Source organism: Halosimplex carlsbadense 2-9-1, assembly GCF_000337455.1.
Taxonomy (GTDB): Archaea; Halobacteriota; Halobacteria; order Halobacteriales; family Haloarculaceae; genus Halosimplex; species Halosimplex carlsbadense.
Genome location: NZ_AOIU01000008.1, coordinates 1 through 56,187, shown reverse-complemented (window position 1 = coordinate 56,187; position 56,187 = coordinate 1). Strand labels below are relative to the sequence as shown.

The 56,187-nt window shown below is 70.2% G+C and carries 56 protein-coding genes (1 of these 56 only partly in view); 29 read left to right on the top strand and 27 right to left on the bottom strand.

The window, feature by feature from the left end:
- Positions 1-487: the 5' end (the start) of a tryptophan--tRNA ligase gene (locus C475_RS03040; protein ID WP_006882292.1), read on the bottom strand. 1,187 nt of this gene lie to the left of the window's left edge; only the first 487 of its 1,674 coding nucleotides appear in the window; it begins with the start codon at positions 485-487; its stop codon lies off the left edge, out of view.
- A gap of 444 nt (positions 488-931) precedes the next feature.
- Here C475_RS03040 and C475_RS03035 point away from each other — a divergent pair, with 444 nt between their 5' ends.
- A complete protein-coding gene (locus tag C475_RS03035) occupies positions 932-1,636 on the top strand; it encodes a class I SAM-dependent methyltransferase (protein WP_006882291.1) in 705 nt (234 codons plus the stop codon).
- Positions 1,637-2,010: 374 nt separating this feature from the next.
- Here the strand turns inward: C475_RS03035 and endA are convergent, their stop codons facing one another.
- Positions 2,011-3,087, bottom strand: a complete 1,077-nt coding sequence (gene endA, locus C475_RS03030; RefSeq protein ID WP_006882290.1) for a tRNA-intron lyase — start codon at positions 3,085-3,087, stop codon at positions 2,011-2,013.
- Positions 3,088-3,227: 140 nt separating this feature from the next.
- Here endA and C475_RS03025 point away from each other — a divergent pair, with 140 nt between their 5' ends.
- Entirely contained in the window at positions 3,228-3,872 is a 645-nt protein-coding gene (locus C475_RS03025) for an HAD family hydrolase (RefSeq protein WP_006882289.1), read from the top strand.
- On the opposite strand, the gene C475_RS03020 is transcribed toward C475_RS03025, so the two are convergent.
- The 4 genes from C475_RS03020 to C475_RS03005 form a co-directional block, all read right to left on the bottom strand.
- A complete protein-coding gene (locus C475_RS03020) occupies positions 3,873-4,592 on the bottom strand; it encodes a topoisomerase DNA-binding C4 zinc finger domain-containing protein (RefSeq protein WP_006882288.1) in 720 nt (239 codons plus the stop codon).
- A 134-nt stretch (positions 4,593-4,726) separates the two neighbouring features.
- Entirely contained in the window at positions 4,727-4,975 is a 249-nt protein-coding gene (locus C475_RS03015) for a hypothetical protein (protein ID WP_006882287.1), read from the bottom strand.
- 340 nt (positions 4,976-5,315) lie between these two features.
- Positions 5,316-7,664, bottom strand: coding sequence for a DEAD/DEAH box helicase (locus C475_RS03010; protein WP_049930021.1), 2,349 nt, complete (start codon positions 7,662-7,664; stop codon positions 5,316-5,318).
- A gap of 129 nt (positions 7,665-7,793) precedes the next feature.
- Positions 7,794-9,185 carry an MATE family efflux transporter gene (locus C475_RS03005; protein WP_006882285.1) on the bottom strand — a complete coding sequence of 464 codons (1,392 nt, stop codon included), beginning with the start codon at positions 9,183-9,185 and terminating at the stop codon, positions 7,794-7,796.
- 107 nt (positions 9,186-9,292) lie between these two features.
- Between C475_RS03005 and C475_RS03000 the strand changes: the two genes are divergently transcribed.
- From C475_RS03000 to C475_RS02975, 6 genes are all read left to right on the top strand, one after another.
- Complete coding sequence (locus C475_RS03000; RefSeq protein WP_006882284.1) at positions 9,293-10,414, top strand: M48 family metalloprotease; 1,122 nt, start codon at positions 9,293-9,295, stop codon at positions 10,412-10,414.
- Between the two features lie 41 nt (positions 10,415-10,455).
- Positions 10,456-11,196 carry a potassium channel family protein gene (locus C475_RS02995; RefSeq protein WP_049929963.1) on the top strand — a complete coding sequence of 247 codons (741 nt, stop codon included), beginning with the start codon at positions 10,456-10,458 and terminating at the stop codon, positions 11,194-11,196.
- 55 nt (positions 11,197-11,251) lie between these two features.
- A complete protein-coding gene (locus tag C475_RS02990) occupies positions 11,252-12,079 on the top strand; it encodes a class I SAM-dependent methyltransferase (protein ID WP_006882282.1) in 828 nt (275 codons plus the stop codon).
- Positions 12,080-12,150: 71 nt separating this feature from the next.
- The gene (gene lipA, locus C475_RS02985) at positions 12,151-13,080 is read left to right on the top strand and encodes a lipoyl synthase (RefSeq protein WP_006882281.1); all 930 of its coding nucleotides are present in this window, start codon (positions 12,151-12,153) and stop codon (positions 13,078-13,080) included.
- Between the two features lie 96 nt (positions 13,081-13,176).
- Positions 13,177-13,911 (top strand): 2-phosphosulfolactate phosphatase, encoded by a 735-nt coding sequence (locus tag C475_RS02980; protein ID WP_006882280.1) that lies wholly within the window; start codon positions 13,177-13,179, stop codon positions 13,909-13,911.
- On the top strand, positions 13,911-14,684 hold the full coding sequence (locus C475_RS02975; protein ID WP_006882279.1) for a PHP domain-containing protein: 774 nt from the start codon (positions 13,911-13,913) through the stop codon (positions 14,682-14,684). The genes C475_RS02980 and C475_RS02975 overlap by 1 nt, the downstream gene beginning before the upstream one ends.
- A gap of 42 nt (positions 14,685-14,726) precedes the next feature.
- Here the strand turns inward: C475_RS02975 and C475_RS02970 are convergent, their stop codons facing one another.
- The 3 genes from C475_RS02970 to C475_RS02960 are packed head-to-tail and all read right to left on the bottom strand — an operon-like array spanning position 14,727 to position 18,380.
- Positions 14,727-15,686 (bottom strand): energy-coupling factor transporter transmembrane component T family protein, encoded by a 960-nt coding sequence (locus C475_RS02970; protein ID WP_006882278.1) that lies wholly within the window; start codon positions 15,684-15,686, stop codon positions 14,727-14,729.
- Positions 15,683-17,494, bottom strand: a complete 1,812-nt coding sequence (locus C475_RS02965) for an ABC transporter ATP-binding protein (protein WP_006882277.1) — start codon at positions 17,492-17,494, stop codon at positions 15,683-15,685. The genes C475_RS02970 and C475_RS02965 overlap by 4 nt, the downstream gene beginning before the upstream one ends.
- Before the next feature lie 19 nt (positions 17,495-17,513).
- Complete coding sequence (locus tag C475_RS02960) at positions 17,514-18,380, bottom strand: hypothetical protein (protein WP_235728428.1); 867 nt, start codon at positions 18,378-18,380, stop codon at positions 17,514-17,516.
- Between the two features lie 391 nt (positions 18,381-18,771).
- On the opposite strand from C475_RS02960, the gene pdhA reads away from it, so the two are divergent.
- The 3 genes from pdhA to C475_RS02945 are packed head-to-tail and all read left to right on the top strand — an operon-like array spanning position 18,772 to position 22,541.
- On the top strand, positions 18,772-19,875 hold the full coding sequence (pdhA, locus tag C475_RS02955; RefSeq protein WP_006882275.1) for a pyruvate dehydrogenase (acetyl-transferring) E1 component subunit alpha: 1,104 nt from the start codon (positions 18,772-18,774) through the stop codon (positions 19,873-19,875).
- A gap of 2 nt (positions 19,876-19,877) precedes the next feature.
- Positions 19,878-20,900: an alpha-ketoacid dehydrogenase subunit beta gene (locus C475_RS02950; protein WP_006882274.1), complete on the top strand. Its 1,023-nt coding sequence runs from the start codon at positions 19,878-19,880 to the stop codon at positions 20,898-20,900.
- A gap of 3 nt (positions 20,901-20,903) precedes the next feature.
- Positions 20,904-22,541, top strand: a complete 1,638-nt coding sequence (locus tag C475_RS02945; protein WP_006882273.1) for a dihydrolipoamide acetyltransferase family protein — start codon at positions 20,904-20,906, stop codon at positions 22,539-22,541.
- Between the two features lies 1 nt (position 22,542).
- On the opposite strand, the gene C475_RS02940 is transcribed toward C475_RS02945, so the two are convergent.
- Positions 22,543-23,175 carry a hypothetical protein gene (locus C475_RS02940; RefSeq protein WP_006882272.1) on the bottom strand — a complete coding sequence of 211 codons (633 nt, stop codon included), beginning with the start codon at positions 23,173-23,175 and terminating at the stop codon, positions 22,543-22,545.
- A gap of 294 nt (positions 23,176-23,469) precedes the next feature.
- On the opposite strand from C475_RS02940, the gene lpdA reads away from it, so the two are divergent.
- Both lpdA and C475_RS02930 read left to right on the top strand, forming a co-directional pair.
- Positions 23,470-24,894: a dihydrolipoyl dehydrogenase gene (lpdA, locus tag C475_RS02935; protein WP_006882271.1), complete on the top strand. Its 1,425-nt coding sequence runs from the start codon at positions 23,470-23,472 to the stop codon at positions 24,892-24,894.
- Between the two features lie 418 nt (positions 24,895-25,312).
- Positions 25,313-26,092 carry an SDR family NAD(P)-dependent oxidoreductase gene (locus C475_RS02930; protein WP_006882270.1) on the top strand — a complete coding sequence of 260 codons (780 nt, stop codon included), beginning with the start codon at positions 25,313-25,315 and terminating at the stop codon, positions 26,090-26,092.
- Between the two features lie 87 nt (positions 26,093-26,179).
- On the opposite strand, the gene C475_RS02925 is transcribed toward C475_RS02930, so the two are convergent.
- The 4 genes from C475_RS02925 to C475_RS02910 form a co-directional block, all read right to left on the bottom strand.
- Positions 26,180-26,434, bottom strand: coding sequence for a hypothetical protein (locus tag C475_RS02925; protein ID WP_006882269.1), 255 nt, complete (start codon positions 26,432-26,434; stop codon positions 26,180-26,182).
- Between the two features lie 63 nt (positions 26,435-26,497).
- On the bottom strand, positions 26,498-27,430 hold the full coding sequence (locus C475_RS02920) for a winged helix-turn-helix domain-containing protein (RefSeq protein WP_006882268.1): 933 nt from the start codon (positions 27,428-27,430) through the stop codon (positions 26,498-26,500).
- A 173-nt stretch (positions 27,431-27,603) separates the two neighbouring features.
- Positions 27,604-29,145 (bottom strand): alpha/beta hydrolase, encoded by a 1,542-nt coding sequence (locus C475_RS02915; RefSeq protein ID WP_006882267.1) that lies wholly within the window; start codon positions 29,143-29,145, stop codon positions 27,604-27,606.
- A gap of 102 nt (positions 29,146-29,247) precedes the next feature.
- Complete coding sequence (locus C475_RS02910; RefSeq protein WP_006882266.1) at positions 29,248-30,255, bottom strand: formylglycine-generating enzyme family protein; 1,008 nt, start codon at positions 30,253-30,255, stop codon at positions 29,248-29,250.
- Positions 30,256-30,505: 250 nt separating this feature from the next.
- On the opposite strand from C475_RS02910, the gene C475_RS02905 reads away from it, so the two are divergent.
- A complete protein-coding gene (locus C475_RS02905; protein ID WP_049929960.1) occupies positions 30,506-30,892 on the top strand; it encodes a hypothetical protein in 387 nt (128 codons plus the stop codon).
- Here C475_RS02905 and C475_RS02900 read toward each other — a convergent pair whose 3' ends face one another.
- Both C475_RS02900 and C475_RS02895 read right to left on the bottom strand, forming a co-directional pair.
- A complete protein-coding gene (locus C475_RS02900) occupies positions 30,893-31,447 on the bottom strand; it encodes a mechanosensitive ion channel domain-containing protein (RefSeq protein WP_006882264.1) in 555 nt (184 codons plus the stop codon).
- A 299-nt stretch (positions 31,448-31,746) separates the two neighbouring features.
- Positions 31,747-32,094, bottom strand: a complete 348-nt coding sequence (locus tag C475_RS02895; RefSeq protein ID WP_006882263.1) for a hypothetical protein — start codon at positions 32,092-32,094, stop codon at positions 31,747-31,749.
- A gap of 171 nt (positions 32,095-32,265) precedes the next feature.
- Between C475_RS02895 and C475_RS02890 the strand changes: the two genes are divergently transcribed.
- A complete protein-coding gene (locus tag C475_RS02890) occupies positions 32,266-33,693 on the top strand; it encodes a single-stranded-DNA-specific exonuclease RecJ (RefSeq protein ID WP_006882262.1) in 1,428 nt (475 codons plus the stop codon).
- A 175-nt stretch (positions 33,694-33,868) separates the two neighbouring features.
- Here C475_RS02890 and C475_RS02885 read toward each other — a convergent pair whose 3' ends face one another.
- Entirely contained in the window at positions 33,869-34,726 is an 858-nt protein-coding gene (locus tag C475_RS02885; protein WP_006882261.1) for a DUF7551 domain-containing protein, read from the bottom strand.
- 121 nt (positions 34,727-34,847) lie between these two features.
- Between C475_RS02885 and C475_RS02880 the strand changes: the two genes are divergently transcribed.
- The 6 genes from C475_RS02880 to rio1 all read left to right on the top strand — a co-directional run bounded on the left by C475_RS02880 (position 34,848) and on the right by rio1 (position 38,300).
- Positions 34,848-35,069 (top strand): hypothetical protein, encoded by a 222-nt coding sequence (locus C475_RS02880; protein WP_006882260.1) that lies wholly within the window; start codon positions 34,848-34,850, stop codon positions 35,067-35,069.
- A 200-nt stretch (positions 35,070-35,269) separates the two neighbouring features.
- Positions 35,270-35,551, top strand: coding sequence for a hypothetical protein (locus C475_RS02875; protein WP_006882259.1), 282 nt, complete (start codon positions 35,270-35,272; stop codon positions 35,549-35,551).
- 80 nt (positions 35,552-35,631) lie between these two features.
- Positions 35,632-35,958: a DUF5783 family protein gene (locus C475_RS02870; protein WP_006882258.1), complete on the top strand. Its 327-nt coding sequence runs from the start codon at positions 35,632-35,634 to the stop codon at positions 35,956-35,958.
- 93 nt (positions 35,959-36,051) lie between these two features.
- Complete coding sequence (locus C475_RS02865; protein WP_006882257.1) at positions 36,052-36,972, top strand: metal-dependent hydrolase; 921 nt, start codon at positions 36,052-36,054, stop codon at positions 36,970-36,972.
- 113 nt (positions 36,973-37,085) lie between these two features.
- Complete coding sequence (gene eif1A / locus C475_RS02860; protein WP_006882256.1) at positions 37,086-37,373, top strand: translation initiation factor eIF-1A; 288 nt, start codon at positions 37,086-37,088, stop codon at positions 37,371-37,373.
- Positions 37,374-37,445: 72 nt separating this feature from the next.
- Entirely contained in the window at positions 37,446-38,300 is an 855-nt protein-coding gene (rio1, locus tag C475_RS02855) for a serine/threonine-protein kinase Rio1 (protein ID WP_049929957.1), read from the top strand.
- Positions 38,301-38,319: 19 nt separating this feature from the next.
- On the opposite strand, the gene C475_RS02850 is transcribed toward rio1, so the two are convergent.
- Positions 38,320-39,105 (bottom strand): 23S rRNA (uridine(2552)-2'-O)-methyltransferase, encoded by a 786-nt coding sequence (locus C475_RS02850; RefSeq protein ID WP_006882254.1) that lies wholly within the window; start codon positions 39,103-39,105, stop codon positions 38,320-38,322.
- 174 nt (positions 39,106-39,279) lie between these two features.
- Here C475_RS02850 and C475_RS02845 point away from each other — a divergent pair, with 174 nt between their 5' ends.
- Genes C475_RS02845 through C475_RS02835 form a run of 3 tightly spaced genes read left to right on the top strand, consistent with a single transcriptional unit; the run spans position 39,280 to position 41,736 of the window.
- Complete coding sequence (locus tag C475_RS02845) at positions 39,280-40,191, top strand: NmrA/HSCARG family protein (protein ID WP_006882253.1); 912 nt, start codon at positions 39,280-39,282, stop codon at positions 40,189-40,191.
- Positions 40,192-40,243: 52 nt separating this feature from the next.
- Positions 40,244-41,011 (top strand): hypothetical protein, encoded by a 768-nt coding sequence (locus tag C475_RS02840; protein ID WP_006882252.1) that lies wholly within the window; start codon positions 40,244-40,246, stop codon positions 41,009-41,011.
- A 59-nt stretch (positions 41,012-41,070) separates the two neighbouring features.
- The gene (locus C475_RS02835) at positions 41,071-41,736 is read left to right on the top strand and encodes an NAD-dependent epimerase/dehydratase family protein (protein ID WP_006882251.1); all 666 of its coding nucleotides are present in this window, start codon (positions 41,071-41,073) and stop codon (positions 41,734-41,736) included.
- An 18-nt stretch (positions 41,737-41,754) separates the two neighbouring features.
- Here the strand turns inward: C475_RS02835 and C475_RS02830 are convergent, their stop codons facing one another.
- Positions 41,755-42,489, bottom strand: a complete 735-nt coding sequence (locus C475_RS02830) for a sporulation protein (RefSeq protein ID WP_006882250.1) — start codon at positions 42,487-42,489, stop codon at positions 41,755-41,757.
- A gap of 125 nt (positions 42,490-42,614) precedes the next feature.
- Positions 42,615-43,256: a hypothetical protein gene (locus tag C475_RS02825; RefSeq protein ID WP_006882249.1), complete on the bottom strand. Its 642-nt coding sequence runs from the start codon at positions 43,254-43,256 to the stop codon at positions 42,615-42,617.
- Positions 43,257-43,413: 157 nt separating this feature from the next.
- Here C475_RS02825 and C475_RS02820 point away from each other — a divergent pair, with 157 nt between their 5' ends.
- Positions 43,414-44,157: a DNA polymerase sliding clamp gene (locus C475_RS02820; protein WP_006882248.1), complete on the top strand. Its 744-nt coding sequence runs from the start codon at positions 43,414-43,416 to the stop codon at positions 44,155-44,157.
- 104 nt (positions 44,158-44,261) lie between these two features.
- Here C475_RS02820 and C475_RS02815 read toward each other — a convergent pair whose 3' ends face one another.
- A complete protein-coding gene (locus tag C475_RS02815) occupies positions 44,262-47,477 on the bottom strand; it encodes a methyl-accepting chemotaxis protein (protein ID WP_006882247.1) in 3,216 nt (1,071 codons plus the stop codon).
- Between the two features lie 280 nt (positions 47,478-47,757).
- Here C475_RS02815 and C475_RS02810 point away from each other — a divergent pair, with 280 nt between their 5' ends.
- The 4 genes from C475_RS02810 to C475_RS02795 all read left to right on the top strand — a co-directional run bounded on the left by C475_RS02810 (position 47,758) and on the right by C475_RS02795 (position 52,610).
- Positions 47,758-49,557, top strand: a complete 1,800-nt coding sequence (locus C475_RS02810) for a TraB/GumN family protein (RefSeq protein WP_006882246.1) — start codon at positions 47,758-47,760, stop codon at positions 49,555-49,557.
- Positions 49,558-49,649: 92 nt separating this feature from the next.
- Entirely contained in the window at positions 49,650-50,261 is a 612-nt protein-coding gene (locus tag C475_RS02805) for a zinc metalloprotease (protein ID WP_049930014.1), read from the top strand.
- 54 nt (positions 50,262-50,315) lie between these two features.
- On the top strand, positions 50,316-50,723 hold the full coding sequence (locus C475_RS02800; RefSeq protein WP_006882244.1) for a pyridoxamine 5'-phosphate oxidase family protein: 408 nt from the start codon (positions 50,316-50,318) through the stop codon (positions 50,721-50,723).
- 147 nt (positions 50,724-50,870) lie between these two features.
- Positions 50,871-52,610 (top strand): histidine kinase N-terminal 7TM domain-containing protein, encoded by a 1,740-nt coding sequence (locus C475_RS02795; RefSeq protein WP_006882243.1) that lies wholly within the window; start codon positions 50,871-50,873, stop codon positions 52,608-52,610.
- On the opposite strand, the gene C475_RS02790 is transcribed toward C475_RS02795, so the two are convergent.
- The 6 genes from C475_RS02790 to C475_RS02765 form a co-directional block, all read right to left on the bottom strand.
- Positions 52,595-52,987 carry a hypothetical protein gene (locus C475_RS02790; protein ID WP_006882242.1) on the bottom strand — a complete coding sequence of 131 codons (393 nt, stop codon included), beginning with the start codon at positions 52,985-52,987 and terminating at the stop codon, positions 52,595-52,597. The genes C475_RS02795 and C475_RS02790 overlap by 16 nt on opposite strands.
- 87 nt (positions 52,988-53,074) lie before the next feature.
- Positions 53,075-53,584, bottom strand: a complete 510-nt coding sequence (locus C475_RS02785) for a hypothetical protein (protein WP_049929953.1) — start codon at positions 53,582-53,584, stop codon at positions 53,075-53,077.
- Between the two features lie 73 nt (positions 53,585-53,657).
- Positions 53,658-54,308: an imidazole glycerol phosphate synthase subunit HisH gene (gene hisH / locus C475_RS02780; RefSeq protein ID WP_006882240.1), complete on the bottom strand. Its 651-nt coding sequence runs from the start codon at positions 54,306-54,308 to the stop codon at positions 53,658-53,660.
- A gap of 117 nt (positions 54,309-54,425) precedes the next feature.
- A complete protein-coding gene (locus C475_RS02775; RefSeq protein ID WP_006882239.1) occupies positions 54,426-55,229 on the bottom strand; it encodes an inositol monophosphatase family protein in 804 nt (267 codons plus the stop codon).
- Between the two features lie 83 nt (positions 55,230-55,312).
- Positions 55,313-55,906, bottom strand: a complete 594-nt coding sequence (locus C475_RS02770) for a uracil-DNA glycosylase (RefSeq protein WP_006882238.1) — start codon at positions 55,904-55,906, stop codon at positions 55,313-55,315.
- 55 nt (positions 55,907-55,961) lie between these two features.
- The coding region (locus C475_RS02765) for an endonuclease dU (protein WP_006882237.1) at positions 55,962-56,187 on the bottom strand (226 nt) is incomplete at its 5' end.

Sequence of the window (56,187 nt, the reverse complement as noted above, 5' to 3'; positions counted from 1 at the left end):
CCCAGGTCAGCCCGCGGGCGCTGTGGGCCTCCAGGTCGGCGATGAGTCCGTACGCGTCGCCGCCCTGTTGCTGGTGCCAGATGATCTCGTCGAAGACGAGCTTGTGGCCGATGTGGGGGTCGCCGGTGGGCATGAACCCCGAGAGCGCGGCGAAATCGTCGCCGTCGCGCATCGCGCGGGCGACCGGGCGGTAGTCGCGGTGGCCGAAGATGACCCCGCGGCGCATCAGGTAGTGGGGCTCGGGCACCTCGGGAAGCACCTCGTCGAACTCCTCGATGCCGAACTCGGCGAACAGCTTCCGGTAGTCCGAGACGGTCGCCGACCCCCACGGGTCCAGCGTCGTGTCGTCCGCGCCTTCGGCGTCGACACCTCCGTCGGAGCGAAGCTCCGACGAGCCCTCGCTCGCGTCGCTCGGCTCCCCACCGTCCGGGAGTGGTTCTGGCGCGTCCCCCTCCGGCGCGTCGGAATCGGGCGAATCGGATGTCATTGATTGGGATGTACTCGCCCCGACACGCACTAATAGCGTTCGCTTTCCCCACCCCGCCGCGAGCTCACGACGCCCACCCGACCCCGGGAGACCGGACGCTCGCCCCAAACCTTATTACCCAGCCGCTCGAATTTGTAAGTAAGAAGTAAACTTAATCGAAGTAGCAAATTTTATCCGGGAGTGGCAACTATCTCAGTATCCCGAGAGTACCGAAGCCTCTCGGCCGCTCCGACGGGATGAACTGATCGCCGACCAGCCACAGCTACGCCCACATGACAGTACTCGCACCATACGGTTTCGCGACCGCCGACGGATCGGGGACGGACGACTGCGACGACGACGAGGAGGAGGACGGGACCGCCGAGGGCTCGGCGAGCGGGCGGACCTGACCGACGGCGCGGCCACGCGAGGCACCGCCGGACGGACGACAGCGACCCACATTGGATGACAGACACCACCCACGCAGACACCATCGACTGGCACAGCTTCTGGACCGACGCCGACGAGGGCGACCGCGCCGACGCGGCGCCGAGCGCCCACCACGCGACCGACGCCGTCGTCGAGTTCCTCGCCGACAGGGGCGCCCCCGACGGCTTTGCCGACGTGGGCTGTGGCCCCGGCCACGTCGCCTTCGAAGTCGCCGAAGCGTTCCCCGAGGCCGACGTGGTCGGGTACGACGCCGCCGAGCCCGTTCTCGCCGAGAACCGCGAGCGCGCTCGCGACCGCGACACCGACGTCGACTTCGGGCGGACGGTCCTCCCCGAGTTCGACCCCGACCGGCAGTTCGACGTCATCTTCTCGTACTTCACGCTCTGTTACGTCCGCGAGGTCGAGGACGCCCTGCGCGCCATGTACGACGCCGTCGCCCCCGGCGGCTATCTCGTCTTCAACTATCAGAATCGACTCGCCCGCGCCCACTGGCAGCGGATGGCCGACGACCCCGACGAGTTCCTCGGCGAGGACTCGCAGTTCGACGCCGACCGCTTCGAGGAGCGGTTCTCGCTCCTGCTCGACGGCGAGAACCTGCTCTCGTACGACCGCATCCACGACGCGCTGGGCACCTGGCCCCAGAGCGTCTGGTCGGTGATCGACAAGCCCGACACGCGGTGGGCGTGGCGTCACCACCCGCTCGTATACGTGCCGAAGTAGTTCCGGGAGCTTCGCTCCGGTGACCGATCACCTCGGCGTGCGCCCCCGAGCGTGCCCGCGCCCTGCGCGGGCCGCGAGGCGGTCCCGCGCGAGGGACGAGTGAGCCGAAGGTGAACGAGTCGGCTGGGGAGGCGCGTGGTGCGGTGCTGTACGGGGCGGTCCTGGAGGAATGAAAGGGCGGGGTGCGCTCGCGCTCGTTCAGTCGTCTGAGTCGGCCCTATCCGTGCGGTGCGAGGCGCGCAGCGCCTCGAAGCGAACGGCGCTGCCGTGAGCGGGCGGTGCGGAGAGCGCGGATATCCGACTCAGCGACCGCGAGCGGGTCGAGGGCTTTCAGCGCCTGTTGTCGAGGGCGCACGATCCGTTCCGCGCCCCACTCACGGCGTCAGTCGCGTCACGGACAGCCACTCGATCCCGTCCGAATCGTCCTCGGACGGGTCCTCTCCGTCCACGAGCGCGAACACCATTTCTTTCCGAACCCCATGGGCGAGCCGCACGTCCAGCGCGAGGTCCCGCGGCGAAAACGTGTGCTCGCGGTCCAACACCCGGATCAGCAGCTCGGAGTGGCCCAGGTCGTCGACCGACTCCACGTCGGCGTAGGTCCGGAAGTCGGCGCCGAACTTGTAGCCGGTCTTGGGCACGAGCCCGCGTTCGCGCAGGCGCTCGTACACCCGGAGCCGGCGATCGAAGCGCTCGCCCTCGACCGCCCGACCCCGCTCGACGACCGCCTCGGGCCCGCCCTCGACGTCGAGGACGCCCTCGCGGGCCAGAAACGCCGCTTCGAGCAGGGAGAGCTGGATCACGTCACCGTCCCGGTCGTCGAGGGGCTGGCCGTAGAACCCCTGGTCGTAGATAGCCGCCGGCGGGTCCCAGAGGAGCAGTCGGTCGGAGAGCAACTCGCCCGAGACACCCTCCGGCAGGTCCGCCTCGCTCGTCCCCGACACCGCGCGGTGTTCGGTCGCCAGGTACGTGAGCGCGCTCTCCTCGTCGACGACGGCCAACACGAGGTCGCCCAGATCCCCCGCGCGGACGGCCTCGCGCTCGCTGACGACGCCGACCCGGTGGGCCACCTCGTCGTCCCACGGGCCGGAGCCGCGGGGGTACACCACGAAGTCGACAGCCGGGTCGTCGACGGCCGACCGGACCGCGGGCGAGTCGGACCAGTCCGCGCGTGCGGGCGAAAGGTAGAATCCGCGGTCGCGCAGGTCCTTGTAGACGAGGAAGGCGATCTCCGAGACCGCGGCCGAGGAGAGAAACGCGCGGAAGTCCATCGCGGTGCCGTCAGGTCCCTCGACCGCGTCGAGGTCGCCGCGGTAGAGCAGGTGAGCCGCCTCGACGGGCGCGAGTTCGAGCGACCCGCCGTCGACGGGGTGGCCGTAGCCGCTGGAGTCGTAAAAGCGCTCGCGGGCCCGCTCGCCCGCTCGAACCACGTCCCCCGAGAGCGTCGCGTGCATGTGTGAGAGCAACCTGTCCCGGCGGAAAGCCCCTGCGATTACGGGTTCCGGTGGTTCCGCCGTAGTCGGAGACGCGCATCCGGTGGGCGGCGGGCACGCCCGGCCGAAAGACACTCCACACCGCGCCGAGACCACCGGTCATGGACGCGGTCTGTTTCGACATGGACGGCGTGTTGGTCGACTCCGAGGACTACTGGCATCCCTACGAGCGCGAGGAACTCCTGCCGCTGATCGGCCTGGAGGACCTCGATCTGGACGAGATCACGGGCATGAACTACCGCGAGATCTACGACTACCTCGCCGAGACCTACGCGATCGGGACCGACCGCGAAGCGTTCCTCGGGTGGTACGAGGAGACTGCGACGGCGATCTACGGCGAAGAGGTCGCACTGCTCGACAGTGCCGAGAGCCTCCTCGCCGAGTTGCGCGAGCGCGGCGTCACCCTCGCGCTGGTCTCCTCCTCCCCCCACGACTGGATCGACGTGGTACTCGACCGCTTCGACCTGACGTTCGACGCCGTCGTCAGCGCCGACGCGTTCGGCGGCCCCGGAAAACCCGAACCGGGCGTCTACGAACACGCCGCCGAGCGAATCGGCGTCGACCCCGCCGACGTCGTCGCCGTCGAAGACTCCCTGCACGGGATCGAGTCGGCCGGCCGTGCGGGGATGCACGTCGTCGGCTTCCGTCACGGGGCCGCCGACGAGACCGACCGGAGCGGCGCCGACTACGTCGCCGACTCGCCGACGGACCTCCGCGAACACCTCCTCGCCCGCGTCGAGGACTGATCAGGTTCGCTCACACCCCGTGTCCAGACAGCGCCGGCCCGACGGCGTCTCGAAGACGGGGAGCCCACAACCGCAGGTGCCGTCGACGACGCCGGTCGGGACGCCGAACCCGGTGTCACAGTCGGGGTAGCGCTCGCAGCCGGCGATCAGCCCGCCGCGGCGGAGGATCCGTAGCTCACCCTCGCAGTTCGGACAGTCCCACTCGCGGTCGAACCGCTCGGTCACCCGGTCGTCGATGGAGTCGCAGTCGCGGTCGATACAGACCTCGAACGCCGCGCCCCGCTCGACCCGAAGCAGGGGGAGCCCGCAGACCGGACAGGAGTCGTCGAGGACCGCACCGTCCCGCGGGATCGAGTACTCGTCGTCGCACTCGCGACAGATCACCGACCCCCGGGCGAGCACCAGCGACCCGTCGCAGGTCGGGCACTCGCCGACGGGGACGCCCGCCCGCGAGACGGGGTGGCGAGCGGCACCGTGTTCGTCGTGGATCTCGACGCGGAGGTGCTGGTCGCCCTCGCGGGCGTCGAGGACGCCGTCGACGAACTGGACGCTGTCGGCTCGGGTGAGCCAGGCGACTGGCTGGTAGCCGTCGGCGTCGTGGACCAGCACCGTGTTGTCCGGCTTGACTACCATGACCACGTCGCCGCGGTGTTCGCGCTCGTTGCGTCCGTCCATCGTCGTCGTGCAGTCGCCTGCGACGACGCGCACCTCGTCGTGCATGGGTCGGCCTGGTCGCGTGTTCGGACTTAAAGCTCGGGACGGAACGAGAGGGAGGGCGGGAGTCGGGGAGAGAGGGGGAGGTGACCGCGGGGACAGCCAGCGATGTCGGCCGAACGGGCGTGGTTGAGGGCGCGTCAGTCCTGTTTATGACCGTGCCCGACGCGGAGCGCGGCGACGTTCGCCAGCAGGAGCGCGACGAACAGCGGGACCTGCTGAGCGACCGACCCGGAGGCGACCAGAGCGAGCATCGCGAACGGGAGGACGACGGCCGACCAGAAGCCGGCGAACTGAGCCGAACCGACCGCGAGCGACTGGAGGCGCTGTACACCGGTGGTCGACGGGAGTTCGGGGGCGGACCGACGGAACGGGGAAGCACTGGACATTGTTCGTCACCTACCTCCCACTTGCATCCACTACCCCATATAAAGGAACGACCCCTAGCGTGATTTCGCGTCGTTTCTCCCGACCGGTCCGTTTTAGCCACCCCCGTATCGACGTTTTAGTTGGCTTCCTAACGTTTTACAACCGCTCCAGAACCGGTTAGATGATTTAAAACCGAATCTGAGGGTGAAAGAGACAGAATAGATATATTTTCGACGGACGCCGATTCACTCCACGTCTCGGGTCGAATCTGGGTGTGGATCGGGGACCGGTGCGCGGTCGCTGACGGCGGCGCGCGGTCGACGGCTCGCGCGGTGCCGACGGCGGTCGCGCCGGACCCCCTCACTCGACGCGGACCGACCGGGCCTCGACGACGGGGTGGACCGGGAGTTCCGGGAACGCGACCTCGATCGCGTACTCCAGTTCGTCGGCGTCCCCGCCGAAGACGCCGACGGGGAGATCCGCCTCGCCGAGATAGCGGTTCTTGGTCGTCATTTCGACGTTGTTGACCGTGACGCGCAGGCCCGCGCGGGCGTCGCCGCCGACGTTGCGCACGGTGACCTCCCGCATGTCGTTCTCGCCGTGGGCGACGCTGTCGGGAAAGTCGCCCCACTCGAAGACGACGTTCGGGAGTTCGCCGGCGCTCTCGACGACGCGCTCGGCGACGCCTTCCGAGAGCCCCGCGGAGACGAGCCCGGAGACGCCGGCCTCGCGGACTTCCGCGGGTGTGGTGATCCCCTCGGCGGCGAGTTTGCTCGCGCGCCCGGAGCCGACGCCGTCGATGGCGGTGAGCCCGACGGCGTCGTCGCTGATGCCGTTCTCGATGCGCGCCTCGATCCGGCAGGCGAGGTTCGCGGCCGCGGGACCGGCCAGTCGGTCGAGAAACGCGCGAAGGGCGGCGAGCAGGCGCAGCGCGTTCTGGGTGATGACCCACGCGTCGCTCTGCAACTCGCCGGGCGTCGTCCCGCGCATCCGCGATTCGAGGATGGCGAGTATCTTCCGGCCGCCCGGGTCGAGGTCTTCGGTCTCGCCGAGGACGGCGGCGACGGCGTCGCGCTCGTCCGAACGGGCGCTGACACTGTCGAACTCCGCCGCGGTCGCGATGGCGCGCAGGATCCCGTCCTGGTCGAGGCGAGCGTCGTCTTCGTCCGCTCGTTCGGCCAGGTCAGCGAACTCCCGGGCCGTGTCGAGGCGCAGGTAGAACTTCGAGGCGAGTCGCCCGAGCGCCGTGGGTTCGAGGCGCATGTCCTCGCGTTCGACGAACCCCCGCGCCACGAGCGAGCGCAGCGTGTCGCTGACCCGCTCGCGCAGCGCGCTCTCGGAGGCGTACTCCTCGGGCGCGCTCGCCGCGCGGACGTAGTAGAAGGTAGTCTCAAGCCAGTCCATCACGTCCTCTAAGTCGGCGATCGTCCCCAGGGCGATCTCGGCGTTGAGGTGGGCGTCGAGATCCTCGGCCAGTCGCGACTCGATCTCCTTGCCGTCGCGCAACAGCGCGCGGTACTTGTCGGCGTCCGAGGAGTCACAGACCACCCAGGCGTAGCCCTTGTCGTCGTAGCCGGGCCGACCGGCGCGGCCGAGCATCTGGAGCACGTCCAGCGGGCTCATGTCCACCTCGCCCTCCAGCGGGTCGTGGAGCTTGGTGTCGCGAATGACGACGCAGCGAGCGGGGAGGTTCACGCCCCACGCGAGCGTCGACGTGGAGAACAGCAGCTGCAGTTTCCCCTCCTTGAACCACTGTTCGACGAGGTTCTTGTCCTCCTTCGAGAGCCCGGCGTGGTGGAAGCCGACGCCGTCGAGCACCGACTGCCTGAGCGTGTCGTTCGAGAGCTCGGCGGCGTCGTTGTGGAAGTCGTAGTCGCCCCGTGCGCCCATGGGGATGTCGCGCTCGACGATCTCGTCCCTCGATTTCTTGGCGGCCTGGACGGTGTCCTGGCGCGACGAGACGAAGACGAGGGCCTGGCCCTCGTCGCGGATGTGCGGTTCGGCGATGTCCAGGGCGCGATACAGGCGGCGGTACTTGTCGGCGAAGGCGTTGTCGCCGTGGGCGTAGGTGCGCACGTCGGCGTGCAGCGGGACGGGGCGGTAGTCGTCGCCGAACTCGAAGGTGTTGTCGGCGGGGGCGTCGAGCCACCCGGCCACGTCGTCGACGTTCGGCATCGTCGCCGACAGCGCGACCACGCGCGGGTCACAGAGCCGGCGCATGCGCGACACCGTCACTTCCAGCACGGAGCCGCGCTTCTCCGAGTCGAGCAGGTGGACCTCGTCGATGACGCAGCAGTCCACGTCGGTGATGAACGAGTACCGCGGCGAGTCGTGTTTGCGAGTGGCCGAATCGGCTTTCTCGGGGGTCATCACGAGGATGTCGGCCCGCTCGGCCCTGCGCGGGTTCAGGTCGCGCTCGCCGGTGACGACGTAGACGGAGTAGCCCATGTCCTCGAAGCGCTCCCACTCGCTCTCCTTCTCGTTGGTGAGCGCGCGCAAGGGGGCGAGAAAGAGGGCGGTCCCGTCGGCTTCGAGGGCTTCGCAGATGGCGACCTCGGCGAGGGCGGTCTTGCCGCTTGCGGTCGGCGCGCTGACGACGACGTTGTCGGTCGAATCGAGCAGCGCGGGCAGGACCTCGCACTGCATGGCGTTGAACCGCTCGAAGGGAAAGGCCCCGGCGTAGTCGGGCAGCACCTCCGAAACCGCCAGTTCCGTCTCGCCGTCGGCGTGCCGTGACACGGACGAAACCGGGTGCCCCGTCGGCATATGCGTTTCTATGGCGGAGCGGAAGTGGTCGGGCGGTCGCCGGCCGGAACCCACGACTCGGCACGTCGCCGGTCAGTCCGCCGCGGCCTCGTCGGCGGCCCGGTCCAGCATCCCGCTGTCGGTCGAACGGTAGAAGAACCCAGCCAGCCAGACGGCGGCGGCGACGTTCGAGAGCGTGACGCCCCAGAAGACGGCCGCGACACCGAGGTCGAGGACGTACGCGCCGACGAGGGCGACGGGGAGACGGACCGCCCAGTACTGCGCGAGCGTCGAGTACATGCTCACGTCGGTGTTGCCGGCGCCGTTGAAGCCGGCCTCGACCGTGTAGATGACTCCCAGCGCCCAGTAGCCGTAGGTGAGGATCTGGAGGTAGAGGACGGTGTATTCCAGGGCCTGGCCGGAGAGATCGGGGACGAACACGTGCGCGATGGGCGCCGGGACGACCCACTGGACCGCGCCGAACACGGCGAGGCCGACCGCCGCGATGGCGGCGCCGACCCAGGTCGCGCGGCGGGCGCGAGCGGGCTGCTCCGCGCCGAGGTTCTGCCCGACGACGCTGGTCGCGGCCTGGGCGAGTCCCTGCGCGGGAACGAACGCCACGGTCGCGACCTGCGACCCGATGTGGTAGGCCGCCAGCGCCGCGGGGCCGCCGACAGCGGAGACGATCCAGATCATCGCGAGGCGGGCGAGTTGCCGTCCGGAACTCTGCCCGGCGATGGGCAACCCCACGTCGACGACTTCGCGGGCGGTGTCGAGGTGGGGCCGGAGCGCCGCGCGAGTCAGTTCGAACCCCTGGCGGCCGCGGGCGGCGAGCGCGAGCGCGAGCGCGGCGCCGACGGCGTAGCCGACCGCCGTCGCCAGCGCCGCGCCGAACAGTTCCAACCGCGGGAACACCCACCACCCGAGGATCAACAGCGGGTCGAGGACGACGTTGACGACGATAGCGGTGAGGTTGACGTACAGCGCCGCTGTCGTGTCGCCCCAGCCGGTGAAACCGCTTTCGAGGGTGTCGCTGGCGGCGACGGCGACGAGCGCGAACGCGTAGGCGGTGAGGTAGTTCGCGGCCAGCCGTCGGACGGCCGCGTCGTCGGTGAACAGCGCGGCCACCGATTCGGCACCGACGACGAGAGCCGCACCGATCACCGCCGCGAGCGCGACTGCGCAGGCCGCGGCGGTGAACGGGACCCGCCGCGCGGCCGCGGTCTCGTCGGCGCCGACGCGCTGGGAGGTGACCACCTGGCTCCCGGTGAAGAACGCCCGGAGCGGGACGGTCAACAGCGCCACGACGACCGTCGCCAGCCCCACCGCCGCGACCGCGGTCCCCCCGAGGCGCCCGACCCAGAACAGGTCGACGACCGACTGGGCCACCAGCGCGAAGTTCTGGGCGACCAGCGGCGCCGCGAGCACCACGAGCGCGCGCGACAACGACCCGCCCACGATGTCGTCGCGCGTCACGTCGAACATACCCTACTGTCTCTCGTCGATACATGTTAAATATTTGTATCTACCTGTTGAATGTTTTTACCGAACCGTTCGATGACATTAGGTTGGCGGGGGCCGTCGCTCCGCGCGTGCGTCCCGCTCTCGCCCTGCCAGTCGCCCTCGCGCTTCAGGTCGTCGTCGCGGTCGCCGTCGTCGTCGCGGTCCGGTGGCGCGGTCGGTCGGCCCACGAGGGGCCGGCGGGCGATGCCGAGACGGCCGCCGCACTGCGACGCCTCCGACGGCGCGGGGTCGTCGCGGGTGGCGTGGCCACCGTCGCGCTCACCCGCCTTTCCGGCCTGGCCCGCTCGGTCCAGGTCGACGCGACCGGCGCAGTCACGGACGCGACGGGGCCGGCGGCGGGCACGGTCGTCGGTGTCGCCGCTGCGGTCGGCGCCTACGCGCTCCCGGTCGTCGCCGTCGCCGTGGTCGCCCGACTCGCGACGGTCCCCTACCGCCGTGCGGCCCGCGGGTTCCGGGTCCGCTACCGCGACGCCGCGGCCTGGGAACTCGAACGCGACGGCGTCGGCCTCGCTGGGGTCGTCCTGACCGCCGGCGCCATCGCGCTCGTCCCCGCCGGCTGGCCCCGCGTCGTCGCCGCCGTCGGTCTGGGGCTGGTCGCGACGGCAGTGACGCCGTTCGCCCTCGTCGTCGCGCTGCGGACGCGCTGGCCGACCGACGAGGAACTGGCGGCCGTCGACGGCGTGCTTCCCGACGGTGTCCGACTGCGGGTCGTCGACGACCGCACTCGCCTCGGCAGCGCCTTCGCCGCCGGCCTCGTCCCCGGCGCCGAGTACGTCTTCCTCACGGAGTCGCTGTTCGACGCCCTCGACGGCGACCAGTTGCGCGCCGTCGTCGCCCACGAAGTCGGTCACCACGAACACGAACACGTCCTCCTCCGCTACCTGCTGGTCGCCGTCGCCGCCGGGGCCGCCCTCGGCGTCGCGAGCGTCGCACCCGACGTCGCGCTGGTCGCGGTCCTCGTCGGGACGCCCCCGTTCGCCGTCGCCCTCGCCTGGGCCGTCCGCCGCACGGAGGCCCAGGCCGACGCCTACGCCGCCGAGGCGGTGGGCGGCGCCGCCCTCGCCGGCGCGCTGGAGACGCTGGCCGAGCGCCGCTACATCGCCGAGGGCGGTGGGCCGGCCCGGATACTCTCGCACCACCCGCCGCTCGGCGAGCGGATCGAGGGACTCCGGCAGCGCCGGACCGGCTGAATCGGCAATAGGTTTTTCTGTCGGCTGACCAACCACCGCCAGTGCCAGTCTCGCCCATCAGTCAGGTGCGCGAGCGCGTCGGGGCCGCCGCGGTCCCGCTTGCGGCGTTCGGTGTCACCGTCTGCGTCGGCGTCGCGGGCTTCGTCGCCTTGACCGGCATCTCGGTCGTCGACGCGGCGTTCTGGCTCCTCGACCCGACGAGTCTCGAACTGTACTTCGAGCGCCACAGCGGGCCGGAGCGGACGACGAAGGTCTTCGCCGTCGTGGTTTTCGTCGCGCTGGTGCTCGCGGGTATCTGGGTCGGCGAGTCCGCGCTCGACGCGGCCTTCGACGGGCGACTCGGCCGGGAGTTGACACGCATGCAGACCCAACGGGCTATCGACGACCTGCGCGGGCACGTCGTCATCTGTGGCCACGGCATGTTCGGCCGCACCGTCGCGAACCGACTCCGCGAGCAGGGCCGCGACGTGGTCGTCGTCGAACGCGACGACGAGGAGCGCGAGCGGATGGCCGACGACGCCCCAGTCGTCGGTGGCGACGCCCGCCGCGAGGAGGTGCTCGAACGTGCGGGCGTCGCCCGCGCCGACGCCGTCGTTGCCGGTATCGACGACTCCAACGCGAACATCCAGATCGGCGTCGCTACCAGCCAGCTCGCCCCGGAGGCGACACTGGTCGTCCGCGTCGGCGACGAGATGTACGAGTCGACCGCCCGTCGGGTCGGCGCCGACACCGTCGTCATTCCCGAGGTCGTCAGCGGGAGCGATCTGGTCGCCGACCTGTGAGCCGATCTGTCACTCCTGCACAAAGTATACCTCGGCCGCCCGACACCGCCCGACGATGGACGACGCCGAAACGTACTACGACGACCACGACGAGGCCGAGTGGGAGCGGTTGACGGCCACGCTCCACGGTCGCCTGGAGTGGGAGGGAACCGTCGAGCGACTGGAATCGGGCCTCCCCGAATCCGGTCGCGTCCTCGACGTGGGCGGCGGCGCCGGCCGCTACGCCGTCTGGCTGGCCGACCGGGGCCACGACGTGACCCTCGTCGACCCGAGCGAGGGCCAGCGAGAACTCGCCCGCGAGAAGGTGAGCGAGCGCGGCCTGGGCGACGGAGTGACCGTCGAGTCCGGTGACGTTCGGGACCTCGACTTCGGAGACGGCGCGTTCGACGCGACGTGCTGTCTCGGCGGCCCGCTCTCGCACGTGCTCGACGCCGACGAGCGGGCGGCCGCCGCCCGAGAACTCCGTCGGGTGACCGCGCCGGGCGGGCCGGTCTTCGTTTCGGTGATGGGACGGCTCAACTGGCTCGTACTCTACCTCGTGAGCGGCACGGAACACCTGACGCGCGCGGCCGAACTCGCCGAGACGGGCGACTACGACCGGGCGTTCGTCGACCGGCTCGACTACGACTCGCTGTTCACCGAGACGCACTTCTTCCGCGCCGACGAGTTCGAAGCGCTGCTCGCGGAGGCGGGACTGGACGTGGATCGACTCGTGGGGCTGGAAGGGCTGGCGTCGGTCCTCTCCGCCGGACCGCTGGGCGAGACCGCCGAGGAACTGTCCGACCGGCAGCGCGAGGGCGTCCGCGCGCTGGTCGACGGACTCCGCGACGACCGCACGGTTGCCGATATGTCCGCGCACATGCTCGCTATCTGTCGGGCGTAGGGCGAGCGCACCTTCGCCCACGCCCGGCCCAACTCCCCAGGCTTTTGCCCGACCGAACCCAACCTCCGTCAATGAGTCGCGCCCGCAAGCCCGAGTGGCTCAAGATGCGGCCACCCTCGGGCGAGCGCTTCACGGACATCAAAGAGAGCCTCCGCGACCACGACCTCAACACGGTCTGTGAGGAGGCCAACTGTCCGAACCTCGGCGAGTGCTGGTCGGGACGGGACGGTCCCGGCACGGCCACGTTCATGCTGATGGGCGACCGCTGCTCGCGAGGCTGTAACTTCTGCGACGTGGAGACCGGCGGGATGGACGCCCTCGACGACGAGGAACCCGAGCAGGTGGCCGACGCCGTCGCCGAGATCGGGCTGGACTACGTCGTTCTCACCTCGGTGGACCGGGACGACCTACCCGACCAGGGCGCCGCCCACTTCGCCCGCACCATCGAGGCGATCAAGGAACGCCACCCCGGAATTCTGGTCGAGGCGCTCGTCCCGGACTTCCGCGGCGAACAGCGGCTCGTACGCAAGGTCCTCGACGCCGAGCCGGACGTGTTCGCCCACAACGTCGAGACGGTCGACCGCCTGCAGTGGCCGGTGCGGGACCGCCGTGCGGGCTACGAGCAGTCGCTCTCGGTGCTGCGCCAGGCCGCCCGCGAGTCGGAGTCGTACGTCAAGACCAGCCTGATGCTCGGCGTCGGCGAGTACGACCACGAGGTGTACCAGACCCTCTCGGACCTGAAGAGCGTCGGCGTCGACGTGGTGACGCTGGGCCAGTACCTCCAGCCCTCCCGCTCGCACCTCGAAGTGAGCGAGTACGTCCACCCCGACGCATTCGACACCTGGCAGCGCGTGGCGGAGGAGGAACTGGGCTTTCTCTACTGCGCCTCGGGCCCGATGGTCCGGTCGTCCTATCGGGCGGGCGAGCTGTTCGTGGAGAGCGTACTGCGGGACGGCGAGAGCGTCGAGCAGGCCCGTGCGGAGGCACGGGCGGGCGACTGACGCCGAACGGACCGCTCGGTACGGCTATAGACCCGAAACCCGTGGACAATAGGGCTCTTAGTCACTGTCTTCCGTCCGGTCCGCGCGGGCACGGGTATGGCGTCGCTGGCCGACACTGACCTGGAGGACCGACTCACCGACCGCATCCTGCCGTCCCGGGCCCGGATCCCCGAGGATCCGCCGGCGGGCGACTACGTCGTCATCGACGTGACCCACTTCTCGACGACCGTCGTCGAACTGTTCGAGAACGGCGCCGAGTACGTCCACGTCACGGAGGAGCGCGGCGACGAACACGCGTTCAAGGAGAGCCACCCCGAGGCGCGGATCGGCGGCGGCTCCAGCGACGACTACACCCCCACCGAGGGCTACGACTTCTTCAACTCCCCGACGTGGGTGAACGACACCGACGTGGCCGGTCGCCCGACGGCGCTGACCTCAACCAACGGCGGGGCGGCGGTGACGGATCTCCGACTCGCCGGCGGCGACGACGTGGACGTGTACGTGGGCACGCTCGCCAACGCTCTCGCGGTGGCCGACCACCTCGACGGGTCGGAGAAGCCGACGTACATGGTCGCCGCGGGGTCGAAGGGCAAGCCCTCACCGGAGGACACCGTCGGCGCCGTCGTCATCGGTCGCCACGTCTACGACGAGGCGCCGACCGACGCCGAGCGCGATCTCTATCGACAGGTCGCCAAGCTCGGCAAGGCGCCCAAATACGAGCAGAAGGCGGACATCCGACTGAACGACCTCCTCGAGTACGACCTGCGGTTCAGCGAGAGCGGGGTCGTCCCGAAGCTCGACGGCCAGAAGCTCTACGACGTGAGCGAGTGATGCGCGCGGACCTGCACGCCCACACCACCTACTCCGACGGGTCGCCACTCCCCGAGATGTGCCGGGCGGCCGAGGCGGCGGGGCTGGACGCGGTCGGCTTCACCGACCACCTGATCGTCGTCGACGACGACTTCGGCCGCCGCGAGCGCTACCACCTCGTCGAGACCTACGAGCGCCGGCGCGAGGCGATCGAGCGGTTCCGTCCGCGGACGGATCTGACCGTGTGGGACGCCGCCGAGGTCAGCTACGTCGCCGACGCCGAGGCCGAGACCGCCGACTTCCTCGCTTCGGCTGGGTTCGACTACACCATCGGGAGCGTCCACTTCGCCGGCGAGTACGACTACACGACCGCCGCGGGGTACGCCGACGCGAGCGAGGCCGAGCGGCGGGCGGCCGTCGAGCGCTACGTCGACGCCGTCGTCGCGGCCGTCGAGTCGGAGCTGTTCGACGTGCTCGGCCACCTCGACCTGCCCGAGCGGATGGCCCCGCTGCGCGGGCACGCCCGCCGGTCGGACTACGAGCGGGTCGCCGTGGCGCTGTCCGATTCGGCGACGGTCCCGGAGATCAACGCCGGCCGCGTCCACGACTCGCTCGGGCGCGTGCATCCGGACCCCGCGATGCTCGACGCGTTTCTGGAGCGCGACGTAAGCTTCGTCCTGGGCACGGACAGTCACTCGCCGAGCGAGAGCGAGCGCCGCGTCCCCGCGTTGCGGGACGCCGCGGTCGAACGCGACGTGCCGCTGGCCGACTTCGAACCGGCGGTCGGACGGTAGCCGTGCGCGGCGGTTTTTCGACGAGCGGATAGCCGGCGACCGTCAGGTAAACGCCCAGACGGCCGCGACGAAAAACAGCGAGCCGAAGACGAACGAGACGTCCCGGGTCCGGACCATCATCCCCTCCGTCCGGAGCGCCCGACTGTTCTCGTCGCCGAGCGAGCGGGAGAAGCCCTTCGTCTCCATCGCCTCGACGGTGACCCGCGAGCGCTTGGCGACGTTGAAGATGAGCGGGTAGAACGCCTTCACCGACAGTTTCAGCAGGTAGTAGAAGTAGCGCCACTTTAGGAAGCCGGTCTTCTCGGGCACCTCGCTGCGCAGGCGGAAGGAGTTGACCAGCGCGTGGTACTCCTCGACGAGCAGCGGCATCATTCGGTAGCCGTAGGCGATCGCGAAGGGGAGCTGTCTGGGGACGCCCAGCCGGAGCATCCCCTTTGCGAGCTTCTGCGGGCTCATCGCCGAGAAGACCGCCAGGCTGATCACCGAGATGATGGTGAGCTTCAGAAAGAAGGGGACGACGGCACCGACGGCGTCGATGCCGACCTCCTGGCTGGTGAGCGCGGTGTCGACGCCGCGAGCGGCCGCCCCGGCGACGATCGACCAGATCTCGCCGAAGACCGCGGGGTCGAGCGTCGCGATGGCTTCGGTGACCCGGTCGGTGTTGTCCCGGAGGTAGCCGACGGCCTGGATCGCCCCGCCCATCGCCGGAACCATCACGACGAAGAAGCCGACGTTCGTCACCTGTCCGAACAACAGCAGCGCGAGCAGGTACTTGCTGACCTGCGAGAGCGCCGCGAGGACGAAGGCCGCGGCCAGCAAGATTGCCAGCGGGAGCGGGTCGTAGAACAGCCACGGGACGATCATGAACAGGACCGTCCACACCAGGACCACCCGCGGGTCGAAGGAGTTCAACAGCGCGCGGTCGTTGTCGTAGGCCGTCCGCATCAGGTCGATCTTGATGTCGGCGATCGAGAGATCGGTGATCGCGTCGACGTACTTCACCGTCGGTCACCCCGCCGCTCCGTCTCGTCGTTCCCGGGGATGCCCGGCCCGCCGTCCGCGAGCGCGCCGGTCGCCTCGGCCGCGTCGGTCAGCGTCGCGACCATCCCGTCGGCGGTGAGCGCGGCCGGGTCGACTCCCAGTCGGTCGCTCAACTCGACGACCTGCGGGCGGCGCAGGTCTGTCCGGGCCAGCAGGTCCGGGTCGTCGAACACCTCGCCGGGCGGCGCGTCGGCGAGCACGCTGTCCTCGCCCATGACGACCACCCGGTCGGCCCACTCGGCGACCAGCTGCAGGTCGTGGGAGGCGACGACGACCGTCTCGACGCGGCTCTCGGCCTTCCGGAGCATGCCGGTCACCTCGCGGCGGCTCTGCAGGTCGAGACTGCCGGTCGGCTCGTCCAGCAGGACGACCGTCGGGTCGGTCGCGAGACCGATGCCCAGCGAGGCCCGGCGCTGCTGGCCGAGGCTCAGCAGCCGTCCGTCGCGCTCGGCGAGGTGTTCGAGGTCGAGGTAGTCGAGGATCTCGCCGACTCGCTCGTCGGCGTCCTCGGCGCCGCGGTTTCGCAGGTAGTAGCCCACGTCCTTGCGGACGGTGTCCTCGACGAACATCTCCTCGGGGTTCTGGTGGATGTAGACGGTGTCGTCGGCCAGCGTCTCCGGCAGCGTCTCGCTCGTATCCTGGCCGAGCACGGTCACCGTCCCCTCGTCGGGGGACTCCAGCCCGGTGATCAGCCGGAGCAACGTCGACTTGCCGGCGCCGTTGGCGCCGACGAGCGCCACGCGGTCGCCCGCGTACAGGTCCAGATCGACGCCGTCGAGCACGCGGTTGTACCCCTCACGGAGCGTCGGGTAGCCGTGGCCGACGCCGTCGAGCGCGATCAGCGGATCGCCTCCCGCACCGGTGGCCGACTCCCGTCCCGCGGTCCGCTCGCCCCCGTCGGCCGCCGGGGGACGCTCGCCGCGACCGACCGACGGGAACGCCGTCGCCGCCTCGTTGACGGTGACGGGGTAGCGCCCGTCGGTCAGACGCCCCGAGCCGTCCGGGAGGTCGGCGGCGATCCCCGTGACCTGCGGCGGGTGGATGTCGTGGGCCTGCAGGTCCTCCAGCCGGTTGAGCCCGACCTCGACGGGCTCCTTCCAGGCGACGCCGCCCTCGGACACGAGGACCATCTCGTCGCAGTAGTCGGCGACGAACTCCGAGTGGTGCTCGATGACGACCACCGTCTTGTCGTGGTCCTCGTGGAGCCGGCGGAGCTGTTCGTACGCCTCGCGGGCGTTGTGCGGGTCCAGCTGCGCGGCGGGCTCGTCGACGAAGACGAACTCGGGGTCCATCGCGAGCACGCCCGCGAGCGCGACGAGGTGCTGTTGTCCTCCGGAGAGCTCCCAGACGAACCGGTCTTCGAGGTGGTCCAGCCCCACGAGTTCCAGCGCGCGGGTCGCCCGTTCGGCGTAGTCGTCGAGGCCGTGGTTGAGCGGGGCGAACTCCACGTCGTCGCGAACCGTCTCCTGGACGAGCTGGTTCTCGAAGTCCTGGAAGACGTAGCCGACGGTCTTCGAGAGCTCGGCGACGCCCGCCTCGCGGGTGTCGGTCCCGGCGACCGTGACGCGGCCGTCGAACCGCCCCTCGAAGAAGTGCGGGACGAGCCCGTTGAACGTCTTGCACAGCGTCGTCTTGCCGCTGCCGTTGCCCCCGACGACGGCCGTGAACTCCCCCGGCTCGATCCGCAGGTTCGCGTCGCGCAACACCGGCTCGTCGCCCCCGGGATACTGAAACGTCAGGTCCTCGACGACGATATCTGAGTCACTCATAACAAGTTGAATCCGCGAGTTACGCCCCGGTGCCCTCGACTTTGCGCTGGCGGTAGGCGACGAGCCCGAACGCGATCACGGCGGCGACGACGATCGGCACGAACAGGAACGTCTGCCCGTAGGTCTCGACGAACTCCGGCGTGAAGGTGATGATCCCGCCGCTGGTCTCGCTGAGCGCCTCGGCGCCGAACGCGAGCGGAAGGATCGCGACCCAGGCGACGAGTCGCTTCAGCGACGAACTCGTGACCGTCGAGCCGTCACGTCCCTCGACCGAGCGCATCCCGAGCAGCGGTTCGATCTTCCCGCGCAGGCGCGGGTAGAGGAACAGCGTCGGAATCGCACCGAAGACGATGCCCGCGACGACGATCTGGATCAGGGCGCCAACGCCCTCGGTGGCCCACACCGTCGCGGGGAGCCACGAGATGGCCTCCAGTTCCTCGACGCCGATGTAGAACTTCCCCACGTCGATGAACCACGCGGCGGTCTCTTCCATCGCCTTCGCGAGCAGGCCGACGCCCGCGATCTGCTTCGGGTCCGTCGGGTCGGTGATCAGCGACATCGCGAAGAACCACGACGCGGTGATGACGAGTAGCCCCTCGACGGCGCCCAGCGCGCTGAAGTCGCCGATGAGGATCTCGCCGAAGACGATCCCGCCGACCGGGATCGCCAGACACGCCCAGAAGGAACGAAAGAGGAGGACGACCGACATCGCGACGAACCAGAACGGCCCGATCGAGACGCCGAGTCCACCCACCGAGAACTCCGGCAGCAGCTCCGTGATCATGCTCTGCAGACCGTGCAGCGACATGACGAGGATGAACACCATCATGTCCCTGTGGTCGAAACTGAATACCCCACTCGAATCCGCTGACGTGGTCGTCGCCATACGGGCGGCGATCCACCGACTCAGCCCTTAATCGCTGGTATGAGCTCTACATCTCCCGATAGATGGGTCGGTACCGAGACGTTCGTCCGGGAGACGATCCTACACCTATTGAACGATCATAGCGCAACCGACTCGCAACACTCCGGCGACCCGGCCGAGCGCGCCAGACCGCTCCCGGCGGCGGCCTGCCCACGAAGGCACGAACCCCGTGTCTGGACGAACGACCAGTTTCGACCCCGTTCGGCCACCGAAATCGTCGATATCTCGGCTTCGGCATCACCGTTTCGCCCACCGCGACCGGCAAGATTGGGACACAGCGAAAGCTATTTACGAAAATCCTTAAGCCGACAGCCCTCCTTGCTCAGGGTATGTTCCCGAGGAGGGAGTTTTCGTGAGTTCCTTGCAGCGCGACCCGGGTGACCGGGTCCAGATCCTCGACGAGGACGGGCAGGTACGGGACGGCGCGACCGTTCCGGATCTGTCCGAGGAGACGCTCGTCGAGATGTACCGGGAGATGAAACTCGCCAGGCACTTCGACCAGCGGGCGGTGAGCCTCCAGCGCCAGGGTCGAATGGGGACCTACCCGCCACTCAGCGGCCAGGAGGCCGCCCAGATCGGGAGCGCCCACGCGCTGGCCGAGGACGACTGGCTGTTCCCGAGTTACCGGGAGCACGCGTCGATGCTCCACAGGGGCCTGTCGCTGGAGCAGACGCTGCTGTACTGGATGGGTCACGAGGAGGGCAACGTCCGCGAGGACGTGAACATCTTCTCCGTCGCCGTACCCATCGCCACCCAGATCCCCCACGCCACGGGAGCCGCCTGGGCCTCGAAGCTCAAAGGCGAGCACAAGGCGTTCCTCTGTTACTTCGGCGACGGCGCCACGAGCGAGGGCGACTTCCACGAGGGGCTCAACTTCGCCGGCGTGTTCGACGTGCCCGCCGTCTTCTTCTGTAACAACAACCAGTGGGCCATCTCCGTCCCGCGCGAGCGCCAGACCGCCAGCGCCACCCTCGCGGGGAAGGCCGACGCCTACGGCTTCGAGGGCGTCCAGGTCGACGGGATGGATCCGCTCGCCGTCTATCAGGTGACCGAGGCCGCCGTCGAGAAGGCCAGACACCCCAACCCCGACGAGCTACGGCCGACGCTGATCGAGGCGGTGCAGTACCGATACGGCGCCCACACGACCGCCGACGACCCCTCCGTGTACCGCGACGACGAGGAGGTCGAGCAGTGGCGGGCGAAAGACCCGATCCCGCGGATGGAGCAGTTCCTCCGCGACCGAGGGACCCTCTACGACGAACGGGTCGCGGCCATCGAGAGCGAGGTCGAAGACGCGGTGGCCGACGCCATCTCGGCGGCGGAGTCGGTCAAGCGCCCCGACCCGGCGGAGCTGTTCGCGCACGTCTACGAAGGGATGCCCGACCGGCTGGACGAACAGCTCGCGTACCTGCGGCGGCTGCGCGACCGACACGGCGACGAAGCCCTGCTGGAGTGACCATGAGCGAGACCACCACCGACACCGACGACGACGTATCGAGCGGCGAATCGCAGAGCCTGACGCTGGTCCAGGCGGTCCGCGACGGGCTGGCGACGGAGATGAGCCGCGACGACCGCGTGCTCGTCATGGGCGAGGACGTCGGCCGGAACGGCGGCGTCTTCCGCGCCACCGAGGGTCTGCTCGACGAGTTCGGCGAGGACCGGGTGATCGACACCCCCCTCGCGGAGTCGGGCATCGTCGGCACCGCCATCGGCATGGCCGCCTACGGACTGCGCCCGGTGCCCGAGATCCAGTTCATGGGGTTCATCTACCCCGCCTTCGACCAGATCGTCTCTCACGCCGCGCGCCTGCGGACGCGATCGCGGGGGGAGTTCACCTGCCCGCTCGTCGTCCGAGCGCCCTACGGCGGCGGCATCCGCGCCCCCGAACACCACTCCGAGTCGAAGGAGGCCTTCTTCGCCCACGAACCCGGTCTCAAGGTCGTGATCCCGAGTACGCCACACGACGCGAAGGGGCTGCTCGCCGCGTCGATCCGCGACCCCGACCCGGTCGTGTTCCTCGAACCGAAGCTCATCTACCGGGCGTTCCGCGAGGACGTGCCCGCGGACGACTACACCGTTCCGCTCGGCGAGGCCGCGGTCCGTCGCGAGGGCACCGACATCTCCGTGTTCACCTGGGGCGCGATGACCCGGCCGACCATGGAGGCGGCCGACGATCTGGCGGGCGAGATCGACGTCGAGGTCGTCGACCTGCGGACGCTGTCGCCGCTGGACGAGGACGCTATCGTCGAGTCGTTCAAGAAGACCGGCCGCGCCGCCGTCGTCCACGAAGCGCCCAAGACGGGCGGCCTGGCCGGCGAGATCACCGCGACCATCCAGGAGGAGGCGCTTTTGTACCAGGAGGCGCCGATCGAGCGGATCACCGGCTTCGACGTGCCGTATCCGCTGTACGCGCTGGAGGACTACTACCTGCCCGAGCCCGAGCGCATCGAAGACGGCATACGGGATGCAGTCGACTTCTGAGCCATGGTCCGCGAGTTCAAGCTCCCCGACGTGGGAGAGGGCGTCGCCGAGGGCGAACTGCTGGAGTGGCACGTCGAACCGGGCGACACCGTCGCCGAGGATCAGGTCGTCGCCGACGTCGAGACCGACAAGGCCGTCGTCGACGTGCCGTCGCCGGTGAACGGCACCGTCCGCGAGTTGCTCGCCGAGCCCGGCGACGTGGTCCCCGTCGGCACGGTTATCATCACTTTCGACGTGGAGGGGGAGGCGCCGCCGGAGAGCGAACGGGACGCCACCACCGATGCGGAGACCGGAGCGGTCGCGGAGGGCGACGGCGACGCCGAAGCGGCCGCCGAGTCGTCGGGCAACGGCCAGGGCGGCCGCGTCTTCGCCGCGCCGAGCGCCCGTCGGCTCGCCCGGGAACTGGGCGTGGAAATCGCCGCCGTCGACGGATCCGGCCCCGGCGGCCGCGTCACCGAGAGCGACGTGCGCGCCGCCGCCGAGAGCCAGCCGGACGAGAGCGACGACGGGAAGCAGCTCAAATCCGCCGTCTCCCGCATCGACGACGGGGAGGACGGGAGCGGGAAGTCGAGCGTGAGCGACGGGCTGTCGTCTGCCGTCTCCCGCGTCGACGACGGCGAGAGCGGCGGTTCCGACGCCGCCGGCGGAGCCGTCGCGGCGGGGGCGGTCGAGGCCGCGGGCCGCGAGCGGACGCTGGCCGCGCCGGCCACCCGGCAGGTCGCCGAGGACCTCGGCGTCGACATCGACGACGTGCCGACCGACGAGGTGCGCGACGGGCAGGCCTTCGTCGACGAGGCCGCCGTCCGCGAGTACGCCGACGCCCAGCAGCGGGCCCAGGAGGCCGACGCCGAGGCGCTCGCCGACGCGAGCGAGGCCGGCGAAGCGGGGCCGCCGACGACGACGGCCGAGAGCGGCGCCGGCCCCGACGCCGTCGAGGCCGCCGAGGGCGATCGACGCGAGCCCTATCGGGGCGTCCGAAAGACCATCGGGCGGGCGATGGAGCGCTCGAAGTTCACCGCGCCCCACGTCACCCACCACGAGAAAGTCGACGCCACCGCGCTCGTGGAGACGCGCGAGAAACTCAAAGCACGTGCCGACGATCGCGGGGTAAAACTCACTTTCGTCCCGTTCGTGATGAAAGCGGTCGCCGCCGCGCTGGACGAGCACCCGGTGCTCAACACGCAGCTCGACGAGGACAACGAGGAGATCGTCTTCAAATCCGACCGGAACTTCGGCGTCGCGGTCGCGACCGACGCGGGGCTGATGGTCCCGGTCGTCGACGGCGTGGACGGGAAGGGCCTGCTGCAACTGGCCTCGGAGACGAACGAACTCGTCGCGAAGTGTCGCGAGCGGTCGATCGCCCGCGAGGAGATGCAGGGCGGCACCTTCACGATCACCAACTTCGGGGCCATCGGCGGCGAGTACGCCACGCCGATCATCAACTACCCCGAGACCGCGATCCTCGGCCTGGGCGCCATCGAGGAGCGCCCCGTGGCCGAGGACGGCGAGGTCGTCGCGCGGGACGTGTTGCCCCTGTCGCTGTCGGTCGACCACCGGGTGATCGACGGCGCCGACGCCGCGCGGTTCGTCGAGACGCTCAAAGAGTACATCGAAGACCCGACGCTACTGCTACTGGAGTGAGTCACAGGTCGTCGAGCAGCGACTCGGTGTATCGGTGGCCGAGGGCGACGCCGACGGCGCCGACGACGGCCGCCGTCGCGAACGTCCGGACGGAGACGCCGAGGTCGCTCTGTCGGAACGGGCCGGCGCTGGCCGTCTCGACGTACGACGCGAGCATCTGTTCGCCGCCGAGGCCGAGCGCGAGCAGTCCGACGGTCGCGAGCGTCGCCAGCCCGCCGGTGCCGAAGCCGACGTAGGTGGCGAACGTCTCGGCCGTGAACAGCCGCTCTGCTTTGCGTTCGGTCAATGGTTCGTTGCGCGCCCGGAAGACGACGACCCCGACCAGTAGCGCCGCGGTTCCGAGTTCGAGCGCGAGCGCGAACAGCCCGACGACGAGGACGATCGGCGACGCCGCCGCCGGGTCGACCGTCGGGAGGTACGACGCCGCGCTCGCCGGATACAGCAGGTACAGCGGGAGCGCCAGCGCCAGCGCGCTCAACAGCAGCGACTGGACCAGCAGCTTCCGCGGTACCGGCTGTGTGAAGTGTGAAAACCGTTCGATGCGGACGCGCTCGTACGCCGAGTCGCTCAGCACCCGCTGGAGGATGGTGTCCTCCGGCAGGTCGTCCGGTCCGTCCGTTGTGTTGCCAGTCATGCGCGAACCCGTTTCCTCCCGGTCGACGGTACCGGTACAAGACCTTTGTGTTGTGCGGGCCGGCGGCAAAAATTCCCACCAAACGCCGCGCTACCGCCCGTTCAGGCGGTTCGAATCCCGGCCGGATCCGCGGTCGAGTACCGACTGCGAGCCGTCGACGTTCGCGTGCTTGCAAGTGCAAGCAAGTCGGACCGGGCGAACGAACGGGGGCCGCCACGCGCGGGTTCCGAAGGCGCCAGCCTCGACCCGCGCGTCAACCCGCCTCTTTTTAGGCGGGCACTCCACCCTCCGACAATGGTCGTCGGAGACGTGACTACCGGAACTGAGGTACTGGTCATCGGGGCGGGGCCGGGCGGCTACGTCGCCGCCATCCGCGCCGGGCAGCTCGGTCTGGACGTGACCCTGGTCGAAAAGGACGCCTACGGCGGCACCTGTCTAAACTACGGCTGTATCCCCTCGAAGGCGCTGATCTCCGCGACGGACGTCGCCCACGACGCCGGCGACGCCGAGGAGATGGGCATCTACGCCGACCCGGCCGTCGACCTGCAGCGCATGGTCGAGTGGAAAGACGGCGTCGTCGACCAGCTGACCGGCGGCGTCGAGAAGCTCTGCAAAGCCAACGGCGTGAACCTCGTCGAAGGACGCGCCGAGTTCGCCAGCGAGGACACCGCCCGCGTCGTCCACGGCGGCGAGGGTCAGGGCTCCGAGACAATCGAGTTCGAGCACGCCATCGTCTCGACGGGGTCGCGACCCATCGAGGTGCCGGGCTTCGAGTTCGACGGCGAGCATATCCTCTCCTCGCGCGAGGCGCTCGCGCTCGACGCCGTGCCAGAGAGCATGGTCGTCGTCGGCGCCGGCTACATCGGGATGGAGCTCTCGACCGTCTACCAGAAGCTCGGCTGCGACGTGACCGTCGTGGAGATGCTCGACGACGTACTGCCCGGCTACGAGGACGACGTGGCCCGCGTCGTCCGCGAGCGCGCCGAGGACCTGGGCGTCGACTTCCACTTCGGCCAGGCCGCCGATAGCTGGGAGGAAGCCGGCGACGGCATCACCGTCCGCACCGAGAACGAAGACGGCGAGATCGCTGAGTTCGGCGCCGAGAAGTGCCTGGTCGCCGTCGGCCGCCGGCCCGTCACGGACACCCTCAATCTGGAGGCGGTCGGGCTCGAACCGAACGAGGACGGCGTCCTCGAAACCGACCACGAGGCCCGGACGGACGTGGACCACGTCTTCGCCGTCGGCGACGTGGCCGGCGAGCCGATGCTGGCCCACACGGCCAGCGCCGAGGGCGAGGTCGCCGCAGAGGTCGTCGCCGGCGAGCCCGCCGCGCTCGACCACCAGGCCATCCCCGCCGCCGTCTTCACCGACCCCGAGATCGGCACCGTCGGGATGACCGAGGACGAGGCCGACGAGGCCGGCTTCGACCCCGTCGTCGGGCAGTTCCCGCTCCGGGCCAACGGCCGCGCACTCACGCTCGGCGAGGACGAGGGGTTCGTCCGCGTCGTCGGCGACGACGACAGCGGCTTCCTGCTGGGCGCCCAGGTCGTCGCCCCCGAGGCCTCCGAGCTGATCGCCGAACTCGCGCTGGCCGTCGAGATGGGCGCACAGCTGGAGGACGTGGCCGCCACGATCCACACCCATCCCACCCTCTCCGAGGCCGTCGGCGAGGCCTGCGCCAACGCGCTCGGGAAGGCCATCCACACACTGAATCGGTAACTGGGCGACGAGCAGTCGCTTTCTGCCGAGTGGATTTCCAACAGTGGCGCGCGCTGTCGAGCGTGTCCGAGCAGTGCGAGGACCGCGAGACGTAGCCGTGCGAGGGACGAGAAGCACAGCGAAGCGAGCATCGCAGTCGGTTGGGGAGGTTGGTGGCGCGGCGCGATACTGTGTGGTTCCTGGTGGACTGAAAGGGCGAGGACCGGTGGCGCGGTCTGCGCGGGCGACTATCCGAGCGAGCGAAGCGAGCGAGGATATCTCGCACAGACCGCGCGAGCGGGCCGAGGGCTTTCAGCGCCTGCGGCTGCTCGCGGTCGAGATCACTTAGAGCGGGTCGAGGGCGCTCAGCAGTACTGTCGCTTCGGATCGGACTTCCCGGAGACGAACGACCAAGGCCCACGGGCACGACGACGGATCCGTGCCACTCGAGTACACGCACACGCCGGTCACGGTCGAGGGAAAGACGGCGGTCCTGATCGGGGCGACGAGCGGGATCGGCCGCGCCATCGCGCTGGGGTTCGCCGAAGAGGGCGCGGACGTGGTCGCCACGTCCCGCTCGGAGGACCGCGTCGCCACCACGGCCGACGAACTCCGCGAGCGCGGCGCGGAGACGCTCGAAGTCACCTGTGACGCGACGGAGCGCGCGGACGTGGTCGCCCTCCGCGACGCCGTGATCGCGGAGTTCGGCAGTATCGACACCCTCGTCTACGCGCCCAGCTACATCGCGCGCGAGTCGATCGACGAGGTCACCGAGGACCAGTGGGACGACGTGTTCGACGTGCAACTCAAGGGTGCGTATCGCGCGACACAGGTGTTCGCCGAGGCGATGGACGACGGGTCGATCCTCCATATCGCCTCCGAGTCGGGCGAGAGCGCGATCCCGAACCTCGCGGCCTACTCCGTCGCGAAGGGCGGGCTGGACACGCTCGTCCGGGTCGCCGCCGAGGAACTCGGCCCGGAGATCCGAGTCAACGCCGTTCGGCCGGGATTTATTGAGAGCGAACAGACCGAGGGGACCTACACGGAGGGCGAGCCGCGCTTCGAGACCATCGAGGCGCGGACCACCCAGGGACGCCTCGGCCGACCGGAGGAGATCGCGGGCGCGGCGATCTACCTGGCGAGCGACGCGGCGAGCTACACGACGGGGGAGATCGTCACCGTCGACGACGGGTTCGGGGCGGCGACGTTCGAGGAGTAGCGAGGGCGACCGCAGGGAGCCCTCGGACACCGAGCGGAGCGCCCGGGCCGCCGCCCATCGGCACTCACCGCCGTACTCGCGCTGGGGTCAACACCCGCCGCCGTAGCCGCGCCGGCGGAGGTACGCCAGTAACGTCAACTGGCCGTACAGCAACGCGAGAGCGACCGGGAACAGCGCCAGCGTGGAGTAGAGATCGCCGAGCGGGAGCCACTCGGCGACCTCCGTTCCGACGACGACCGTGACCGCGCCGATGTACAGCAGCGGCGAGGCCGCCATCGACTGCGCTTCGGCGTACAGACTCGCGAGCCCGTTCGAGTCGGAGTCGACACCGTTCGTCGCCATATCGATCCCTCCGGCTGTCGCCCACTTGAGCGCTCGGCGAACGGATCTTCTATTCACGTTCTGTCATCCTTCGCGGACGGATACCTGGCCCGCTCCGTCGACGGAGACGGCGAGCGTCTCGCCGTCGAGGGTCACGTCGACGGCGACGCGGAGGGGATCGCGCTCGACTACCTCGACGGCGTCGTCGGCGACGAAGGCGGGCTCCCAGACGTGGCAGGCGTCGAGCGGGCGGTCGTGGCGGCGGTAGAAGGCGGCGACGGCGGGGTCGACGAGCAGGCAGAAGCCGACGGGGCCGACGAGACGGCCGCCGCAGGTGTCGCAGGCGACGCGCAGACCCGGCACGGGATCGGCCGGCTCGGGGTCGTCGCGCTCGGTGACGACCCGGGGTTCGACCGGCGCCGAGCACTTCGGGCAGACGCCGGCGAGCGCGCGTTCGATGGCCTGGCGGGCGTACAGCTCGGCCAGCGAGACCACCTCTGGGAGCGTCGCGTCGGCGGCCGCGGCCGGCGGGAGGCTCCAGGCGAACAGCACGTGGTCGCTCTCGCAGGTGACGGCACACCGGCCGTCGCGATAGACCGCGACCGCCGCGCTCGTGCAGGCCGAGCACTCGCTGTCGATGGGTTCGGGACCGAGCGTCCCGCCGTGGGTGTAGGTGCCGGCGAGGATGGCGGCGACCGTCTCGATACCGGTGACCGTCAGGCGGTAGCCGCCATCGTCCTTCCGGACGAAGTTGTCCCGGAGCTCGTTGAGGTGGTAGCGAAACCGCCCGGAGTCGCGAACGCCGACGCGCTTGCGCAGGTCGGCGAACCCCATCGGCTCGACCGCTCGCTCGCGGTGGGCGCTCGCGAGTTCCCGGAGGATATCCACCCGAAGCGGGTCCGACAGCGCCGCGAACGCCTCGGAGGGGTCGACTCGCTGCTCGGCGGCAGTTCCCGACGCCGCTTCGGCGTCGCCCTCTTCGTCGTCGCGCTCCGCGTCTCCGTCCGGTGGTGTCACGGCCGCGACCCTCCCGTACCTGCCCCACGCATACGCGACCGTTCAGGGTCGACGGGCACAAATCCATCGGCCGGCCACGGACGGGGTGGCCCGCCGACGGCAGACGGCGCGACCGGCCGACGGTGAACGACCTGACCGACCGCGGGATCGACAGACCGGCCGCCCGGCGACCGCTACAGCCCCGTTGTCCAGTCGGCGAGGTCGGTGACCAGGTCTCGGGCGACGCTGTCTGCGAAGAGGTACTCCGTCTGCAACGACGGCTCGGCACCGGGCTGGAACAGGTGCGACAGGTCGGGGTAGCGCTCGAAGCGGTGGGCGTCGGCGTCGTCGATCCCCTCGCGCCAGCCCGTCATCGCGGGGTCGATGGGGATCTGGAAGTCCCGACCGCCGTGGGCGAACAGGAGGTCCGCGTCGATACGGTTGGCGGTCGCGACCTGGTCGTACTCGTAGAACGTCTTCCACCAGATCCCCGGGAGCGGGCCGATCGGCCGGTCGTCGGCGACCGATCCGTCTTCGACGGCGCTCATCAGCTGCGTCACCGCCGCGAGCTGTTGCTCCTCCCGGGCGGACAGGCCGCCCTGGACCTCGAAGATGTGTCGTACCTGTCCGGGATAGACTTCGGTGAACGGGCGCGCGTTCCCCGCGAGGACCGCGCCGCCGGCGACCCGTCCGTCGCGCTCGGCGATCCGGGGGACGCATGCGGCGCCGAGGCTGTGGCCCGCGACGGCCGACCGCTCGGGGTCGACCTCGGGCTGGTCGCGGAGGACCCCCAGCGCGTGGACGGCGTCGTCGACGACGATGTCGTCGATAGCCCACTCGGCGCGGGACACGTCACAGGCGTAGGTCCGCTTCTCGTACCGGAGGACTGCGACGCCACGGGTGGCGAGTCCCTGGGCGATGTCGCGGAAGGGCTTGTTCGGGCCGATCGTCTCGTCGCGGTCGTGCGGGCCACTGCCGTGGACGAGGACGACGCCGGGGACTGTACCGGAATCCGTCGCGGTCGCGGTCGCCGTCCCGCCACCGCTCGCACCGGCGGGGACCGTCAGCGTCGCCGGGAGCGAACACCCCTCGGGTTCGAGCGTCAGCGTCCGCTCGGTGAACGCCGCGTCGTCGACGTACTCGGGGGCGCTGTACTCGCCCGAGAACCACAGGCCGCCAATCCGGCCGCCACCGGCCCCGGCGACTTCGATTCTGGCCGACCCCTGCGCGCACTCGACCGGGACGAGGGCGACATCCGAGCCCCGGTCAGTGGTCGTCTCGACGCTCCCGACGGACCGGACGGCACCGTGTTGGGCCTGCAGTCCCAGCCAGTAGCGTTCGAGCGTGGGGCGCGTCACCGCCGACGCGAGGTCGGGAGTGAACATCGCGTGGGCGGCGTCGAACTCGCCCGCCCGAAGGTGTGCGAGGAACTCGCGAGCGACGGCGGGCTCGGTCGGCGTGGACGTGACCGTCGCCGTGGGGGACGGGGTCGGCGTCGCCGTCGGTGGGGCGGTCGGCGGCGCGGTCGTCGGCGCGACCGTCGGGGAGGGCGTTGCGGGCGCGGAAGGCGTCGGACTCGGCGCCGGCGTGTCGGTCTCGGCGGGCGTCGGCGAACCGTCGGTCCCGTCGGCGCCCTCGTTACAGCCGGCGAGGGCGCCGACGGCCGCGAGACCGGCGACCGAGCGGAGGAGTCGTCTGCGCGACGCGTCTGGGGAGGGGTCAGGGTCGGGCTGCATCGTCACTCGAGGCCACTCCCGGACGGGCCTTCAGCGTGTGGTGAACGGTATTTCTATCCGTGATCCGAACGGTTTCGCGACCCGACGGTCGTACCCGCCCGCTCACGCCGCGTCGACGACGCAGCGAAAGCCGATGTTGCCCGTCGAGCTGTCGGGACCGTTCTTCGACCGGGCGGCCAGCCGGTATCGGTTGCACCACGACTCGTGACAGAGGTGCGAACCGCCGCGCATCACCCGCTCGTCCCCGTCTCCGGGCCCGGTCGGGTTCTCGCGGTCGGAGGCCGAAGTCGTGTGATACTCGGCGTCGAACCAGTCGCGACACCACTCCCAGACGTTGCCACAGACGTTGAACAGGCCGGAGTCGTTGGGATCGAAGGCGTCGACCGGTGCGGTCGCGCGGTAGCCGTCGGCGGCCGTGTTGCGCTCGGGGAACTCCCCCTGCCAGACGTTACAGCGGTGTTCGCCGTCGGGTTCGAGATGGTCGCCCCACGGGAACCGCGTCCCCTTGCGGCCGCCCCGGGCGGCCCGCTCCCACTCGGCCTCGGTGGGGAGGCGCTTGCCCGCCCAGTCGGCGTAGGCCGCCGCGTCGCGGTGTGAGACGTGGGTGACCGGGTGTGTCAGCAGGTCGTCGGCGACGACGCTCGAACTCGGGCCGCGGGGGTGGAACCAGTCGGCGCCGGCGACGGCGACCCACCAGTCCGCACCGGGGGCGCGGTCGCGGACGTGTTCGCGGTCGGACTCGGCGAGGAAGTCCTCGAAGACGAACGACCAGCCGAAGCGTTCGGCGTCGGTGGTGTGGCCCGTTTCGCGGACGAATTCGAGGAACTCGGCGTTCGTGACGGCGTAGCGGTCGACGTAGTAGGCGTCGGTCGCGACCTCGCGGGCCGGCCCCTCGCCGTCCTCGGGGAACCCCACGTCGGAGTCGGTACCCATCCGGAAGCGCCCCGCGTCGACGCGGACCATCCGGTCGGTGCGCGGGTCGTCGCCGGTGGCGGGCTCGGTGCGCCACTCGTCGCTCGGCGAGTCGGCGGTCGCAGGGTCGGTGTCCGTCGGGGCCGAGTCGTCCGCTCCACGGCCGGGGCCACAGCACGCGCGGTCGTCATCGCTCACGTCCGCGCTTCGAGCGGCGCGGACGAAACGGTTTGGGTGCGAGCGGGTGTCGTAGGGGGTGTACCGGGGCTGCAAGCGACGACGCGACGACCGGACACCGGACGGCACCGGGGATTTCAGGCTGTCCGCGGTCGCGGCCGGTGTTTCCGTGCTGTCGCGGAGGATGTCGGACGGTGACGTCCCCGCTCTCCGAGAGATCCCGCTCGCTCCCGGGCGTGGATTTAATGGCGCAGGGGGCATGGTGGCGGACATGGACATCCGGGACGCAGTCGAGGCGGACGCGGAGCGGCTGGCGGAACTCACGGGGTCGCCACAGGACGTGATGCGCAACCTCGTCCACGACCGGACCGTCCGCGTCGCGACCGACGGCGAGACCATCGAGGGGTTCGTCAGCTACGACGCGCGCGAGGAGACGGTCCACGTCACGCAGCTCGAAGGCACAGACGGCGTGCGCGACCGCCTGCTCGGGGAACCGATCCGCTTCGCCGACTCGGAAGGGATGGCCGTCGAGTTGCTCGTCCCGGAGGACGAGGGCGCCACGCGCGACACCGCCGAGGACGCCGGCTTCGAGCGGACCGGGTCCGGCCCGACCTTCGAGGGCCAGCCGACCGTCCGCTACCGGCTCGACCCGTCGTAGCTACGCGCTGTCGCTCTCTTTCGTCCAGCGCTTCTCCACGTCGCGGTTCGCGAGGACGACCGTCTCGCCGTCGTCGAGTTCGAAGCGGCTCTTGCGGAGTTCGATCGCCCGCACGGTCCCGGTCATCGACTGGGTGGTCACGCGGTCGCCGGGGTTGAAATCGGGGTCCCGCAGGAGGTAGATGCCGGCGACGGCGTCCTCGATCATGCTCGACAGCGCGTAGGAGACGCCCAGTGCGAGGAAGCCGGTCGCCGTCCCGAGACTCGCCGCGATAGCGCCCAGTCCGAGGATGTTCAGGAGGACGAGCGCGGCGCCGAACCAGAGGAAGACGCCGACGATGGTCACCCACAGCTGGGCGATCAGGTCCTGGTCGGCCGGATAGACTCCGGTGAAGAACCGCCGAACGACCGACAGGACGACCGTGATCGCGAGGTAGGCGAGCGAGACGAAGACGATCGCCATGACCAGCCGCGGGACCGCCTCGGTGAGCGCGGCCCCGAGTTCGTCCACCGTCTCGGCCGCGAGGTCGACGACGAAATCGACGGGCGTCTGCATAGCGGCCCCAATGAACCGGCGATCCAAGAGTTTCGGGGGCGGTCGGGCGTGGAGCGGTGTGGTAACCGTGGCGGAGCGGGGCGGTGGCGGAGCGGATGCGGTGGTGAAGCGGGGCAGTGGCGGAGCGGTGGCGGAGCGGTGGCGGTGGCGGAAGCGGTCGAACGTCCGGCGAGCGGAGCGAGCCGGTTCCCCGGAATCGAGCGGAGCGAGATTCCGGCTTTTTCACCCATGTTTTTGCCGCCCGGGGTCCCCACAGCGCGCCTCCGGCGCGCGAGGAACCCCGGGCGGGAAAAAGATGGTTAGAGAAACTCCCGAACTTCGGAGTACCACATGTCGTGGTGGTCGAGGGCGTCGACGGCGCGGGCGATGCGGACGGCGATGGCGTGCCAGCACAGCTCCTCGGGGTCGTCGTCGTTGAGGTTGTACTCGGCGTCCTTGCAGTCACAGGAGTCGTCCTCGATGACGTACTCCTCGTCGAAGCCGACGACGACGGTGAAATCGCGGTACTCCTTGACGCGTCGCTCGGCGACCGCATCGATAGCGCGGGCCCCGCGCTCGCCGTGGAGGTCGAGAAGCCGGTCGACGACTTCGGGGCTGAGTTCGCCCCGGTCGGCGAGCGCGGCCTCCCAACGGTCGACCGCGTTCACGATACCGACGGTTGGAGATACCCGAACTAAACAGGTTCGGTGCGGCGGGGAGCGCAGCGTCTCACGCCCGAACGCCGGCCTCACGCGCTCGTCAGCCCCACGTCCGACGCGCGGCGGACATCGGTCGAACACCCGGACGCTTAAACCCGAAGCCGCGATAAGAAACGCTCGATGAGCACGACCGGGCCGGTTCCCGACCTGGCGGGACGAGCGAGCGCCTGCGCCGACAGACTGCTGGAGAGCGACGCGGTGCTGCTGGCGTCGCACATCGACGCGGACGGGCTGACGAGCGCGGCCGTGGCGTCGACGGCACTGGAGCGGGCCGGCCTGGCCTTCGAGACGGTGTTCAAGAAACAGCTCGACGAGACCGAAATCGCGACGATCGCGGCTCGGGAGTACGACACCGTGCTGTTCACGGACTTCGGGAGCGGGCAACTCGACGCCATCGCCGCCCACGAGCGGGCGGGCGACTTCGACCCCGTGATCGCCGACCACCACCAGCCCGCCGACGCGGAGACGGAGTTTCACCTCAACCCGCTGCTGGAGGGCATCGACGGGGCGTCGGAACTGTCGGGCGCGGGTGCGGCGTACGTCCTCGCCCGCGCGCTCGAAGAGCGGGGCGGTCAGTCGACGGGCAACCGCGACCTGGCGGCGCTGGCGGTCGTCGGGGCCGTCGGCGACATGCAGGCGGTCGGCGGCGAACTCGTCGGGGCCAACCGAGGGATCGTCGAGGAGGGCGTCGAGGCCGGGGTGCTGGCGGAGGGGACGGACCTGTCGCTGTACGGCAAGCAGACCCGGCCGCTGCCGAAGCTGTTCGAGTACGCGACGGAGGTGCAGATCCCGGGCGTCTCGGGCGACGAAGCCGGTTCGGTCCGCTTTCTGGAGGGGCTGGACGTGGACCTCAAGGAAGCGGGCGAGTGGCGGACGTGGGTCGACCTGAGCGACGGCGAACGGCAGACGGTCGCGAGCGCGCTGGTGAAACACGCCGTCCAGCGCGGGGTCCCCGCGAAGAAGATCAACACGCTCGTCGGGACGACCTACGAACTCGTCGACGAGCCGCGGGGAACGGAGCTGCGCGACGCCAGCGAGTTCTCGACGTTGCTGAACGCGACCGCGCGCTACGAGCGAGCGGACGTTGGTCTCGGCGTGTGTCTGGGGAACCGCGAGGGGGCGCTGGACCGCGCGCAGACGCTCCTCTCGAACCACCGGCGGAACCTCTCGGAGGGGCTGGAGTACGTCCGTCGGGAGGGGGTCACACACGAGGACCACCTCCAGTGGTTCGACGCCGGCGACGCGATCCGCGAGACGATCGTCGGGATCGTCGCCGGGATGGCGCTGGGAACCGACGGCGTCTCGGCGAGCAAACCCATCGTCGCGCTCGCCCGGAAGAACGAGGAGGAGACGAAGGTGTCGGCCCGCGGGACCGGGACGCTCGTCCGCGAGGGCCTGGACCTGTCGGCGGTGATGGGCGAGGCCTCCCGGTCGGTCGGCGGCGACGGCGGCGGCCACGACATCGCCGCCGGCGCGACCGTCCCCGCCGGCACAGAGCAGGCGTTCGTCGACGCCGCCGACGACATCGTCGCCGACCAGACCGGCTGACTCGCGAGTCCGTTTTCGCCGCCGATCCGACCGGTCCAGAGCGACCGGCACGGCGCGGCTGCGCCGGTTCGATATAGCCGAATGCGGTTTATCGCCGCGGATCGGTCGACGGCCGGCGAGTGGAGAGGGTAGCGACGAAAAGGGGCGAACGGCCGGAGATCGCCGCCGTCGGCGCTTAGCCGTCGACCGGCGTCGCGGTGTCGAGCGAGCCGGCGGTCGGGCCGGCGGCGGAGAGGGAGATCCGCCAGCCGTCGTCAACGGGGGTGGCGGTCGCGGCGACCCGTGGGGAGCCTGCCGTGCGGCGGACCGTCTCGGCCGAGAGCGGGAGCGTCGGGAGGCGCCCCTCGCGGGGCTGGAGTTCGTAGCCCCGGACGGTCACCGCTCGGGGCCGGTCCCAGTGGCCGTCGACGAGGGCGAAGCCGCCGATCAGTCCGACCGACCGGAGGTGCGCGAGCGCGGCGCGGACGGGGCGAGCGCTCCCTTCGGTGGCGGGAAGGTGCGCGCTGGCGCGCTGGAGGGCGTCCGCGCGGGCCGGTTCGGGGAGCCGCGACTGCAACTCGGTCGCCATCGTCGCGAGCAACTGGAGACAGAGGCGGTCGCGGTCGGGCGTTCGCTCGGCGGCCGCGAGGTACTCGTCCATCACCGCGCGCTCGACGCCGGCGTGGTCGCTCGCCGACAGCGCCTCGAACACCGCTCCGGCCAGGTCGTGACAGTACGCCACCAGCGCGCGTTGGGAGGGGGACTCGCTCGCCGCGGTCGGCGGGAACGACCATGCACGGTCTGAGGGGCCCGCGTCGCTCTCACAGACCACGAAATCGTACCACGGCGCGCGCGGGTCGTACCGCCGGAGGGTCGCCCGGTAGGCGTGGGCCACTCGTACCGCCTGCACCGCCGTCTCGCGGTCCGGGAACCGCCGGCCGTCGACGGGAACCGGTCGCTCGCCCGTCCGCCCACACTGCACGTAGTACTCCCCCGACGGCTCGGCGAGCCCCTCCAGCTCGGCCCTGATATCCGTGAGCGTTCGTCCAATCATTTTAGGCATGCCTAAAACACCGCGGTATATAACAGCGGGTGGTTTCCGGTAGCACGGACGGTGCGCGGAATGGGGCGTCGGGTCGTGAGGTCTATGAGGGCGGCTACCGAGTCTCCGGTCGATGGCTGTCGCGGAGCGCGACGCGTTCGACCTGGTGCTCGTCGCCGTAGCCCTGGTGCTCGTCGTCGGCCCATCGGTCACCGCCTCGAACCCGACCGCGGCCGTCGGCCCAGTGGTGAGCGCAGTCGCGTCGCTCGGCCCGGTCGCATATCTGGTCGGATTCGCTATCAGCGGGTTCCTGTTCATGGCCTACGCCATGCTGTACCTGCCGACCACGCAGTGACGCTCGCGGACGAGCCCAGATCCCGCTAGAGGAGGCTGTACTCGGTCGAAATCCACGAGCAGCGGCGCGGCGCCGATCGTTCGATAAACTTCATACCGATATATCGAACGGCGACCGCAGCGGGATACGACTACCGGGGGCGGGGAGCGGCGGCGACGGGTGGCAGATATATATGCGAGAGGCAGTAACGTGGGCCACGTATGGCTACGAAACCGGCGCAACCGCTGACAGACGACGGAAAGCTACTGTTCGGGGCTGGGTTCGTCTTCGGGGTGATGGTGACGCTGGTGTTGCTGGGGGTCGTGGTAGCGGTCGCCGTGTCGAACGGGGGATCGATGCCGACGACGGTGGTCGCGACGGTGGCGGGGGGAATCGTCTTCGCCGGTATCGTCGGGAGCGGGCTGTTCCTGCTCGCGTTCCCGGAGAACCGCACGCGGATACCGGTCGAGGACGTCGACTTCGGGATCGGCGACGAGGAGTGACCGGCGCCAGAGTGCGGCCGGGCGGTCGCGGGACGGCCGAGACGGACGACTTTTGTCGGCGGTGGCCCTGTCTTGGGCCAATGGCCGAGTTCGACCCCGAGAAGTTCGAGGACAAGTACGCGAACTACTTCACCGAACTTCAGCGCGCGTACAAGGGCGCCTTCGAGACGATGAACGACCGCTACGACTCGGAGTTGATCCACGCTATCGACCAGCGGATCCTCGCCGAGAGCGAACCGTTCTACGAAGGCGATGGCGAGTTCCGGATCGACCTCCCCGACGACCCCACCGACCGGTTGTCCGGTGTCGTCGTCGCCGACGACGAGAAGGTCGAGACGATCCTGGAGCGGTACGTCGAGGAGATCGAGACCGAGATCCGGTCGGTGTTCGGACTCGACGGGGAGTAATCGCACGCTCGACGGACGGTGCCGTGATTCTCGGCGAAGTGTGCTATCGGATCCCGCGAGACACTTATCTCTCCGCGTAGCGAAGCGAGCGTGATGTTCGTCGGCCACGCCTGTCTCGCGTTCGCCATCGCCGCCGTCGGGGCCGACCGACTGGGGTGGTCACGGGAGCGCTCACTGCAGGTGGCCGTTCTCGCGGGACTGTTCGCTACGCTCCCCGACGTGGACGTGGTCTACGGCCTGTCAGGCTTGGTCGCGCCCGCGGCGGGAGCGGGGCCTATTCCCGTCGAGTCGTTCTGGGACGCCGGCAACCGCGTCCACCGCGGGGTCACACACGCGCTTCCCGTCGCCGCGGTCGTCACCGCCGCGGCCTGGCTCGTCGGGCGGTCCGAATCGGTCGCGCGCGCGACCGGTGCCGCGGCGTTCGCGGCGCTCGTCCCGGTCGTGGTCGCCGTCAGCGGCGGACTGGCCGGAGCGGTGACGGCGGTGTTCGTCGTCTGCGCGGGCGGACTCGTCGAACTCGCCCGTCGTCGGGACGTGTCGCCGCGAGTCCTGGCGAGCGCGGCGTTCGTCGGCCTGTTCACCCACCCCTTCGGCGACCTGCTCACCGGGGAGCCGCCCGCGCTGTTGTACCCGTTCGACCTGACGCTGATCGCCGAACGAGTCGTCCTCTCGGCGGATCCGACGCTGCACCTGCTCGGCGCGTTCGGGGTCGAACTCGCGACGGTCTGGCTGGCGCTGGCCGCCTACTTCCGGGTCACCGGGAAGCGCCCGGCCGCGCACGTCGACCGCCGGGCGGTGCTGGGCGTCGCCTACGCGGGGGCCGCGCTCGCGCTCCCCGCGCCCACGCTGGAGGTGTCGTATCAGTTCGTCTTCAGCGTGCTCGCCGTCGGGTTCGTCGGCGTCGCGCCGCCGTCGCTCGACCGGCTTCGGACCTGGCGGGCCGGCGTGACCGCCCTCGCGGCCGTCAGCCTCGCGGTCGTCGCTTACGCCGCGGTGTATCTGGTCGCCGGATGAGTCGAGCGGCCGACGGATCGGCGCCGCTGCCGGCGGCGGGCCGACGAGAGCCAGCGCGCAGGCCGATCCCGATTCTGCAAAAGTTAAAACGTCTCCCGAGTCAACGGTCGGGTATGAGCGACAACGAGGGTCGAACCGACCTGCGGATGCCGGACGACGACGAGGTGTTCGCCGTCGTCACGGAGATGCTCGGGGCCAACCGGGTAGCGGTACGCTGCATGGACGGGACCAACCGCACCGCGCGCATCCCCGGCAAGATGCAGAAACGCATCTGGATCCGCGAGGACGACGTGGTGCTCGTCGAGCCGTGGGACTGGCAGGACGAGAAGGGCGACATCACGTGGCGCTACGAGAAACAACAGGCCGACCAGTTGCGCGAGGAGGGGCACATCCAGGAGTAGCATGGAGGACCACACCACCGCCGGGCGCGCACCGGCTATCTTCTCCTCGCGCGCCGGGTGGCGCCGCTGACCATGCCGGAGTACCGCCTGCTCGACACCGACGAGGCCGACGCGCCCGGTGACGAGTTCGAAGAGATCGACGTCGAGGACACCGAAGCCGACACGATTGCCCGCCAGCGCGACCGGGAGTTCAGCGAGTTCCGCAAGCGAATCAAGAACACCGAGCAGTTCAAAGTCGAGGCCTCGGTGTTCGACGACGCCACCTACGCCGCCCTCTACAAGCTCGTTCAGGACGACTACATCGTCGCCTTCGGGGGCCCCATTTCCACCGGCAAGGAGGCCAACGTCTACACCGCCCTGGGCGACGAGGACACCGAGGTCGCCGTCAAGGTCTACCGCATCAACGCCTCCGATTTCACCGACATGCGCGGCTACCTCGACGGCGACCCGCGCTTCCGGGGCATCGGCTCGGACAAGAAGAAGGTCGTCCTCGCGTGGGTCCGCAAGGAGTTCGCCAACCTCAAACGCGCCCGCACGGCCGGCGTGCTCGTCCCCGAACCCATCGCCGTCGAGCGCAACGTCCTCGTCATGGAGTACCTGGGCACCGAGGAGGGGCGGGGCAAGCGTCTCTCCGAGGTGAACCTGGAGAACCCCGAAACCGCCTACGAGGTGGTCCGCGAGTACATGCGACGGCTGCACGACGCCGGGCTCGTCCACGGCGACCTCTCGGAGTACAACCTGATCGTCCACGGCGACCACATCTACGTCATCGACCTGGGCCAGGCCGTGACGGTCCACCACCCCAACGCCGAGGAGTTCCTCGACAGGGACTGCGAGAACGTCGCCGCCTTCTTCGGCCGGCAGGGCCACGACGTGACCGCCGACGAGCTGAAGGCCTACATCATCCCCGACGAGCAAGCGGAGTGACCGCGGGACAAACGGCGGCCTACTCGGCCGGCTGGGCGAACCCGAAGTTCGGCTTCACGTCGCCGACGCGGACTTCCAGCGTGTCGCCCTCCTCGACGCCGGAGACGAACAGCGTGAACCCGTCGACTTTGGCGATCCCGTCGCCCTCGCTGCCGATATCGACGATCTCGACCTCGACACGGTCGCCCTCACGAACCGGCGCCGTCAGGTAGTTCTTGGCGACCAGATACAGCTCCGACGAGGAGTCCCGGGAGGCCTCGGGGCGGACCTGCCGGACGTACTCGAACTGTTCTTCGATGTCGGCCTCCAGGTCGTCCAGATCTTTCCCGTCGAACACCTTGACGGCCAGGTCGCCGCCCGAATCGAGGACGCGGTCGGCGACCTCGAAGGCCTGGCGGGCGAGGTGGACCGAGCGGGCGTGGTCCAGGTCGTAGTCGCCGGTCATGTTCGGTGCCATGTCCGAGATGACCACGTCGACCGGGCGCTCGCCGGTGTCGGCGCCGACGCGCTCGACGACCTCGTCGATGGTCGACGCCTCGGTGAGGTCGCCGCGGACGAGTTCGACGCTGTCGTGGTCCTCCAGCGGGTCGATGCGCTGGCGGTCGACGCCGACGACCGTCCCCCGGTCGCTCACCTCTTCGGCGGCGACCTGGAGCCACCCGCCGGGGGCGGCGCCGAGGTCGACGACCGTGTTCCCCGGTCCGAACAGCCCGGCCGTCTCGTCTAGCTGTTTGAGTTTGTACGCCGAGCGGGCGCGGTAGCCCTGCTGTTTCGCCCTGTTGTAGTAGTCGTCTTTCCCGGACATAGTCAGTTGTCCCTGCATACCCCACCGAGACGGATAACTGGCTCGGAGCGGGGCGTCGGCGGATGCGAGCCGTTCCCGGCCGCCGTGCGCTGTCCCGGTGGCATCGATGTCAGCCGGTATCATGTACGACGCCTGAAACTTATGAGTGCGCTCGCCCTACCGATATACGAGCCAATGAGTGACGAATCCACGAGCGTACTGGTGACCGGAGCGACAGGCAATCAGGGCGGCGCGGTCGTCGACCACCTGCTGGCGAGCGAGGCGGCGTTCGACGTGCGGGGACTCACCCGCGACGCGAGCAGCGATGCGGCGGCGGCGCTCGAAGACCGCGGCGTGACGGTGGTCGAGGGCGACCTGAACGACACCGAGTCGCTGCGCGGGCCCGTCGGTGACGCCGACGCGGTGTTCGCGATGACGAACTTCTGGGCCGTGGGCTACGACCAGCAGGTCGAGCAGGGCGAGAACATCGCCACCGTCGCCGACGAGGAGGGCGTCGACCACTTCGTCTTCTCCGGCGTCGGCAGCCACGACGAGGAGACGGGCGTCCCGCACTTCGACTCGGCGGGCGAGATCGACGAGTTCCTCCGCGGGACGGACCTGGACTGGACGATCTTGAAGCCCGTCTTCTTCTTCGAGAACCTCGAGGCGTTCGCCGAGGACATCGTCGACGACGGGCAGCTCGCGCTCCCGCTGGCGGAGGGCGTCTCCCTCCAGATGGTGAGCAACGACGACATCGGACACGCCGCCGCCGTCGCCCTCGAACGTCCCGAGGCGTTCGTCGGCGAGTCGATCGACCTCGCGGGCGACTCGAAGACGCTCGAAGAGACTGCCGACGTGCTCTCCGACGTGACCGGCGTCGACGTAGAAGCCGTCCACGTCCCGATCGAGGACGCCTACGAGAGCTTCGGCGAGGAGTTCACCGTCATGTGCGAGTGGTTCAACGAGGTCGGCTACAGCGCCGACATCGAAGCGCTCGAAGCGCAGTTCGGCTTCGCGTTCGACGATCTGGAGGGGTACCTCCACGACCACGGCTGGGCGGACAAGGACGGCATGGCGACCGTTCCCGGCTGGGTCAAGGCGATGTAGTAAGGCGGCCGAGAATACGAAGGTTGGAGTCGGTCCCGTCCCTGGCCGGGGTATGCCGACACAGGACGGCGGCCACGTCGACGCGGCGGTCGCGGCGCTTGCGGCCCGCGAGTACGAGCGAGCGGGCGACGAGTACACCAGAGCGGGCCGGCGAGTGCTCGCCGACCCGCGGCCGGATCTGGACCCGTTCGCGGCCGACGAGAAGGGGTGGGTCGGCCAGGGACTCCAGTACCTCGTCGTCGCCGCAGTGGCCTACCGCGTCGCCGACCGCCCGGATCGAGCCACCCATCGCGCGGTCGAGGGCGTCGCCGTCGCCCGCGACCTGCGGACCGCGCTCGACCACCCAGTCCAGCGGGCCTGCCTGCTGGAGTTCGTCGCGGACTATCGCGTCGCCGGCGGTCTCGACGGCGCGAGCGACGCCTACGACGAGGCCGCGACGGCCTACCGCGAGGCCGACGACGCCGTCGACGACGCGCAGTACTGGGGGACGACGCCGCTGTTCCAGGCGGCGGCGGACCCGATCAAACAGGTCGCTCGCGGCGGGGCCAACGGCGAGATCGCCGTCGACTGGGAGGACTTGCACGGCGCGGACCCGAGCGCGGCCGGCGACTTCCTCGCCCACAGGGCCGAATACAAGCGCCAGCGCTTCGTCGGGCTCGTCGAGCGAGCGGTCGCCGACGGCCACCTCGCCGCTCCCCGCGGGACCACCGAGTACGGCAACGCGAACCACGAGTGTCCGGCCTGTGGCTCCGCGGACGTGAACTGGGCCGGCGACGATATCCTCTGTCTGCGCTGTTCGACGCCGGCCGAGCGGACCTGACGAGGCGGTGAGCGACCGCACCGGGTGGCGCTTATGACCGTGGAGGCCTGCGCTCCGACGTGCATCTCCTGGTCACCGGCGGCAACGGTTTCATCGGACGTCGAGTCTGCGAACGCGCGGTCGCCGACGGCCACGACGTGACGAGCGTCGCGCGCAGTGGCCCGCCCGCTCCCGAACACCGCGAATCGTGGACGGGCGCCGTCGAGTGGGTCGCGGCCGACGTGTTCGCGCCCCACGAGTGGCGCGACCGCCTCGCGACCGCCGACCGCCTGGTCCACTCGGTCGGGACCATCGACGAGGCCCCGACGGCGGGCGTGACTTTCGAGCGGATCAACGGCGACTCCGCGCTCGTGGCGGCGCTGGAGGCCGAGCGGGCGGGCGTCGACCGGGTGGTCTACGTCTCCTCGTCGACGAAACCGCCGCTGGTCCGCGAGGCGTACCTCACGGCGCGCCGGCGCGCCGAGGCCGCCATCGCCGACCTCGACCCGACCGTCGTGGTCCCGCGGTTCGGTCCCGTCTACGGCCCCGACCAGCCCCACTTCCCGGCGGTCGCCAACCGGCTGTTCGCCGCCGTCGGCCGGTTCGAACCCGTGGCGCGGCTGTTCGGCGTGGACCTGTCTCTTATACACATCTCTGATGGNGGGTCCGCCGCCGGTTTCGCGGACGGTGGGTCCGCGAACGGTGGGACAGTGGAGGGCGGTCCCGCGGACGACCGGACGAGATGAGCGACGGCGACTCCCGACTCAGACCAGTCGGTCGATCGTACTTTCGAGCTGCGAGCGGGCGGCGTCGGCGTCGACCTCGGGGAGGGCGAAGCTCGTCTTGCGCTCGTCGGCGTCGGCGAGTTCGCTGAGCAGGCCCGCGCGGCGGTCGACCTCGGCGTAGACGGTCAACGCCTCCGGTGACGGATCGAAGACGAGTTCGAGTTCGTCCAGGTCGCCGCGGAAGGGGCCGCCGGAGGCACGGAACTCGAACTCCTGGACGAACCGGCGGTCGGTGTAGCGGGCGTAGGGGTCTGCTTCGCAGTCGGCGGTCCGGAAGGACAGGCCCAGGTCCTCGGCGGCGTCGAAGACGGTCTGCATCCGATCGGTGGGTCGGACTTCCAGCCGATCCTTGTCCTCGGGGTCGACGGCCATCGACACCTCCAGGTCGGTGTCGACCCACACCGACGCGTCCCCCATGGTCAGCGGCGTCGCGTAGGGGATATCGAGCGTCGTCTCGTAGCTCGTCGACTCGTCGGGCTCGACGGTGAATCCGTCGGTGAGGTGGAGGCGGTCGACGGTCGCATCCTCGTAGCCCTCCTCGCCGCGGTAGCGGGTCTCGACTTCCAGTTCGATCCGGTCGACGGTCTGTTCGGCGTCGCCGCCTTCGACTTCCACGACGGCGTCGACCGAGTCGCCCGGCCGGACGGTCTCGTTCGCCAGGACGGTGTCGACGGTCGCGTTCCCGATGCCGACTGATGCGAGGATCTTCTTCATCCGATCCGACACTTCCGGCGGCTCGGTACATAAAGGTACGTGCGTTCGGGCCCCGGACGGGCCGGTCTGGGACGGAGTGGAGTCGTCGGGTTCGAAGCGGGACCATCGGGGAATGCGGGGGACCGTCACTCCTCGCGGTCGCGACGATTGAGGAGCGCCCCGCCGCCGAGGAGGCCGGCCACCGTCGCGAGCGGGCCGAACCCGGGGCCGAAGGCGCCGGACCCGCCCTCGCCGGGCTCCGTCGTCTCAACGTCGACGTTCACCTCGGAGAGACCGATCTGTTCGAGACTGACGCCGAGAAAATCGCTGTCACAGCGATTGAATCGGTTGACGATGTAGAGTTTGCCGGCGGTCACGTCCGCCGTCTCGCCGATGTACAGCGTGGTCTCGGCTTGCTCGGTGCTGTCGTCTTTGCGGTTGATGAGCTGTGCGTCGTAGGCGAGCATCTCGTCGGGCGGCCACGTGTCGCTGCCGACCAGCTCGCAGTCCGCCGCGACTCGTTCCTGTTCGGGGGAGAGCGACCCGCCGACGTGGACCATGAACCCGGCGAAGTTGGTGCCGTCGGTCCATTTCGTCGGCTCCGGAATCGCCCCGGCCTCGGTGACCTGGGCCGCCGCGACGTCGCTGGTGCCGACGAAACCGCCGGCGGCGACCGCTCCGGCCCCCAGTGTCGCGGCGCTCTTCGCGAGGACGGACCGACGCGTGACCGCCGCCTCACCGGGCGTACCGTCCGCCGACTCGTCGGCGTGGTTCCGGTCTCGCTCCATAGTCGGGGTTCGTCGGTGAGTCGTCTAATCGACGTGCGCGCATTCGCAGGCATCGCGGCGGCCGGCCGGACCCGCTGAAACCGCGTCACGCGGCCACGCGCGGGCTCGCGGGTAAAGAAGGGACTTTTTAACGGATGGGGGCGTAGCCGCGGGCAAGATGTTCAACGCTATCGTGAGCGCGGACACGCTCCGGACGACACTCGACTCCGTGAGCGTGCTGGTGGACGAGTGCAAGATCCACCTCGAAGAGGAGGGCCTGGAGATCCGGGCGGTCGACCCCGCTAACGTCGGTATGGTCGACCTCGAACTGTCGGCCTCGGCCTTCGAGTCCTACGAGACCGACGGCGGCGTCATCGGCGTCAACCTCTCGCGGCTGGAGGACATCGCCGGCATGGCCGACGCCGACCAGCTCGTCCACCTCGAACTCGACGAGGAGACCCGCAAGCTCCACATCGCTATCGACGGCCTGGAGTACACGCTGGCGCTCATCGACCCCGACTCCATCCGCCAGGAACCGGATCTGCCCGACCTCGATCTGGCCGCCGAGATCGTCATCGAGGGCCGGGACATCGACCGCGCCGTCACCGCCGCGGACATGGTGAGCGACCACATCGCGCTCGGCGTGAACGAGGCCGACGAGTACTTCTACGTCGACGCGGAGGGAGACACCGACGACGTCCACCTCGAACTCACTCGCGACGACCTCATCGACCTGACCGCCGGCACGGCCCACTCGCTGTTCTCGCTGGACTATCTGAAGGACATGAACAAGGCCATCCCGAAGGACGCCGAGGTGCGGATGGAACTCGGCGAGGAGTTCCCCGTCAAGATGCACTTCGACATCGCCGAGGGCGAGGGCCAGGTCACGTTCATGCTCGCGCCGCGCATCCAGAGCGACTAACCACCCGTCCGCGCTCCACAGTTTTCGCCGTTCGTTCGCCTCGCCAGCGGCCGCTCTGCCAGACCGGCGACCGCTCGGCCACCGCGGGTCGCCCCGTCGGTCGCTCAGTCGTCGTCGCCCACTGCGTCCGGCCGGCCGCCGGACGAGTCACCACCGGGAGCGTCGAGGGCGGGGCCGTCGCTCGCCCCCGCGGCGGACACGTCGAACTCGTCGACGAGGGACTGCAGGTCGGCGGCGAGGGCGGCCATCTCGTCGACGTTGGCCGCGACGCTGTTGACCGAGGCGGCCTGTTCCTCGGCCGCGGCGGAGACGTTGCTCGCCTCGGCGGCCGTCTCCTCGCTGACGGTGCTGACCTCGTCGACCATCGCGACGACCTCCTCGGTGGAGGCGGCCTGGTCGTCGGTGGCGTCGCTGATCTCCCGGACGCCGGCTTCGGCGTCCTCGACGGCGTCGGCGACGTCGTCGAACTGCCCCATCGCGTCCTCGATGGTGTCGACGCCGGACTCGACGCGGTCGCGCATCCGCTCTATGTCCGCGACGGCGTCGCCGGTCGTCCCCTGGACCTCGCCGATGCGCTGTTCGACGCGCTCGGTCGCGGTGGTCACCTCGTCGGCCAGGCCCTTGATCTCGTCGGCGACGACCGCGAAGCCCGCGCCCGCCTCGCCGGCGTTGGCCGCCTCGATGCTCGCGTTCAGCGCCAGCATGTTCGTCTGCTCGGCGATGTCGTCGATCATGGCGACGATCTCGCCGATCTCGTCCATCTCCTCGTCGAGCGCCGCGATCTGGTCGGCGGCCCGGTCGCTCTCGGTCTCGATCTCGGCGATCTCCGTAGAGGCGTCTGCGGCCTGCTCGCGGCCGGCGTCGGCTCGCTCGGCGGCGCGGCGGGCGGTCTCGGCCACGTCCGCCGACGAGGAGGCGATCTCCTCGACGGTCGCAGAGAGGTCGTTCATCTCGCCGGCGGCCTCCTCCAGGTTCTCCGCCTGGCGGTCGGCCCCGCTGGATATCTCCTGGACCGAGTCGGCCACGTCCCCGCTGGCGGACTCGATCTCGTCCGTGCTCCCGGCCACCTCCTCGCTGGCCGCCCGGACCGACTCGGCGATCTCCTGGACTCGCGCGACGCTCTCGTCGACCGCGTCGAGCCCCTCGTCGATGTTCGCCATCACGGCGCCGTAGTCGCCGGGCAGGTCGGTATCGAGGTCCTGGTCGAGCCGGCCGTCTCGCAGGTCGGCGCTGACCGCCTCCAGCTGGTCGAAACTCTCCGAGAGCTGTCCGAGCCCGTCGTCGAGTTCGCCCATCACGGCGCCGTAGTCGCCGGGCAGGTCGGTGTCCAGATCCTGGTCGAGCTGGCCGGCGCGGACGTTGGCGCTCGCGCGGTCGATCTCGTCGAAGCTCGTCTGCAACTGCCCCATTCCGTCCTCGAGCGCGGTCATGATCTCCCCGAACTTCCCGGGGAGGTCGGTCTCGACGTCGTCGTCGATGTCGCCGGCCCGGAGGCGCTCGCCGACGGCCTCGATCTGTTCGACCTGTCGGTCCATGTTGGCCCGCATCTCGTCGAAGGCGGCGACCATCTCGCCGATCTCGTCGTCGCGGTCGGCGGCGTCGCCACCGGTGTCGCCCTCGTCGTCGAACCGACCGTTCGAGAGCGCGGTGGCCCGCTCTTTGACCCGAACGATCGGTCGGGAGATGTAGCGGGCCGCGCCGTAGCCGGCGCCGCTGACGACGACCGCCGCGAGGAGGAACAGGCCGAGCATGAGGGTGCGGGCGTCGGCGCTCCGCTGCTGGAGGGTGGCACCGAGCGCCGCGATCGGTTCGTTCACGTCCGACGCGGGGACCGTCGCCACGAGCGTGAACTGCCGGTCGCCAAGGCGGAGCGGCGCGAACTGGACGTAGCGAGTGGCGTTCGCACCGTCGACGGACCGGGTGTGGGTCGCCATCCCGGACTCGCCGGCGAGCATCCGTTCGGTGACGATATCGCCGAGTTCGGCGCCGTACTCGCCGTCGGCGGCGTTCGTTCCCGCGGCCACGAGCGAGCGATTCGAGTGGCTCACGATCCGGCCCTCGTCGTCGAGGACGTAGAGGGAGCCCCTGTCGCCGACGGTGACGGCGCTGGTCGTCTCGGTGATCAGCGAGTAGTTGAACTGCGCCGCGACGACGCCGCGGACGGTGCCGTTGTAGTAGACGGGCGCCGCGACGGGCAGTCGGGCGCCGTCGTCGGTGGTCCGGACCTCGCCGTAGTAGGTCTCGCCGGCCGGCAGCGACGTCGCCCGCTGGAACCACGTCGCGTCGGCGCGCGACACTCGCGTGCCCAGTCGGGTGACGACCTCGTCGTCACGGCGCTGGACCCGGATCTGCGTCTCGCCGTCGGCGTCGACGAACGTGAGCGACTCGAACGCCGGCGACTCCGTCCCGCCGACGCTCATCGTCTGGGTCTGGGCGCGCCGTCGGAACGAGGACGCCGCCCGCTGTTTCGCGTCGGTCTGCGCCGTCTTCTGGAGTTCGTAGTGGTAGACGCTCGGTGCGAGGACCCAGTCGAACGGCTCGTAGTAGGTGTAGGAGATGAACTTCGTCTCGACGGGGTTGCCCTCCTGGGTGGTGTCCTCCCAGTCGTACTCGGCGACGCCCCAGCGCTCGCCCCCTTCGATGCGCGGCGACGACTGGATGCGCTCTTTGATATCGTCGAACACCCGCAGCGTCCCGCCGGAGTCCTCCTTGAGGTTGTGGCCCTCCTCGAGGCTGTGGTGGACGACGACGTTCGACTCCAGGTCGGTGATGTAGGCGTAGCCGGTGTCGCCGACGTACCCCGGCTGGAAGGTTTCGTACATCGTTCCGTTCTCGGCGAGGCCGTCGCCGGCCGTCCCGGCGATCCGCGCTTCGACCCGGCGTTCGACCGCGCGCTTCTCCGAGGCCGACAGCGCCCGCCACGAACGGCCGTCGTACTCGGCCGCGAGCACCGACTGGCGGACGCTCTCGATCCCCGTGTGCATCTGGAGGGCGACGTGGCCGACCTGCTCCTGGCCCATCCGCTGGATCAGGTCCATCTCGCCTTCGCCGGCGGCGAGATAGTTCTGCACCGGCGCCGAGGCCGCCGCCGACCGCACGTCGACCCCGCGCTTGTCGATCTCCGACTGGATACCGTCCTGTCGCGCGTCGACGGTCGTGTTCAGTTGATTCGTGATCTCCGCGCGGAGGTACTCCCCGCTCTGCTCCTGAGCGTGCTGGTTCAGATCGCCCATGCTGGTGGTCGCGACCGCCCCCACGGCCGTCAGCGGCACCAGCGAGATGACGAGAAAGAGAACGACCAGCTTGATCTTCAGGTTCATACTCACGAGACTCCGATACCGGTATATAGAGGTTGGCGGCAAATTTTCCCAACTGATAGCCACCGTTTCGATCCGCCGGAACGACCTCCGAAACTGGATATATCTCTGATTGTTCTCACGGACCGAGTCGATCCGGTCTCCGGGCGTGGTTCTCGGGAGGCGGGCCCACACGGGTTCGGATCCGGATGAGTCGGGCGGGTCGGTGGCGATACCCCGCGCGGCCGAACCCGTCGCCCGCGTCCCGACAACGGTAAACCGGACGGCCGTGTAACGCTGACGAATGACCGAGCCCGCCGGTGACGACATCGGGGTCGACGGGGAGCTGTCGCTCCCGCCTTCCCGCGAGCGCGGCGAGGGGGAGGTTCACGTCCTCGGCACCGCACACGTCTCCGAGCAGAGCGTTCAGGACGTCGAGGAGACCATCGCCGAACGGAAGCCGGACGTGGTCGCCGTCGAACTCGACGAAGGGCGATTCCGCCAGTTGAAAGGCGAGACGCCCGACGACATCGACCCCGGCGACATGCTCCGGGGCAACACCGTCTTCCAGTTTCTCGCCTACTGGATGCTATCCTACGTCCAGACCCGCATGGGCAAGAAACTCGGCGTCGACCCCGGCGCCGACATGCTGGCCGCCGTCGATTCCGCCGAGAAACACGGCCTCGGCGTCGCGCTCGTCGACCGCGACATCCAGCTGACCGTCCAGCGGTTCTGGGCCAGACTCAGCCCGCTGCGCAAGATATCGATGCTCGGCAACCTCACCCTCGCAGTCGGGTCGCCCGTCGCCGTCGGTGCCGGCCTCGGCCTCGCGTTCGGCCTGTTCGCCGGCTTCTCCCTCGCGATGGTCGCCGCGGGGTCGCTCGGGTTCGCGAGCGCCGATTTCGTCGCCGCGCTGGGTCCCGACACCGTCGCGCTCGCTGGCGGCCTCGTCGGCGGCGTTATCGGCGGCGTCGTCCTCTGGAGCCTGCTCGAACCGTGGCTGGCCGAGTGGCTCGACCCCCTGCCGGTCCCCAACACCACGTACACGCGCGCCGCGGTCGGCGTCGTCGTCGGCTCCGCGGCGGGCGTCGCGATCGCCGCGAGCGGCGGGCTCGCGCTCGGCCCCCTCTCGCTGTCGAGCGACCGACTGACCGGGCTGGGCGGGTTCGTCCTCCAGGCCGGGACGGGCGTCCTCGGCGGCGCGCTGGCCGGCGCGACCCTCGGCGCGCTCGGCGGCGCCGTCCTCGGGCTGTTCCTCCCCGAGGAGGAGGACCTCGAGGAGATCGACATCGACGAGCTGACCGACGCTGACGTGGTGACGGCGATGATGGAGGAGTTCCGCCGGTTCGCACCGGGAGCGGCCGAGGCGCTCATCGACGAGCGCGACGCCTTCATCGCTCACCGACTCGTGGCGCTGCGGGAGGCGGGCTACAGCGTCGTTGCGGTCGTCGGCGCCGGCCACCGCGAGGGGATCGAACGATACCTCGCCGACCCGGAGAGCCTGCCGCCGATGGAGTCGCTGGTCGGCGAGACCTCCGGGTCGAGTCTCACGGGGTATCTCTACAAGGCGGTCGGCTACCTGCTGACGGTCGGCTTCCTCGTCTTCTTCGCGCTGCTGGCGCTGGGCGGGGCGAGCAACGCGTGGCTGGTCGAGCTGTTCGTCGCGTGGTTCGTCATCAACGCCGTCCTCGCGGGCGGGCTGGCCAAGGTGGCCGGCGCGACCTGGCCGAGCGCGGTCGTCGGCGGCGGCGTCGCCTGGCTGACCAGCGTCAACCCGCTGCTGGCGCCCGGCTGGTTCGCCGGCTACGTCGAGTTGCGATACGTCGACGTGAACGTCTCCGACATCGCCCGGCTCAACGAGATCATGGACGACGAGACGGCGCCGGTGAGCGAGATCTTCGCGCGGATGCGCCAGGTCCCGCTGTTCCGACTGATCCTCGTCGCCGGCCTGACCAACGTCGGGAGCATGATCGCGAGCCTCGTCGTCTTCCCGCTCGTCCTGCCGATGCTGTCGGCGCCGATCGGCGGCGTCGACGCCATCCCGGGCCTGCTGCTCGACGGCGCGCGCAACGGGTGGCAGATCGTCTGGGGTGTCGTGTCGTGAGCGGCCCCGCGGGCGGCGGTCGGCCCGGACAGGGTGGCCGCGGCGGCCCCGGCGGTCGCCGCCGACCGGGGAGCGGCCGCGGCTGGCACGGCATCAGCTTCAGCCGGCGCGAACTCCGGGATCTGGGGATCGCGTGGCTGGCGCTGGGCGTCGCGTTCATGCTGTTCATCGACCGGTCGCTCGTCGACGCGGTCGCCCGCGGAACCGTCGCGTCGTCGACGATCGCGATCGCGCTCGGCGTCTCCCTGGCGAGCGTCGGCGTCGCGTTCCTCCTGCACGAACTCGCCCACAAGGTCGTCGCCGTCCGCTTCGGACAGGTCGCCGCGTTTCAGGCCGACTACGGCATGCTCTTTCTCGCCGTGATGTCGGCGCTAGCGGGCTTCCTGTTCGCCGCGCCCGGCGCCGTCGTCCACCGCGGCCGGATCACGGCCCGCGAGAACGGCCTCATCGCGCTGGCCGGCCCGGTCACGAACGTCGGGCTCGCCGCCGTCTTCCTGCCGCTGTTCCTGTTCGGTCCCGGCCTGCTCGGCCTGGTCGGCCAACGCGGCCTCAGCATCAATCTCCTGCTCGCGGGGTTCAACATGATCCCCTACGGCCCGCTGGACGGCCGGAAGGTCCTGGGCTGGAGCAAGCCGGTGTACGTCGCCGCCGCCGTCCCGATGGTCCTGCTCGCGCTGTACGCGCTTGTCGGCCTCGGGCTGTGAGCCGACGGCCACCCGGCGAACAACCTACTTCCGGCTGGCGGCTCAACCGCCGATATGGCCCAGCCAGTCCCCGACGAGGTCGAAACGCTGTTGACCGGCGCCCCCGTCGCGGCCCACCTCGCGACCTGCGCCGACGGCCGGCCCCACGCCGCGCCGGTCTGGTTCCGCTACGAACCGGCCGACGGCGACGACCGGCCCGTGATCGAGGTGATGACCACCGGCCGGAAGCTCGCCAACGTCCGCGAGAACCCCCGCGTCGCGCTCTCGATCCAGGAGAGCGACGCGGGCCACCCCGAGTGGACGGTCACCGTCCGCGGGACGGCGACGGTCGTCGAAGACGCCGCCGTGACCGAGCGGGCGAACCGGCGGATCAACGAGCGCTACGGCGCCGACCCCGACGACTGGTCGGACAACACCCTCGTCCGGATCGCCGTCGGGTCGGCGTCGCATCGAACGTACTGACCCGTCGCTCCCTCCGGTGGGGTGTCCTCGGCGCGCGAACGCGGCTGTGGGGGCCTCCGCCGGGGAAAGCGCGGTTACAATACTGACTGGGACGAACGAGACGGGTCGGACCCAAATCCCGAAGTAACTGTACTCGCTGTAGTACCCATGGCACTCCTGCCGTGGCCGGTGGCGGCCTCGTTCGCGGCGGCGGCGGGGACGCTGCTGCTGGTTCGGTATCTCCGGCGATACCGCGGCAAACCGGGCGCGGACTGGTTCCTGGCGAGTCTGGGCGCCCAGGCGACCTGGAGCGCGGCGTACGGGGCCGCACTGCTGACGTTCGCCGAGCCGGTGCGGTGGGCGCTGGAGGTGGTCTCGTGGGGGGCGATGGCGGGCACCGGCGTCTACTTCCTGGCGTTCGCGCTGGCGTACACCGGGCGCGGGGGCGTCGTCGACCGGGCCCGGTGGGGGTTCGCCGCGTTCCCGATACTCGTCGGGCTGATCGGGGCGACGAATCCGCTCCACGGGCTCGCCTGGACGGACTTCACGGTGGTCGAAGCGCTCGGCGTCGCGGGCGCGACCTACGACATGCGGCTGTGGGCGCTGCTGGCGGCGACCGCCGGCGTCCTGCTGATCACCGTGGGAAGTCTCCTGCTGTTCGACACGGTCGTCAGCTACGGCCCGCTGTATCGGCGGGAGGCGGTCGCGGTGGGGCTGTCGACGTTCCCGCCGGTCGCGGCGGTGCTGGCCTGGCTCTACGGCGTCGGGCCGGTGCCCGAAGTCAACTTCGTCACCGTCGCCTTCCTCCCGCACGTGGCGCTGGACGCCTACGCGTTCGTCGGCAGCGACATGTTCGAGTTCCACCCGGCGACGCGGCGGGTGGGCGAGCGAGCGGCCATCGACGACCTGGGCGCGCCGGTGGTCATCGTCGACGAGCAGCGGCGGGTGGTCACGCTCAACGGGGCCGCGGAGACGGCCTTCGGTGTCGAGAAGACGGCCGCGCTCACCCGGCCGCTGTCGACGTTGCTCGGCGAGGGCGGCGACGACCCGACCGAGGCGGACACCGTGACGGTGCAGTCGGGCGGGCGGCGGCGGATCTTCACAGTGACGACGACGCCGCTGTCCGACGCCGGTGGGACCCACGTCGGCTACACCGTCGTCTTCCAGGACGTGACCGAAGAGCGTCGGCGCGAGCAGCGCCTCGGCGTGCTCAACCGGGTCCTGCGACACAACCTCCGCAACGACATGACCGTCGTTCAGGGGTTCACCGAGGCCGCCGCGCGGGAGGTCGACGACCCCGAGGTCCGCGGGATGCTCGACCGCGCCGAGTCGAAGGCGACGGAGCTGGTCGCGCTCGGGGAGAAGGCCCGGACCGTCGAGCGCGTTCTCGATAGCGACCCGCGTGCCGACCGGGTCGACGTGGCCGAGCTGCTGGCGGCCGTGCGAACGGAGCGACTCGACGGGACGAGCGACGGCGCCGCGGCCGACGGAGGCGCGGCGACCGTGACCGTCGAAGCGGCGGACGTGACCGTCACCGCGGACCCGGCGGTCCTGCAGGTCGTCGTCGGGACGCTGCTGGAGAACGCGCTGGAGCACGCCGGCGAGGCGCCGACGGTGACGCTGTCTGCCGAGCGCCGGGACGATGCGGTAGCGATCACCGTCACCGACGACGGACCGGGCGTACCCGACCACGAACTCGACGTGCTGACGGCGGGCGCGGAGTCGGCGCTCGAACACGGGTCGGGACTGGGACTGTGGCTGGCCGACTGGGGCGCGACGGCGCTGGGCGGCGACCTATCGTTCGACACCCGCGACGGGACGCGGGCGACGGTCACCGTGCCGGACGCTGAAAAGCGAGAGCCGACTGGCGAGTCGCAGGGCGGCGACAGCGATCAGGCGCTCGCGTAGCCGGCGACCTCTTTCTCGTCGAGTTTGCGGTCGGCCTCGGCGACGGAGTCGGCGGTCTCGCCGCTGTACCCCACGTCCCGGGACCGTCGCTCGAAGGCGTTGACGACGACCTCGCTCGTCTCCTCGTCGGTGACGCGGACGACGCGGTCGACGCCTTTCTCCTTCAGCTCGCCCTGGGCGCGCTTGATGGGCTTGGCGGCCTCGGGCGACGGCGGGGTGAAACCCGAGAGGTCGTTGATGATGTCGAACCCGTCACGCAGGTGCTCGGCCGCCTCGACCGTCTCGTCGGCCGCCGTCTCCATCTCCTCGCGGTCCATCCGGCCGGTGAAACTCAGGTGCAGTCGGTTCGTTCGCGGGTCGGCCTCTATCTCGTACATACCAAAACGTAGTCGCCAGTTATCAATGGTAGGAATACCTTACTCGTTAGGGATCGGGGAAACTGCCGAATATCCGGGTGAATAAGCTCAGAGCCGGTCTTCGAGGACGGCACCGAATCCGGCGGCGCCGATACAGAACGAGAGAACGCCACCGACGCCGGTGAGGACGAGCCCGCCGTTGAGGGCGGCGGCGACGAGGAGCGCCGTCCCCCAGTCGTCGCCCTCGCGGTCGACGAACCGCTCGGCGATGGCGAGGAACGCGACCGCCGCGCCGATAGCCCAGACGACGTAGGCCAGAAGGACCAGCGGGATCGCGACGAGGATGCCGAGGATAGTGATCACGAGGACGAGGACGGCGAGCGCGAGGAATATCAGGACGAGGAAGCCGTAGACGAACGATCCGACGGGGTCGTCGACGACCGCGGCCATCCGGTCTTCGAGGAACTCTGGGGCGACGGCGGTGAGGATGGCACCGACGACCAGCGTCGTCAGAAAGGAGCCGACGGCGCCCTGGACGACGTTCGCGACCGGGTTGAGGTCGATGTCGACGTTCACCTGGAGCAACGCCTCGGCGAGACCCACCACCACTGCGGACATAGTGGACGGCAACGACGGCCGAGGGTAAGTAGCCACCGCCGCGAGCGGCGTCGGAAGGGCCCGGACGTGCGCTTCAGAGCCCGTCGACGCAGATATCGACGAAGTTCCGCAGGATACGCAGGCCGGTCTCGCCGGACTTCTCGGGGTGGAACTGCGTGCCGAAGACGTTGCCCCGCTCGTTCGCGACGATGGAGGCGAAGTCGGTCCCGTAGTCCGTGGTGGCGACGACGGCCTCGGCGTCGTCCGGTTCGGCGTAGTAGGAGTGGACGAAGTAGGCGTAGTCGCCGTCGACCCCGTCGACGATCGGGTGGTCGCGGGCCGCGTCGAGTTCGTTCCAGCCCATGTGGGGCACCTTCAGGTCGCCGCGGAAGCGGACGTTGCGGCCCGGAACCAGGTCGAGCCCTTCAACGTCGCCCTGGCCCTCGCGCTCGGCCTCCTCGCTGGTGGTGAGCAGCATCTGCATGCCGAGACAGATACCGAACAGGGGCGTGCCCGCCTCGGCCCGCTCGACCAGCGCGTCGCGGAAGGGGCCGGCGTTGTCCATGCCCTCGGAGAAGGCGCCGACGCCCGGGAGGACGATCCCGTCGGCGCCGGCGAAGTCGCCGGGGTCGTCGCTGAGTTCGACGGCGGCGCCCGCGCGTTCGAGCCCGCGCGTGACGCTGCGGAGGTTCCCCAGCCCGTAGTCGACCACGACGACCTCGGCCGCAGTCGCTCGCGTGTTCATACCCGCCGATACGGCGACCCCGGTCAAGTCGCTTTCCGTCGGCGCAAGCTTCGGCGCGAGCGCCACCGCGCCGCCCTCGCCGCGAGGTCGCGCGGTCACTGCGGTCGGGCGCGGCGCTCACTCCGGTCGGTGGCCGTCGACCGCGCGGGCGGCGTCGACCACCGAGTCGTGGTTGTGGCCGCTGGAGGCGACGAGGCCGCGGCTGTCGTGACGCCAGGGCTCGCCGGCGAGATCGGTGACGCGACCGCCGGCCTGCCGGACGAGGAACGCGCCGGCGACGGTGTCCCAGGCGTTGGTCTCGCGGTTGGTGAACGTGGCGTCGAGCGACCCGGCGGCGACCATCGACAGCGTCGCCTGCGCCGAGCGGAACCTGACGAGGTCGCCGAAGCGTTCGACGATCTCGGTCGCGGCCGCCCCGTACTCCGCGCGGCGGTCGAGCCCCCACCAGAACGTCGGTGCGACCGACTGCGTGTCGGGGTCGTCCCGCGGGCTCACGGCGATCGATTCGTCGTTCAGGCGCGCACCGGACCCGTCGGCGACGTAGGTGTCCCCGAGCGCCGGCAGGACGACCGCGGCGCCGACGGCCTCGCCGTCGACGACCGCGGCGACGGCGGTCGCCCACACGGGGATCCCGTGGACGAAGTTGTTCGTCCCGTCGATGGGGTCGACGATCCACGCCGGCCCCGAATCGGGGACCGCGGCGCCGCTCGCCGTCTCCTCGGCGACGACCGGCTCGCCCGGGAACGCCGCTTCGATCCCGTCGAGCACCGCCGCCTCGGCCTCGCGGTCGGCCCGCGTCACGAGGTCGGTCTTGCCGTCCTTGCGCTCGACGGCCAGTTCCTCCCGGAACAGGTCCGCCGCGACCCCCGCGCCCGCTTGGGCCGCCCGTCTCGCCGTCGCCGCCCGCTCGTCGAGTGACATCCTATCGGCCAGTCCGGACGGACCGCCGATAGTCCCACCGATGCGACCGAACCGGCCGAAGCGGGCCCGCGAGCGGACCCGTCTCAGAAGTCGCCGATCCGCGATTGGCCGCTGGACTCGTCGGTGAACTCCGCCGCCCGCTCCAGCGTCGACGAAAAGGTGTCGCGCTGGGAGGGGTCGTACAGCGTCGCCGCGGGGTGGACGCAGACGAGGACTCGCCGCCGCTCGCCGCCGATCGCTGCCTCCACGACGTCGCCGGCCTCGCCGGTGACGGCGACGTCCCGCTCCAGCAGGTGCTCGGCGGGCACTTTCCCCAGCGTCACGACGACTTCGGGGTCGACGCGGTCGATCTCGGTCTCCAGATACTCGCGGCAGTTCGCGAGTTCCGAGCCCGTCGGGTCGCGGTTGTCGGGCGGGCGACAGCGGACGCAGTTGGTGATGCGCACGTCGCCGCGGTCGAGTCCGGCGTCGCGCAGACCGTCGTCGAGCACGTCACCGGAGCGGCCGACGAACGGTTCGCCGCCCTCGTCCTCGTGTTGGCCCGGCGCCTCGCCGACGAACAACAGATCCGCGTCGGCCGGGCCCACCCCGTTGACGATGCGGTTGCGACACTCGACCAGGTCGGGGCAGCGCTCGCAGGCGACCACCGCCAGCCCGTCCATCTCGCCCTCGCTCATGACTCACGGCTCGTCCGGCACGACCATAATCGGGTCGGTCTCTGCGATGGGCAGGTCAGTCTCCGGCGTCGTCGCCGTCACTCCCGTCGCCGCCCACGAACCGTTCGTCGGCCGCGCGGGCGGCCAGCCGGGCGACTCGCAACGGCTCGGGCCGACCGCCCTCGGGGGTGAACGCGCGCACCACGTCGGCCGCCTCGTCGGCGTCGAGGCCGGCCGCGCGGACGTAGACGGTCCCGTCGTCGAGTTCGACCGGGCGGCGGTCGGGCTGGCGGCGGTAGGCG

Excerpts from the sequence above, each read along its gene's own strand:
- C475_RS02965 (WP_006882277.1), bottom strand. The coding sequence starts at position 17,494 with ATGAGTGACTCAGATATCGTCGTCGAGGACCTGACGTTTCAGTATCCC.
- C475_RS03025 (WP_006882289.1), top strand. The coding sequence starts at position 3,228 with ATGGACGCGGTCTGTTTCGACATGGACGGCGTGTTGGTCGACTCCGAG.
- C475_RS02960 (WP_235728428.1), bottom strand. The coding sequence starts at position 18,380 with ATGGCGACGACCACGTCAGCGGATTCGAGTGGGGTATTCAGTTTCGAC.
- C475_RS02845 (WP_006882253.1), top strand. The coding sequence starts at position 39,280 with ATGAGTGACGAATCCACGAGCGTACTGGTGACCGGAGCGACAGGCAAT.
- C475_RS02900 (WP_006882264.1), bottom strand. The coding sequence starts at position 31,447 with ATGCAGACGCCCGTCGATTTCGTCGTCGACCTCGCGGCCGAGACGGTG.
- lpdA (WP_006882271.1), top strand. The coding sequence starts at position 23,470 with ATGGTCGTCGGAGACGTGACTACCGGAACTGAGGTACTGGTCATCGGG.
- C475_RS02940 (WP_006882272.1), bottom strand. The coding sequence starts at position 23,175 with ATGACTGGCAACACAACGGACGGACCGGACGACCTGCCGGAGGACACC.
- C475_RS02810 (WP_006882246.1), top strand. The coding sequence starts at position 47,758 with ATGACCGAGCCCGCCGGTGACGACATCGGGGTCGACGGGGAGCTGTCG.
- C475_RS02820 (WP_006882248.1), top strand. The coding sequence starts at position 43,414 with ATGTTCAACGCTATCGTGAGCGCGGACACGCTCCGGACGACACTCGAC.
- C475_RS02945 (WP_006882273.1), top strand. The coding sequence starts at position 20,904 with ATGGTCCGCGAGTTCAAGCTCCCCGACGTGGGAGAGGGCGTCGCCGAG.
- C475_RS02865 (WP_006882257.1), top strand. The coding sequence starts at position 36,052 with ATGTTCGTCGGCCACGCCTGTCTCGCGTTCGCCATCGCCGCCGTCGGG.
- C475_RS02980 (WP_006882280.1), top strand. The coding sequence starts at position 13,177 with ATGGCGTCGCTGGCCGACACTGACCTGGAGGACCGACTCACCGACCGC.
- C475_RS02975 (WP_006882279.1), top strand. The coding sequence starts at position 13,911 with ATGCGCGCGGACCTGCACGCCCACACCACCTACTCCGACGGGTCGCCA.
- C475_RS02825 (WP_006882249.1), bottom strand. The coding sequence starts at position 43,256 with ATGGAGCGAGACCGGAACCACGCCGACGAGTCGGCGGACGGTACGCCC.
- C475_RS02795 (WP_006882243.1), top strand. The coding sequence starts at position 50,871 with ATGGCACTCCTGCCGTGGCCGGTGGCGGCCTCGTTCGCGGCGGCGGCG.
- C475_RS02850 (WP_006882254.1), bottom strand. The coding sequence starts at position 39,105 with ATGTCCGGGAAAGACGACTACTACAACAGGGCGAAACAGCAGGGCTAC.
- C475_RS02785 (WP_049929953.1), bottom strand. The coding sequence starts at position 53,584 with ATGTCCGCAGTGGTGGTGGGTCTCGCCGAGGCGTTGCTCCAGGTGAAC.
- C475_RS03005 (WP_006882285.1), bottom strand. The coding sequence starts at position 9,185 with ATGTTCGACGTGACGCGCGACGACATCGTGGGCGGGTCGTTGTCGCGC.
- endA (WP_006882290.1), bottom strand. The coding sequence starts at position 3,087 with ATGCACGCGACGCTCTCGGGGGACGTGGTTCGAGCGGGCGAGCGGGCC.
- C475_RS02775 (WP_006882239.1), bottom strand. The coding sequence starts at position 55,229 with ATGTCACTCGACGAGCGGGCGGCGACGGCGAGACGGGCGGCCCAAGCG.
- C475_RS02885 (WP_006882261.1), bottom strand. The coding sequence starts at position 34,726 with ATGATTGGACGAACGCTCACGGATATCAGGGCCGAGCTGGAGGGGCTC.
- C475_RS02990 (WP_006882282.1), top strand. The coding sequence starts at position 11,252 with ATGGACGACGCCGAAACGTACTACGACGACCACGACGAGGCCGAGTGG.
- C475_RS02890 (WP_006882262.1), top strand. The coding sequence starts at position 32,266 with ATGAGCACGACCGGGCCGGTTCCCGACCTGGCGGGACGAGCGAGCGCC.
- hisH (WP_006882240.1), bottom strand. The coding sequence starts at position 54,308 with ATGAACACGCGAGCGACTGCGGCCGAGGTCGTCGTGGTCGACTACGGG.
- lipA (WP_006882281.1), top strand. The coding sequence starts at position 12,151 with ATGAGTCGCGCCCGCAAGCCCGAGTGGCTCAAGATGCGGCCACCCTCG.
- C475_RS02840 (WP_006882252.1), top strand. The coding sequence starts at position 40,244 with ATGCCGACACAGGACGGCGGCCACGTCGACGCGGCGGTCGCGGCGCTT.
- C475_RS02790 (WP_006882242.1), bottom strand. The coding sequence starts at position 52,987 with ATGTACGAGATAGAGGCCGACCCGCGAACGAACCGACTGCACCTGAGT.
- C475_RS02770 (WP_006882238.1), bottom strand. The coding sequence starts at position 55,906 with ATGAGCGAGGGCGAGATGGACGGGCTGGCGGTGGTCGCCTGCGAGCGC.
- rio1 (WP_049929957.1), top strand. The coding sequence starts at position 37,446 with ATGCCGGAGTACCGCCTGCTCGACACCGACGAGGCCGACGCGCCCGGT.
- C475_RS02925 (WP_006882269.1), bottom strand. The coding sequence starts at position 26,434 with ATGGCGACGAACGGTGTCGACTCCGACTCGAACGGGCTCGCGAGTCTG.
- C475_RS03015 (WP_006882287.1), bottom strand. The coding sequence starts at position 4,975 with ATGTCCAGTGCTTCCCCGTTCCGTCGGTCCGCCCCCGAACTCCCGTCG.
- C475_RS02815 (WP_006882247.1), bottom strand. The coding sequence starts at position 47,477 with ATGAACCTGAAGATCAAGCTGGTCGTTCTCTTTCTCGTCATCTCGCTG.
- C475_RS03035 (WP_006882291.1), top strand. The coding sequence starts at position 932 with ATGACAGACACCACCCACGCAGACACCATCGACTGGCACAGCTTCTGG.
- C475_RS02905 (WP_049929960.1), top strand. The coding sequence starts at position 30,506 with ATGGACATCCGGGACGCAGTCGAGGCGGACGCGGAGCGGCTGGCGGAA.
- C475_RS02950 (WP_006882274.1), top strand. The coding sequence starts at position 19,878 with ATGAGCGAGACCACCACCGACACCGACGACGACGTATCGAGCGGCGAA.
- C475_RS02915 (WP_006882267.1), bottom strand. The coding sequence starts at position 29,145 with ATGCAGCCCGACCCTGACCCCTCCCCAGACGCGTCGCGCAGACGACTC.
- C475_RS02880 (WP_006882260.1), top strand. The coding sequence starts at position 34,848 with ATGGCTGTCGCGGAGCGCGACGCGTTCGACCTGGTGCTCGTCGCCGTA.
- C475_RS03020 (WP_006882288.1), bottom strand. The coding sequence starts at position 4,592 with ATGCACGACGAGGTGCGCGTCGTCGCAGGCGACTGCACGACGACGATG.
- eif1A (WP_006882256.1), top strand. The coding sequence starts at position 37,086 with ATGAGCGACAACGAGGGTCGAACCGACCTGCGGATGCCGGACGACGAC.
- C475_RS02830 (WP_006882250.1), bottom strand. The coding sequence starts at position 42,489 with ATGAAGAAGATCCTCGCATCAGTCGGCATCGGGAACGCGACCGTCGAC.
- C475_RS02875 (WP_006882259.1), top strand. The coding sequence starts at position 35,270 with ATGGCTACGAAACCGGCGCAACCGCTGACAGACGACGGAAAGCTACTG.
- C475_RS02870 (WP_006882258.1), top strand. The coding sequence starts at position 35,632 with ATGGCCGAGTTCGACCCCGAGAAGTTCGAGGACAAGTACGCGAACTAC.
- C475_RS02800 (WP_006882244.1), top strand. The coding sequence starts at position 50,316 with ATGGCCCAGCCAGTCCCCGACGAGGTCGAAACGCTGTTGACCGGCGCC.